51 protein-coding genes, 2 tRNA genes and 2 pseudogenes (1 of these 55 running past the window's edge) are annotated in these 57,671 nt (G+C 45.8%); 19 read left to right on the top strand and 36 right to left on the bottom strand.

The window, feature by feature from the left end; translation table 11 throughout:
• Positions 1 to 569, top strand: a pseudogene (locus E4T81_RS15960) (RHS repeat domain-containing protein); its annotated part reaches 214 nt to the left of the window's first position; the annotation flags it as partial.
• Between the two features lie 1,390 nt (positions 570 to 1,959).
• On the opposite strand, the gene E4T81_RS14150 reads toward E4T81_RS15960, so the two are convergent.
• On the bottom strand, positions 1,960 to 2,160 hold the full coding sequence (locus tag E4T81_RS14150) for a hypothetical protein (protein ID WP_135045724.1): 201 nt from the start codon (positions 2,158 to 2,160) through the stop codon (positions 1,960 to 1,962).
• A gap of 78 nt (positions 2,161 to 2,238) precedes the next feature.
• On the opposite strand from E4T81_RS14150, the gene E4T81_RS14145 reads away from it, so the two are divergent.
• Together E4T81_RS14145 and E4T81_RS14140 are read left to right on the top strand one after the other, a co-directional pair.
• A complete protein-coding gene (locus tag E4T81_RS14145; RefSeq protein ID WP_245207091.1) occupies positions 2,239 to 2,568 on the top strand; it encodes a hypothetical protein in 330 nt (109 codons plus the stop codon).
• Positions 2,569 to 2,943: 375 nt separating this feature from the next.
• A complete protein-coding gene (locus E4T81_RS14140) occupies positions 2,944 to 3,234 on the top strand; it encodes a hypothetical protein (RefSeq protein ID WP_135045722.1) in 291 nt (96 codons plus the stop codon).
• Positions 3,235 to 3,292: 58 nt separating this feature from the next.
• On the opposite strand, the gene E4T81_RS14135 is transcribed toward E4T81_RS14140, so the two are convergent.
• The 8 genes from E4T81_RS14135 to E4T81_RS14100 all read right to left on the bottom strand — a co-directional run bounded on the left by E4T81_RS14135 (position 3,293) and on the right by E4T81_RS14100 (position 7,825).
• Complete coding sequence (locus tag E4T81_RS14135; protein ID WP_167761959.1) at positions 3,293 to 4,675, bottom strand: deoxyguanosinetriphosphate triphosphohydrolase family protein; 1,383 nt, start codon at positions 4,673 to 4,675, stop codon at positions 3,293 to 3,295.
• 4 nt (positions 4,676 to 4,679) lie between these two features.
• On the bottom strand, positions 4,680 to 4,985 hold the full coding sequence (locus tag E4T81_RS14130; RefSeq protein WP_135045718.1) for a hypothetical protein: 306 nt from the start codon (positions 4,983 to 4,985) through the stop codon (positions 4,680 to 4,682).
• A gap of 93 nt (positions 4,986 to 5,078) precedes the next feature.
• Positions 5,079 to 5,873: a hypothetical protein gene (locus E4T81_RS14125; protein ID WP_135045716.1), complete on the bottom strand. Its 795-nt coding sequence runs from the start codon at positions 5,871 to 5,873 to the stop codon at positions 5,079 to 5,081.
• Position 5,874: 1 nt separating this feature from the next.
• Positions 5,875 to 6,387, bottom strand: coding sequence for a hypothetical protein (locus E4T81_RS14120; protein ID WP_167761957.1), 513 nt, complete (start codon positions 6,385 to 6,387; stop codon positions 5,875 to 5,877).
• Positions 6,388 to 6,850: 463 nt separating this feature from the next.
• Positions 6,851 to 7,162 carry a DUF86 domain-containing protein gene (locus E4T81_RS14115; protein ID WP_167761955.1) on the bottom strand — a complete coding sequence of 104 codons (312 nt, stop codon included), beginning with the start codon at positions 7,160 to 7,162 and terminating at the stop codon, positions 6,851 to 6,853.
• 26 nt (positions 7,163 to 7,188) lie between these two features.
• Positions 7,189 to 7,500 (bottom strand): nucleotidyltransferase family protein, encoded by a 312-nt coding sequence (locus E4T81_RS14110; RefSeq protein ID WP_135045712.1) that lies wholly within the window; start codon positions 7,498 to 7,500, stop codon positions 7,189 to 7,191.
• 67 nt (positions 7,501 to 7,567) lie between these two features.
• A tRNA-Ala gene (locus E4T81_RS14105) sits at positions 7,568 to 7,644 on the bottom strand.
• 106 nt (positions 7,645 to 7,750) lie between these two features.
• Positions 7,751 to 7,825, bottom strand: a tRNA-Val gene (locus E4T81_RS14100).
• Positions 7,826 to 7,965: 140 nt separating this feature from the next.
• Here E4T81_RS14100 and purB point away from each other — a divergent pair.
• The 4 genes from purB (at position 7,966) to asnS (ending at position 13,301) form a co-directional block, all read left to right on the top strand.
• Complete coding sequence (purB, locus tag E4T81_RS14095; RefSeq protein ID WP_135045710.1) at positions 7,966 to 9,309, top strand: adenylosuccinate lyase; 1,344 nt, start codon at positions 7,966 to 7,968, stop codon at positions 9,307 to 9,309.
• An 11-nt stretch (positions 9,310 to 9,320) separates the two neighbouring features.
• Positions 9,321 to 9,917, top strand: a complete 597-nt coding sequence (locus E4T81_RS14090; protein WP_245207090.1) for a YhcH/YjgK/YiaL family protein — start codon at positions 9,321 to 9,323, stop codon at positions 9,915 to 9,917.
• Positions 9,918 to 10,326: 409 nt separating this feature from the next.
• The gene (locus tag E4T81_RS14085) at positions 10,327 to 11,895 is read left to right on the top strand and encodes a pseudouridine synthase (protein ID WP_135045708.1); all 1,569 of its coding nucleotides are present in this window, start codon (positions 10,327 to 10,329) and stop codon (positions 11,893 to 11,895) included.
• Between the two features lie 17 nt (positions 11,896 to 11,912).
• Positions 11,913 to 13,301 carry an asparagine--tRNA ligase gene (gene asnS, locus E4T81_RS14080; RefSeq protein WP_135045705.1) on the top strand — a complete coding sequence of 463 codons (1,389 nt, stop codon included), beginning with the start codon at positions 11,913 to 11,915 and terminating at the stop codon, positions 13,299 to 13,301.
• Between the two features lie 78 nt (positions 13,302 to 13,379).
• Here the strand turns inward: asnS and metK are convergent, their stop codons facing one another.
• On the bottom strand, positions 13,380 to 14,666 hold the full coding sequence (gene metK, locus E4T81_RS14075) for a methionine adenosyltransferase (RefSeq protein WP_135045703.1): 1,287 nt from the start codon (positions 14,664 to 14,666) through the stop codon (positions 13,380 to 13,382).
• Between the two features lie 317 nt (positions 14,667 to 14,983).
• Positions 14,984 to 15,334 (bottom strand): hypothetical protein, encoded by a 351-nt coding sequence (locus tag E4T81_RS14070; RefSeq protein WP_135045701.1) that lies wholly within the window; start codon positions 15,332 to 15,334, stop codon positions 14,984 to 14,986.
• An 81-nt stretch (positions 15,335 to 15,415) separates the two neighbouring features.
• Between E4T81_RS14070 and E4T81_RS14065 the strand changes: the two genes are divergently transcribed.
• The 4 genes from E4T81_RS14065 (at position 15,416) to E4T81_RS14050 (ending at position 21,417) form a co-directional block, all read left to right on the top strand.
• Positions 15,416 to 16,927, top strand: a complete 1,512-nt coding sequence (locus E4T81_RS14065) for a GH3 auxin-responsive promoter family protein (protein ID WP_135045699.1) — start codon at positions 15,416 to 15,418, stop codon at positions 16,925 to 16,927.
• 35 nt (positions 16,928 to 16,962) lie between these two features.
• Complete coding sequence (locus E4T81_RS14060; protein ID WP_135045697.1) at positions 16,963 to 18,366, top strand: alkaline phosphatase; 1,404 nt, start codon at positions 16,963 to 16,965, stop codon at positions 18,364 to 18,366.
• A gap of 35 nt (positions 18,367 to 18,401) precedes the next feature.
• Positions 18,402 to 19,784: an ATP-binding protein gene (locus E4T81_RS14055; protein WP_135045695.1), complete on the top strand. Its 1,383-nt coding sequence runs from the start codon at positions 18,402 to 18,404 to the stop codon at positions 19,782 to 19,784.
• A 166-nt stretch (positions 19,785 to 19,950) separates the two neighbouring features.
• A complete protein-coding gene (locus E4T81_RS14050; RefSeq protein WP_135045693.1) occupies positions 19,951 to 21,417 on the top strand; it encodes a DUF1846 domain-containing protein in 1,467 nt (488 codons plus the stop codon).
• A 153-nt stretch (positions 21,418 to 21,570) separates the two neighbouring features.
• On the opposite strand, the gene E4T81_RS14045 is transcribed toward E4T81_RS14050, so the two are convergent.
• The 10 genes from E4T81_RS14045 to E4T81_RS14000 all read right to left on the bottom strand — a co-directional run bounded on the left by E4T81_RS14045 (position 21,571) and on the right by E4T81_RS14000 (position 32,141).
• Positions 21,571 to 22,782 carry an MFS transporter gene (locus tag E4T81_RS14045; protein WP_135045691.1) on the bottom strand — a complete coding sequence of 404 codons (1,212 nt, stop codon included), beginning with the start codon at positions 22,780 to 22,782 and terminating at the stop codon, positions 21,571 to 21,573.
• Positions 22,783 to 22,812: 30 nt separating this feature from the next.
• A complete protein-coding gene (locus E4T81_RS14040) occupies positions 22,813 to 23,505 on the bottom strand; it encodes a LexA family transcriptional regulator (RefSeq protein ID WP_167761953.1) in 693 nt (230 codons plus the stop codon).
• Between the two features lie 76 nt (positions 23,506 to 23,581).
• The gene (locus tag E4T81_RS14035; RefSeq protein ID WP_135045687.1) at positions 23,582 to 26,881 is read right to left on the bottom strand and encodes an exodeoxyribonuclease V subunit beta; all 3,300 of its coding nucleotides are present in this window, start codon (positions 26,879 to 26,881) and stop codon (positions 23,582 to 23,584) included.
• A gap of 10 nt (positions 26,882 to 26,891) precedes the next feature.
• Positions 26,892 to 27,236: a translation initiation factor gene (locus tag E4T81_RS14030; protein ID WP_135045685.1), complete on the bottom strand. Its 345-nt coding sequence runs from the start codon at positions 27,234 to 27,236 to the stop codon at positions 26,892 to 26,894.
• A gap of 19 nt (positions 27,237 to 27,255) precedes the next feature.
• A complete protein-coding gene (locus tag E4T81_RS14025) occupies positions 27,256 to 27,711 on the bottom strand; it encodes a hypothetical protein (protein ID WP_135045683.1) in 456 nt (151 codons plus the stop codon).
• Positions 27,712 to 27,723: 12 nt separating this feature from the next.
• Entirely contained in the window at positions 27,724 to 28,125 is a 402-nt protein-coding gene (locus E4T81_RS14020) for a hypothetical protein (protein ID WP_135045681.1), read from the bottom strand.
• Positions 28,126 to 28,172: 47 nt separating this feature from the next.
• Complete coding sequence (locus E4T81_RS14015; RefSeq protein WP_245207089.1) at positions 28,173 to 29,261, bottom strand: glycosyltransferase family 4 protein; 1,089 nt, start codon at positions 29,259 to 29,261, stop codon at positions 28,173 to 28,175.
• A 30-nt stretch (positions 29,262 to 29,291) separates the two neighbouring features.
• Entirely contained in the window at positions 29,292 to 30,299 is a 1,008-nt protein-coding gene (locus E4T81_RS14010) for a radical SAM protein (protein ID WP_135045679.1), read from the bottom strand.
• 29 nt (positions 30,300 to 30,328) lie between these two features.
• Positions 30,329 to 31,531 (bottom strand): glycosyltransferase, encoded by a 1,203-nt coding sequence (locus tag E4T81_RS14005; RefSeq protein WP_135045677.1) that lies wholly within the window; start codon positions 31,529 to 31,531, stop codon positions 30,329 to 30,331.
• Between the two features lie 40 nt (positions 31,532 to 31,571).
• Entirely contained in the window at positions 31,572 to 32,141 is a 570-nt protein-coding gene (locus tag E4T81_RS14000) for a DJ-1 family glyoxalase III (RefSeq protein ID WP_135045675.1), read from the bottom strand.
• 209 nt (positions 32,142 to 32,350) lie between these two features.
• Between E4T81_RS14000 and E4T81_RS13995 the strand changes: the two genes are divergently transcribed.
• From E4T81_RS13995 to E4T81_RS13970, 6 genes are all read left to right on the top strand, one after another.
• A complete protein-coding gene (locus E4T81_RS13995; RefSeq protein ID WP_167761951.1) occupies positions 32,351 to 33,229 on the top strand; it encodes a TraB/GumN family protein in 879 nt (292 codons plus the stop codon).
• Positions 33,230 to 33,254: 25 nt separating this feature from the next.
• The gene (locus tag E4T81_RS13990; protein ID WP_135045671.1) at positions 33,255 to 34,064 is read left to right on the top strand and encodes an ATP-binding cassette domain-containing protein; all 810 of its coding nucleotides are present in this window, start codon (positions 33,255 to 33,257) and stop codon (positions 34,062 to 34,064) included.
• Positions 34,065 to 34,080: 16 nt separating this feature from the next.
• A complete protein-coding gene (locus tag E4T81_RS13985) occupies positions 34,081 to 34,809 on the top strand; it encodes a hypothetical protein (RefSeq protein ID WP_135045669.1) in 729 nt (242 codons plus the stop codon).
• A 10-nt stretch (positions 34,810 to 34,819) separates the two neighbouring features.
• The gene (locus E4T81_RS13980) at positions 34,820 to 35,167 is read left to right on the top strand and encodes a GntR family transcriptional regulator (protein ID WP_135045666.1); all 348 of its coding nucleotides are present in this window, start codon (positions 34,820 to 34,822) and stop codon (positions 35,165 to 35,167) included.
• Positions 35,168 to 35,315: 148 nt separating this feature from the next.
• Positions 35,316 to 36,773, top strand: coding sequence for a lipopolysaccharide biosynthesis protein (locus E4T81_RS13975; RefSeq protein ID WP_135045664.1), 1,458 nt, complete (start codon positions 35,316 to 35,318; stop codon positions 36,771 to 36,773).
• A gap of 5 nt (positions 36,774 to 36,778) precedes the next feature.
• Positions 36,779 to 38,047, top strand: coding sequence for a CDP-glycerol glycerophosphotransferase family protein (locus E4T81_RS13970; protein ID WP_167761947.1), 1,269 nt, complete (start codon positions 36,779 to 36,781; stop codon positions 38,045 to 38,047).
• On the opposite strand, the gene E4T81_RS13965 is transcribed toward E4T81_RS13970, so the two are convergent.
• The 14 genes from E4T81_RS13965 to E4T81_RS13900 all read right to left on the bottom strand — a co-directional run bounded on the left by E4T81_RS13965 (position 38,008) and on the right by E4T81_RS13900 (position 55,611).
• Positions 38,008 to 39,180, bottom strand: a complete 1,173-nt coding sequence (locus E4T81_RS13965; RefSeq protein WP_167761945.1) for a glycosyltransferase family 4 protein — start codon at positions 39,178 to 39,180, stop codon at positions 38,008 to 38,010. The genes E4T81_RS13970 and E4T81_RS13965 overlap by 40 nt on opposite strands.
• 73 nt (positions 39,181 to 39,253) lie before the next feature.
• Positions 39,254 to 40,357, bottom strand: coding sequence for a glycoside hydrolase family 99-like domain-containing protein (locus tag E4T81_RS13960; protein ID WP_135045658.1), 1,104 nt, complete (start codon positions 40,355 to 40,357; stop codon positions 39,254 to 39,256).
• Positions 40,354 to 41,418, bottom strand: coding sequence for an EpsG family protein (locus E4T81_RS13955; protein WP_245207094.1), 1,065 nt, complete (start codon positions 41,416 to 41,418; stop codon positions 40,354 to 40,356). Before E4T81_RS13955 ends, E4T81_RS13960 begins: the two co-directional genes overlap by 4 nt.
• Positions 41,419 to 41,551: 133 nt before the next feature.
• Positions 41,552 to 43,852, bottom strand: a complete 2,301-nt coding sequence (locus E4T81_RS13950) for a tyrosine-protein kinase family protein (RefSeq protein ID WP_135045654.1) — start codon at positions 43,850 to 43,852, stop codon at positions 41,552 to 41,554.
• Positions 43,853 to 43,865: 13 nt separating this feature from the next.
• The gene (locus tag E4T81_RS13945) at positions 43,866 to 44,672 is read right to left on the bottom strand and encodes a polysaccharide biosynthesis/export family protein (RefSeq protein WP_135045652.1); all 807 of its coding nucleotides are present in this window, start codon (positions 44,670 to 44,672) and stop codon (positions 43,866 to 43,868) included.
• 81 nt (positions 44,673 to 44,753) lie between these two features.
• Positions 44,754 to 45,971: a glycosyltransferase gene (locus tag E4T81_RS13940; RefSeq protein ID WP_167761942.1), complete on the bottom strand. Its 1,218-nt coding sequence runs from the start codon at positions 45,969 to 45,971 to the stop codon at positions 44,754 to 44,756.
• A gap of 56 nt (positions 45,972 to 46,027) precedes the next feature.
• On the bottom strand, positions 46,028 to 48,118 hold the full coding sequence (locus E4T81_RS13935; protein WP_135045648.1) for a hypothetical protein: 2,091 nt from the start codon (positions 48,116 to 48,118) through the stop codon (positions 46,028 to 46,030).
• A gap of 159 nt (positions 48,119 to 48,277) precedes the next feature.
• Positions 48,278 to 49,951 (bottom strand): LuxR C-terminal-related transcriptional regulator, encoded by a 1,674-nt coding sequence (locus E4T81_RS13930; RefSeq protein WP_135045645.1) that lies wholly within the window; start codon positions 49,949 to 49,951, stop codon positions 48,278 to 48,280.
• A gap of 82 nt (positions 49,952 to 50,033) precedes the next feature.
• Positions 50,034 to 50,612, bottom strand: a complete 579-nt coding sequence (locus E4T81_RS13925) for a GrpB family protein (RefSeq protein ID WP_135045643.1) — start codon at positions 50,610 to 50,612, stop codon at positions 50,034 to 50,036.
• Positions 50,613 to 50,637: 25 nt separating this feature from the next.
• On the bottom strand, positions 50,638 to 51,573 hold the full coding sequence (locus tag E4T81_RS13920; RefSeq protein WP_135045641.1) for a DMT family transporter: 936 nt from the start codon (positions 51,571 to 51,573) through the stop codon (positions 50,638 to 50,640).
• A 177-nt stretch (positions 51,574 to 51,750) separates the two neighbouring features.
• Entirely contained in the window at positions 51,751 to 52,437 is a 687-nt protein-coding gene (locus tag E4T81_RS13915; protein ID WP_135045639.1) for an SDR family oxidoreductase, read from the bottom strand.
• Positions 52,438 to 52,440: 3 nt separating this feature from the next.
• Positions 52,441 to 54,546 (bottom strand): hypothetical protein, encoded by a 2,106-nt coding sequence (locus E4T81_RS13910; protein ID WP_135045637.1) that lies wholly within the window; start codon positions 54,544 to 54,546, stop codon positions 52,441 to 52,443.
• 83 nt (positions 54,547 to 54,629) lie between these two features.
• Complete coding sequence (locus tag E4T81_RS13905; RefSeq protein WP_135045635.1) at positions 54,630 to 55,190, bottom strand: Crp/Fnr family transcriptional regulator; 561 nt, start codon at positions 55,188 to 55,190, stop codon at positions 54,630 to 54,632.
• 241 nt (positions 55,191 to 55,431) lie between these two features.
• Positions 55,432 to 55,611 carry a hypothetical protein gene (locus tag E4T81_RS13900; RefSeq protein WP_135045632.1) on the bottom strand — a complete coding sequence of 60 codons (180 nt, stop codon included), beginning with the start codon at positions 55,609 to 55,611 and terminating at the stop codon, positions 55,432 to 55,434.
• Between the two features lie 489 nt (positions 55,612 to 56,100).
• Between E4T81_RS13900 and E4T81_RS13895 the strand changes: the two genes are divergently transcribed.
• Positions 56,101 to 56,721: a hypothetical protein gene (locus E4T81_RS13895; protein ID WP_135045630.1), complete on the top strand. Its 621-nt coding sequence runs from the start codon at positions 56,101 to 56,103 to the stop codon at positions 56,719 to 56,721.
• A gap of 9 nt (positions 56,722 to 56,730) precedes the next feature.
• Positions 56,731 to 57,546 carry a hypothetical protein gene (locus tag E4T81_RS13890; RefSeq protein WP_135045628.1) on the top strand — a complete coding sequence of 272 codons (816 nt, stop codon included), beginning with the start codon at positions 56,731 to 56,733 and terminating at the stop codon, positions 57,544 to 57,546.
• 20 nt (positions 57,547 to 57,566) lie between these two features.
• On the opposite strand, the pseudogene E4T81_RS15955 reads toward E4T81_RS13890, so the two are convergent.
• Positions 57,567 to 57,671 (bottom strand): annotated as a pseudogene (locus E4T81_RS15955) (IS982 family transposase); the annotation flags it as partial.

The following is a 57,671-nucleotide window of genomic DNA, read 5'->3' as shown; positions in this document are numbered from 1 at the left end:
CTACCAACACCGATGGTCTTTCGGTTGATTACAAGTCGAAGTATGCCGCACAGCAGCAGGTCATCAAGGACAACTACAAGTTCTTCGATGTTCCTTACAACGGCACCGACAACGACAACTATGCGGACGGCGAAGGATTCTGCTGCAATGACGGCTCTATGGAGGCGGCTGTTGCGGAGGCACGGAAGACACAGGCCCGCGCGGTTTCGCGGTCGTTCAAAGACCCCGACAACTACGAGAATTTGCAGTTCTTCTATCACCCCGACCACCTCGGCAGCTCCAGCTTTATCACCAACCTTGACGGTGAAGTGGTTCAGCATATCGAGTATGTTCCCTTCGGCGAAGTATTCATCGAGGAGCGCAACAACGTATGGAACACGCCTTATCTCTTCAACGCGAAAGAATTCGATGAGGAGACTGGTATGTACTACTACGGTGCCCGCTACTATGACCCGCGTCTCAGCATTTGGATGTCAACCGATCCAATGGAAGGCAAATACCCCAATATTACAAGTTATTGTTACGCATACAATAATCCCATAATATTCGTTGATCCAGATGGGCAAGATGCTGAAATTTCAGTTGAAGGTAATAATATTACTGTAAAAGCCAATATTATTCTTACTGGGAAGAAAGCTACTAATGAACTTGCTAAAATCTTCAAGAATGACATTATGTCCAAATGGGGCAGTGTAAAAGCTGTGAAATATAAGGGCGAAACCTATAATGTCACTTGGGATGTAGACGTGAGAGTTCAAGGCAAAAATGAAGCTCAGAAATATGACGGCATCAATAATTATATGAAGGTTGTTGATAATACTAAAACTTCCCATGTGACGAAAGATGATATGAATAGAGGTCAACTTCGCAACGAAGGAAGGAGAGGGCGAAGCATCGAAGATGATTGCCCTGTTTCTCATGAGTTTGGTCATATAATGGGTATAACTGACAAATATGTTACAGATAAAAAGAGCCCCAATTATGGAAAATTAGTAGCACCTGAATGGGCTGATGATATAATGGCAGTTCCTACTTTCCAAAAAAGCAAAATTAGCTCAGGAACCCTTACAATTTTATTTAAGGGAGTCTTGGACCAGCACCAGGAATCATTAGGGGTCTCCATTAGCAAATATGTTCCAACACTTGGGAGATTCTTTAATTGGAACCGAACAACTGAGAAACGGAATAAAAATAACAGAGAACCATATCAATGAGAAGCACTTTGGTTCATATGATTATCGTTCTCGCACTGGGTTTAATCAGTTGCCGTGAAAAGTCCTCAGATACTGTCCCTACAAAGGGACAGTATCTGAGGACATTCAATCAGAACGACATCCAACAGATTGGATTCCGTTTGATTCGCTGAAAGTTCGTGAACTTAATTCTAATCAAATTTCTCTAATATACGGTCAGCCAATCTCCATGAAAACAGATACTTTGCGATGGGGCAAAAATGGAGACTTTTATGTCGAGGAAGAATTGAGTGACCTATTCAAAAATTCGCCTTGTACTGTTCTTCATACGCTCATCTGGCCGGTTGATAGTATTCATGAATTAAAATTATATTGTTTGAAACGTTCAGAAGGTATATACATACCGGTTTGGGGCTATCAATACAATTATAACATTATTCCATTTGAATAACAACTATTAACCGTAAGAAACGATTCCAATTGAAATATAGTCCATAAGTATAAGGCTTGTACAATAAGGATAGTTAAATCTATATTAGAGACTGCGCATGCGCAGTCTCTTTTCGTATATAGCATAATTAAGGTTACACATTTACAATAGTTCGGTAAAATTTGCATATTCAATTGAATATCAATAAGATACAATAATAATTCAATATCAATGCAAACTATTGTGTATCAGTGCGATACAGCTATGTCTGCTCAAAAATTACCGAACTGTTGACATTTACGCTTATATATTCATATTTTACAAAAATTTCATAGGCTAAATAAATATATTTCCGATATTCTCGACATAGATGCGGTTTAAGTCGAGGATGTTGTTTACTCTGCCACCAACAATATGGCTCATGAAATCTTGTTCAAGTTGCATCAGCTCGCCGACGTTTGATGTGAATTGGTCGTAGTGCTTGGAGCCTTGGATAAAATAGATTGAAGATTGTCTGCGACGGATTTTCCACACCATAGTTGTCCCTTAAATCATCATTCCTCCCTCATGCACATCTAATTGTGTCAATCTGAAATAAATTTGTTAACTTTTCGCATGGGACGACGTTTTGCATACCATATTGCCGTAATTAATGGTGTCGGGAGGATTCCTGTCACCACGTCGGTTTACGACATGGGAGACCGTCGCACGGAGGTCAACCACCCGGCAAGTGGCATCACGTCGTTCACATACGACCCGCTCGGCAATGTCCTGACAAAGCAGACTGCGAACATGGCAGAGGAAGGAAAGATGATAACCTACACCTACGACTACCACCGTCTGACAGGTATCAACTATCCAGACCATCCCGAAAACGATGTCAAGTATTACTATGGCGGCCGAAACGCCTCCCACAACCGCATCGGTCGTCTGATCGATGTGTAATGAATAATAATGCGGACTACAAAAAACGTAGCCCTCATTATTATTAGTACGACGATGTTGTCCCTTGTATCGCCTGAAACCGTAAAGGATAATCCATTGTGGACTAAATGCTTTTAGAAATCAACCTTGCTAAGTTAGACTCTTTTTCAATGGATCAGTCAAGTTTATTCAAAATTAAGTTTTATGCTGAACTTTTTGTGTGTTCAATTGTTATAAGATATGCCAAGTTCAGATTATGAATGTTATGTTAATGTTTCTTTTTTGGGGAAAGAATTAATGAAACAAACATTATTTATCTGTGGTTAAGCAATCTTTATATGGCGAAAACTTATAGTTTAATATTATACATAGACATGTTAAATTTTAAAGAACATTATGGCAATAACTGAGTTTAATTGTTTCCTTAACAATATTGAGGATTTAGAAGAAGCGTATTTCTTAGATCAAGCAATACGCTCAGAGTCTGAGGTTGGTTACTATAATTGTATAAGATCTGGTAATCAACTTATAGTTTCATCAAATCTTTGGGCCGACTCGTTGTGTTTAGCCAGTGATGCTGCAAAAAAATCTTTTCTTGACCGTTTGCAGGAAAGATGGGCTATAGATAAGGGGTGGTCAATAGAAGCATCCTACGATTTTAAAAGGGCAAACGAAAAAGATGATTGATTCTATCTAATAATAAGCAGGCACGATGGATAAGAAGACCACCCATCGTGCCGCTTATTTAATCAATTTCTAATTTTTTGTTCAGTTCTTCCAAGTCCCGAATATTTATTTCTGAGAATCTTTTGTCGAAATATTTTTCGTATTCTTCAATAGCGTATGTATCCATCATTCCTGCAATGTAGTCTACTACATTTCTTGAAAGTTCCCTAAGGTATAGAGAGAGTTGTTCGGGATTATCTTTCACGTCTTTATATCTTTTCTTTGTACGAAAATCTGGAGGCATCAATTTCCCATCCTGATTGGCATGTAGGTCGGTATATACAAGATATAGAGATTTTAATACAATTTCTCCTCTTGTTTCATACAAATAGACATGATTGCTCCTTGTGGTGCACTCAAAGACTACTTTTTTGAGATTTTTTAATAATTCTTTGTAGTCTCTTAATGTTAGTTCTTTATAGGTTTCTGTTCCATGTTCTGTTGCTTCATTTTCTGTGATGTTGTCAATAGTTATGTCATTTATGAATATATGCGTTAATTGGGAGGTCAAACTCATTCTGAACAGTTTAGAATGATCTTGAACATTATCTACGTTATTGTTTGAATAATCAATAGCTTTTTCGACAATAGGCAAAAATAATTTGTGTGCTTTATCTGACTTACGTTTAAGTAGATATAGAATCTCGTTTATGGTGAAGTTCCTAAGAGATAGTCCGTCCTCCAAGTCATGTACAGCATAAGCTATGTCGTCAGCAAGTTCTATGATTTGCACATCCAGAGTCCTCCTATTCTCTAATCCTGCAACAGATGTCCTAATTCCTTTGAGGTATTCAAAGTCTTCAGAATACATGAATTTTCCTATTCCATCACCCTCTTTGACGATATATTTATTTATGGCAAGAAGGGTTCTTGGGGTTAGATTAAGACCATTATGCCCTGGTTCTTTCTTCTCAAGGTGTCTTAGCACTCTAAAGTTTTGTGCATTCCCTTCAAAATAATTGGAATACTTTTTCCCAAGTTCATTTAAAACTCGTTCTCCTTTGTGTCCAAAAGCTGGATGTCCTATGTCATGAGCAAGTGCGGCTGCTTCTATTAGGTATATATCATCGGTATACATTTTTTGTACTCTGCCGCATGAAACCGCCAACAATCGGGCTATACTGGTAGCTATTTGCGATACTTCCAGACTATGAGTGAGCCTATTTCTGTAAAAAGCAGATGATTTAATTCCTACAATCTGCATTTTACCTTGTAATCTTCTAAATGATGGAGAGTATAATATTCTTGCGTAATCTCTTTGAAATTCATTTCTGGGAGAGTACCCTTCATCCCCGAACTCCCTTTTAGAAAGGTTCTCATTTCTCAGTAATGAGTATTGAAGATGTATCTCATTCTTTTGATCTTCAGTAAGATTAAGTGCTTTTTCTTGATTATTTGCCATAAAATTAATATTTTTCATCCCAATAGTCATTGAAGTCCAAATAGGGGTATGGTGTCTCTACACTTATTATACTTTCATCAGGATTTACTTGAAATGCTCTACATTTGTCTTTTGACATATAGTCAATCTTTATCATTTCATCAGTTGAAAGTTCAAGTATATATTGAGTATGTAATAAGATCGAACCATGTACAGGTAATTGCATTTCATGAATACAAACACCTTCCATTATGGGCAAATGGAACATCTCTCTCTTTGTTTTGCAAGCTTCTACTTGATTTTTAATTATTCTTATTATTTCTTCTATCATTTTCTCCAAATCGGATTTGTAGTTTTAGGTTTTTAATAATGACGAGAGTGTATCAGTTGGTGTACTGATACACTCTCTTTTCTTAGATCTTTATCAAGATTTGACAGTATAAGATTCTTCCACATTTCCAACTATTAGTGAAACAGGGTGGATAGAGAAGTGGATTTCTTTCTTTACAGTATCAAATGTTGTTGAGATTACGATATCCTTATCCTTTTCCGGGCAAACGCCGTCTTTGAAATATGCCGACTTGTAATCATTGAGTCTCTTGCCCTTTAAGTCGCGGATCATCCATTCCGGACCTTTATAACCTTCTTGCTGGGTAAGTCTCTTGAACTTCGGCATAGTCATGATTTCATTTGCAACCTGTTCAAGGTCGTCATCAATCGAACCTCGGTACCATGCTCTGCGGACTTTGTATAATGGTTTATTCTCGTTTTGCTCCCGATATCTTATTACCAATATCTCCGGGAACGTGTTCAGAGAGTCAATATTGAAACCTATAGGGACAAAAATAAAATCATTATTATTAATGCCTGCATACTTCATTGAATCGCCATGGACAACATAGCAATGATACAACGAAAGATTTAGGGGCTTGCCATCAGAATTACAGAAGTTACACTGCTGAATGTCGATAGCGGAGATCTTCGTGCAAGCATCAGATTCCTTGCTTCCGGCACATGCGACATCGTAATCCTTTTTAGGAAGGACTATGGTAGCACGATTGATTATATCCTGCTGTACTTCCTTTCGAATGCGATTGGTTGTCTTGTTTGCTTTGTAGTAAGTCCATCCAAAATAAATGATGCCTCCGGATGCCAATAGCACCGGAAGAGCAGAGCCATTCAGGAACGAAAAAACTCCGGAAGTTATAGTAGTAATCATATCATTCATTTATTTTGTTTGGAATAAAGGTTGGCTTAATATCAACAAAGTGGGTATGTATATTGTTGGCGAACGATGAGCATTCCCACTTTATCCATCCCATTATCGGCAAGAGGAGATAAAACAGGATATTCATATCCGGATATGCGTAATAAAGAACTCCTACAATAAAGGGACCCGGAATAATGAAGAATAATCTTGAATTGATTCCCAAAACCTCGCCATCGAAGTTTTTGCCGGGATTGGCATTCTTTATGTCGAGAAACATAATCGCCGATTCCCAGATGAACACCAGAAATATTATGAACACACTGATCAACTTCACAAGAACAGGGTTGCCAATGCTCTGAAAACTCACTGTCCCGATGAACAGGGCAATAGTCCACAATGCGGCTTGCAATGATGGAACGACTTTCGTATGTATTGCTTCAGGTGTCATTTTTTCAAATTGCGTTATAAGCAAATGCAAAGATAGCGAAAAAACACCAATAATCAAAATTTCGATGGTGTTCAAGTCTTCTTCAAGTCTTCAAGTTCAAGTCTTCAAGTCTTGAGTGATGAAATGAATAGAATCTATGAGCTTTGGAAGTTCATTGATTCAATAAAGATGTTCCCAATATTTTCCACATATACCCGATTAAGGTCTATGAGTGTATTAACACGACCTCCCACAATCCCGCTCATGAAATCCTGTTCCAACCGCATCAATTCGTTGATACGTGATGTGAATTTGTCGTAGTGTTTGGAGCCTTGAATGAAAAGATTAAATATTGCCTGAGAAGGATTCTCCACACCATAGTTATCTCTTAAATCGTCCCTTACACGTTCAAAGGGTGTTTTGTAGAGTTTATAAAAATCAGAAACAGAGGATTTGGCAAGAGCCTCCCGTTCCTCCTGCGATAAGGTAAAAACAGGAAAGAAAAGCTCGTCAAGAATGACTGAGAAAAGTGTCTTTTTATTCTTGAAATAATAAAGTATTATTTAGCGGATTTGATTATTTGGTCGATTTCTGCTTTAAGGCGTGGTATGTGGTTTATTACAATTGCCCAAAGAATGTCGGGCTTTAAAGAATCGTAAGCATGGATGACATAGTTGCGGGTGTCTACAATTTTACGTGAAGACGATATGCCAATATTCGGATCTATTTTTAATATGCGGTTCATTGCTTCTCCGAGTATCTCTATGTTGCGTTCGACAAACTTTCGGTAGACAATATCGGTTTCAAATACTTCATATTGTTTCCCAAACCGGTTGGAGGCAATTTCTATTTCAGAAATTGCCTGTAGCATGTCTTCGAGGAATTTTTTTTAGCCGTTCATCCATATATCAAAAGCTTTGTGCTGTCAAGCTCTTTGCGGAAGTATGAGTTTTTGACAGAGTCATCGCAGACAAGGTCGATGGGGCGTCCAAGCAGATTTTCAAGTTCGTGCATAAAATCAAAGAATGTATCAGCCCAATCAAGCCCTTCGCAATTAATCGTATCTGCATCAAAATTTACCGAGAAATCGATGTCGCTGTCATCGTTGAAGCGAGGAGTGAGGATAGAGCCGAATACCCATAGCTTTGCGACCTTGTACTTTTTGCACAAGGCTATGATTTTGTCGATGTTCATCTCTATCAGCTTCATATGTGGCAAATGTAATCATTTGTAGCCTAATAACAAAAAAAGCGAACCGAAATTTCCGATTCGCCTGTGGTGGAGTATAGCGGACTCGAACCGCTCACCTCGACACTGCCAGTGTCGCGCTCTAGCCAGATGAGCTAATACCCCTTGGTTTTGTGGAGGCAAAGATAGTGAAAGGTTTGCGTCACGGCAAATTTTTCGACCTGTTTTTTGCTCCTTAAAATAAAAAAGCCTTCCGTTGAAGAAGGCTTTGTGGGCGCTGAGGGATTCGAACCCCCGACCCTCTGCTTGTAAGGCAGATGCTCTGAACCAGCTGAGCTAAGCGCCCGTGTTCCTTGTCGAAAGCGATGCAAAGGTACAACGAATTTTTGAACTACCAAACATTTTGGGCAGAAAAAATCAAGGAATTTTCATTTTTATTGCGTAATTTTGTGGCATCCAATCATTTTACAACTTCAAATTTTTCTCATGCAACTGACACAACTTACTGCAATTTCTCCGATTGACGGTCGTTACCGCAGCAAATGCGAGCGACTTGACGAGTATTTTTCCGAATATGCCCTTATCCGTTATAGGGTAAGAGTGGAGGTTGAATATTTCATCGCCCTCTGTGAAATCCCGCTGCCTCAGCTTGCGGGGGTTGACCACGGTGTATTTGCGAAATTGCGCGACATATATAATAATTTTACTGTAGAAGACGCGTCACGCATAAAGGAAATTGAGTCGGTGACCAATCATGACGTGAAGGCTGTCGAGTATTTCCTAAAGGAGCGTTTTGACGCGCTTGGGCTCAGTGCTTGCAAAGAGTTTATCCATTTCGGTCTCACTTCCCAGGACATCAACAACACTTCTGTGCCGATGTCGCTCAAGGAGGCATTGCGCGATGTCTACCGCCCGCTTCTTGTCGAGCTGATCGAGCATCTTGAGGCCCGTGCCGATGAATGGCAGTCGCTGCCCATGCTTGCCAAGACCCACGGTCAGCCTGCGTCGCCTACACGCCTGGGCAAGGAGATACGTGTGTTCAGCTACCGTCTGCGCCGTCAGCTCGCGATGCTTGACGCCGTGCCCGTCAGCGGAAAGTTCGGTGGCGCTACCGGTAATTTCAACGCCCATCTTACAGCCTACCCTTCAATCGACTGGAGAGAGTTTGCTGCATCGTTTCTCAGCGAACGTCTCGGCATAGAGCGTGAGGAATACACCACGCAGATTTCCAATTATGACAATCTTGCCGCAATCTTTGACGCGCTGCGCAGAATCAACACTATAATACTTGACCTCAACAAAGATATGTGGCAATACATATCTATGGAATATTTCAAGCAGAAAATCAAGGCAGGAGAGGTCGGTTCATCGGCGATGCCTCACAAGGTGAATCCGATTGACTTCGAGAACTCTGAGGGCAACCTCGGCATAGCCAATGCCATCCTTGACCATCTTGCAATGAAGCTTCCCGTGTCGCGTCTGCAGCGTGACCTGACCGACTCTACGGTGCTCCGCAACATCGGTGTGCCTCTCGGTCACATGATGATTGCTCTCGCGTCGACACTCAAGGGCCTTAACAAGCTGCTGCTTAATGAAGCCGCAATCAACCGTGACCTTGACGACATGTGGAATGTCGTTGCCGAGGGCATCCAGACCATACTCCGCCGCGAAGGTTACCCCAAGCCTTACGAGACATTGAAGGAGCTTACCCGCGTCAACACTACCGTCACCGCTGAAAGCATTGCCGCGTTCATTGACACTCTCAATGTGAGCGACGAGGTAAAGGCAGAGCTCAAGCGTCTGTCGCCTCACACTTATACCGGATATTGATCCGTAGCTCTATGAAAAAGATAGTCTATATGCTTGCCGCCGCGTCTTTAGCGGCGGCATCGCTTACTTCCTCCCGTCCTGCCGGAGATGCCGAGGCACGCAGATGGATGGAGAGCGGAGTGTGGGACAACGGTTGGCATGTCGCCGTACATCCGTCGGTGAATCCTGACGAATTTTACGGTCAGTACACTAAAAACAAGGAACTCTGGGACACGATGTTCAGCTATCTTGCCACTCTTGACCTTGACTCGCTGCCGACCGGACGCATAGACCTTGTGCCGGGGCGTTGCTGGATTAAGATGAGCGAATACACACCCCGTGAAGAAAATGATGTAAACATCGAGCAACACCATAACTTCATTGACCTGCAATATACGTTGCGTGGCGAAGAGAAGATGGGTTATGCTTACGATGTAACCGTGAAAAACGAGTATAATCCCAAGAAGGATGTGGCGCATTTTAACTCCGACAGCGTAGACTGGTTTGTCGCCGGGCCGGAGGCGTTTTATCTCTTTTTCCCTACCGACTATCACCAGCCTTCGGTCAGGACTTCCGACAATCCGGGAGTAAGCCGCAAGCTTGTGTGTAAGATAGAGTATATCCGCTGATTGCGTCCTATACAATAAAGAGACCGGGAGCTGCCGATGGTCATTGAGTGATTATGGCGGTGTCCCGGCTTTTGTTGTTATGGGAAGGCATTTAGCGATGATTTGCAAAATAAGTGTGTCTTAATCGGTATTCACCTCCGGTTTTGATTAAAAATCCCTAAAAACCGCCATAAGTAAATGCCGGAGGCTAATATCGGGATAATTATTTTTTATAATTAATTGTGGCAGTCGAAGAAAAGTTTTAATTTTGCACTGTTTAGAAAAGATTGTATACGTATGATATACAGCAGATATGAAGAGTAGTAAATTAAAATCTTATTAATCAATTAAACTGAATTTAGACAAAGCAACGACGCCGAGAGGCTTGACATCTGTTTTACAGTTACTTACTTAAAGGAATTAATGCATTATGGACAGCAACGAAGAAAAGAAACCGAAACGACCGAGAATCGGGGAGAACCGCATCGCAGCCTCATCGGAGGGAGATACTGCAATTTTTGGTAAAGTGGAAAATGACCATGCGGGTGATTATCACCAGGGTGGAGAATCAGCGCCTCGCCGCGAATATGGAAGTTACGACCGTCCCTATCAGCCCAGAAACAATTACAACAATCGTCAAGGCGGCTATAACAACAACCGTCAGGGTGGATATGGCAACAACCGTTACAACAATCAGGGAGGATACAACAACCGTCAGGGTGGCTACGGCAACAACCGTTACAACAACCAGGGCGGCTATCAGCCCCGTCAGCAATATCAGTCTCCGGCTGTGACAGAAGGTGCTGAAAACAGCGCTGCAGAGCATGGCTCAGCCGAGGGATTCACTCCGTCAACCCAGCAGGAGGGCGGCTACAACCGCTATAACAACCAGGGCGGCTACAACAACAACCGTCAGGGCGGTTACAACAATAATCGTCAGGGCGGCTACAACAATAACCGTCAGGGCGGCTACAACAACAACCGTCAGGGCGGCTACAACAACAACCGTCAGGGTGGCTACAACAACAACCGCCAGGGCGGCTATAACAACAATAACCGTCAGGGCGGCTACAACAACAACAACCGTCAAGGCGGCTATAACAATAACAACCGTCAGGGCGGCTACAACAACAATAACCGTCAGGGGGGCTACAACAACAATCGTCAGGGAGCCAACCGTCAGGGTGGCAATCGTCAGAACTTCGGCATGCCGCGTCAGGGCAAGAGCTTTGTGCCGCGTCCCAAGCGCATTGAATATGAAATGCCGATACCCGATCCCAACGAGCAGATACGCCTTAACAAGTTTATGGCTAACGCCGGAATATGCTCGCGTCGCGAGGCCGACGAGTTTATCCAGCAGGGGCTTGTCAAGGTCAATGGCGAAGTGGTTACCGAGCTCGGAACAAAGATTTCCCACAACGATGTAGTGGAGTATGATGAGAAGGTAGTGACTCTGGAAAGCAAGTGCTACATCCTTCTTAACAAGCCGAAAGATTGCGTTACCACAAGTGACGACCCCAATGGCAGGACTACTGTTATGGATCTTGTCAAAGGTGCTTGCAACGAGCGCATATACCCGGTCGGTCGTCTTGACCGCAACACCACCGGTGTGCTTCTTCTCACCAATGACGGTGATCTCGCGTCCAAGCTCACTCATCCCAAGTATGTCAAGAAAAAGATATACCATGTATGGACCGACAAGGATATCGCGGAAGACGACATGCAGGCAATCGCCGACGGTATAGAGCTTGAAGACGGCCCGATTCATGCCGATGCTATAAGCTATGCCACTGAAACTGACCGCAATCAGGCGGGCATAGAGATTCATTCCGGTCGTAACCGTATTGTGCGCCGTATATTCGAGAGCCTCGGATATCACGTCACCAAGCTCGACCGCGTATATTTCGCCGGACTCACCAAGAAGAATCTTCCTCGCGGACGCTGGCGCTATCTCACCCAGGAAGAGGTTAACTTCCTCAAGATGGGTTCATTTGAATAATTTATTTACCAATTGCAATGAAAAGAACTAAGATAACCGACCTTTTTAAGCCTGAGTATCTCGGCAAGGAAGTGTGTGTGATGGGGTGGGTGCGTACCCGCCGAGGCAACAAGCATGTGCAGTTTGTTGCCCTGAATGATGGTTCTACGGTTAAAAACGTGCAGATTGTGTTTGACATGACACAGTTTACTGACGAGCAGCTGAAACCTATCACCACCGGTTCCTCGATTAAGGTCGACGGTGTGCTTGTAGAGTCGATGGGCAAAGGTCAGAGCGTCGAAGTCCAGGCTAAGTCGCTTGAGATATTCGGAACAGCCGATCCTGAGAACTATCCGTTGCAGAAAAAGGGTCACACCCTTGAATTCCTGCGCGAGAAAGCTCATCTTCGTCCCCGCACCAACACTTTCGGCGCCATACTCCGTGTGCGCAGCGCTCTTGCATTTGCCATCCACAAGTTTTTCCAGGAAAGAGGTTTCTTCTATCTGAACACGCCTCTTATCACTGCGAGCGATTGTGAAGGTGCAGGTGCAATGTTTCAGGTGACCACGCTTGACCTTAACAATATCCCTAAATGTGATGACGGAAAGGTCGACTATTCTGCCGACTTCTTCGGCAAGCCTACCGCCCTCACCGTCTCGGGTCAGCTTGAAGGCGAGCTTGGTGCCACTGCTCTTGGCGCAATCTATACTTTCGGACCGACATTCCGTGCCGAAAACTCCAACACTCCGCGTCACCTCTCGGAGTTCTGGATGATTGAGCCTGAGGTAGCCTTCTTCGACATCACCGACAACATGGATCTTGCCGAAGACTTTATAAAATATTGTATCGCCTATGCGCTTGAACATTGCAAAGATGACATCGACTTCCTTGCTGAACACTATGATGCGGAACTTGTCGACCGTCTAAAATTTGTCCTTGACAATGAGTTTGTGCGCTTGACCTACACTGAGGGTGTGAAGATTCTTGAGGAATCGGGTCACAAGTTTGAATTCCCGGTTTACTGGGGCGCCGACCTTCAGAGCGAGCATGAGCGTTTCCTTGTCGAGGAACACTTCAAGAAGCCTGTTATACTTACCGATTATCCTAAGGAGATAAAGGCGTTTTACATGAAGCTGAATGAAGATGACAAGACTGTGCGTGCGATGGACGTGCTTTTCCCGAAAATCGGAGAGATAATCGGCGGTTCAGAGCGTGAGGAGAACTTTGACAAACTGAGCAAGCGAATCGAGGAGCTTGATATCCCGATGAAAGACATGTGGTGGTATCTTGACACCCGTCGTTTCGGTACTGTGCCTCATGCAGGATTCGGTCTCGGATTTGAGCGTCTTGTGCTTTTCGTGACAGGTATGACCAACATCCGCGATGTCATTCCGTTCCCTCGTACTCCCAACAACGCAGAATTTTAAGCGAAATACATGAGTATATAAGAAGAGCCGGGTTTATGCCCGGCTCTTCTGTTTTTGTCGACTTTCGTCTCGGGAAGGTCATAGACCGAAGGCCTTTTTTATAGGTTCTATCATGTCAAGTTTTTCCCAGGTGAAGAGCTCCACTTCGATAGTCTTGGTCGGCTCGTATTTTGACTCAAAAGTCTTCTTTACGATTTGAGGTTCACGCCCTACGTGTCCATAAGATGCGGTCTCCTGATAGATGGGAGCGCGAAGTTTCAGCCGCTTTTCTATCGCATTGGGTCGCATGTCAAACAATTCGTTGACTTTTTCTGAAATCTCTGCGTCGCTCATCGCCACGTTTGCCGTGCCGCGCGTGTTTACATACAAGCTTACCGGACGGGCTACACCAATGGCATAGGCAACCTGCACGAGGGCCTCGCGCGCCACACCTGCGGCAACGAGGTTCTTGGCTATGTGGCGGGCTGCATATGCTGCAGAACGGTCTACCTTCGAGGGGTCTTTGCCTGAGAATGCACCTCCGCCGTGGGCGCCTCTTCCGCCATAGGTGTCCACGATAATCTTGCGTCCGGTAAGTCCGGTGTCGCCGTGAGGACCGCCGATGACAAATTTTCCTGTAGGATTCACGTGCAGAATCAGCCTGTCGTCAAACAGTGCTTTCACGTCGGTGGGAAGCTTCTCTTTGACACGCGGCAGGAGAATGGTTTCAATGTCGCTGCGTATTTTGGCGAGCATCATCTCGTCAGCCTTTTCCTGGCTGCCGGCGTCTTCTGCGGGAATGAACTCGTCGTGCTGGGTGGAGATGACTACCGTGTGGATGCGCACCGGTTCGCCCTGAGGCGAATATTCCACAGTCACCTGGCTTTTGGCGTCGGGACGCAGATACTTCATCTCGATGCCTTCGCGGCGTATTGCCGACAGCTCGCGCAGCAACAAGTGGCTCAGGTCAAGCGGCAGCGGCATGTAATTGGGTGTTTCGCTACAAGCGTAGCCAAACATCATGCCCTGGTCGCCCGCGCCCTGTTCTTCTTCAACGGCTCTTTCGACACCTCGGTTTATGTCGGCGCTCTGCTCGTGAAGAGCCGAGAACACTCCGCACGCGTTGCCGTCAAATTTCAGCTCGCTTCGGTCGTAGCCTATGTTGTTGATAACTCTGCGGGTCACGTCCATGAGGTCGATGTATGCATTGCTCTTCACCTCGCCGGCAACTACGACCTGACCGGTGGTTACAAGAGTTTCACACGCCACCTTTGAATTGGGGTCATGGGCGAGAAATTCATCAAGTATGGCATCGGAAATCTGGTCGGCAACCTTGTCGGGGTGCCCTTCCGATACCGATTCAGATGTAAAAAGATAATTTTCCATATTGTTTTTGTCGGTTTATATCATTGTAATAAAAAAATCTCCACGTCGGCAGATTGCCGGGCGGAGCAAAATCTATTCAAAAACCTTATGGATTTCAATAATAAAATCGTGCGGTTTTAGCATTTTTTTTAGTGGTTGCAAGCAGCCAAATTTCTCCACCCGGATAAATCATCCGATAATTGTGCCGCAAAGTTACGTCATTTTCAGCTAATGCCCAAATATACATTGTTAAAAATTAGTGCAGAATCCACCGGCAAGGTGAATTTGCAGGTGGCGCGGCAAAATTATGTCAGGAGCATGCTCTACGTGACATGCTGTCAGTAGGCATAGTAATATATGTACCCGCCGTAGTCGAGGTCGAAGAGTTCGAGAGTGTTGCCATAAACGTCCCACTGGTAGCTCCACGTGTCGCCCCATCCGTCGTTGGGATATATCCATAGATTATAATCGTCAGCCTCCCAAGTGATTGACGTGGAGGAATTGGTATAAAAGTCGGTGTAAACCCCTGTGCCGTTGGCATAAAAAGTAAAACTTGACGAGTGGTCGTCACTCATCCATGAGCCTAAAAACGGTGCGTCATAATAGTAGTAATCGTCATCGGGGTCACATGAGGTCAAGGTTATCGACATCATGGCGATGAGCATGCTGATTAACAGGGTCTTCTTCATTCCGGAATCATTTATTTATAGTTTCAACATAAAATTTCAACAAAATTAGCGTAACTTTGTTGAAACACGAAAGAAAACTTTATGAATCTGACGTCTATTATCCGCCCGCTGTTTACCCGTCGAGCGCGCATTGCCTACCGCAACGCGCTTGATGCAGAGACTGTGCAGCGGCGTGAACTCGCTGACCTCCTTGCTTGTGGTCGTGGCACGGTAGCCGAGGAGTTGTTTGGTTTTCGCGGTGTGAAATCCTATGAAGAGTACAGGGAGCGTGTCCCCCTCCACGATTATTCCGACCTGCGTCCGCTTGTGCTACGCATGATTGATGGCGAACGTGACGTGTTATGGCGTGGCGTGACCCGCAATTTTGCCCAGTCCTCCGGCACATCTGACGGAAAGAGCAAATATGTGCCTGTCACCCGTGATTCGTTTAGCCGCAATCATTATGCCGGCGGCTTTGATGTAGTGGCTCGCTATCTGACATTATACCCTGACAGCCGCATGTTTGACGGCAAAGGCTTTATCCTCGGAGGAAGCTTTGCCAATGAGCTTAATCTCCCCGAGGGGGTAGTCGTGGGTGACCTCTCTGCCAATCTCATAGAAAATATCAACCCCCTTGCCAACATGGTCAGGATTCCGTCAAAGCGGGTAGCCTTGATGGAAGACTGGTCGCGTAAGCTCCCCGCGCTTGTCAAGGCTTCGCTTCATGAAAATGTCACCAATCTGTCGGGAGTGCCGTCATGGTTCCTTACAGTGTTGAAAGAGGTCATGAAGGCTTCGGGTGCATCGGAACTGCATGAAGTGTGGCGCAACCTTGAGGTGTTTTTCCATGGTGGAATAGCGTTTGAGCCTTACCGCGAGCAGTATAATCATATAATTGACCCGGCGCGCATGCGCTATCTTGAGACATATAATGCGTCGGAAGGATTTTTTGCCGTGCAGTGTGACATCGACACTCCGGGCATGTTGCTGCTGATGGATATCGGGGTGTTTTATGAATTCATCCCTCTTGATGCCAACGGCAAGGAGACCGACCGTGCGATTGCCGCCTGGGAGGTGAGCGAGGGCGCCACATATTCCCTTGTGATAACGTCATGCAACGGGCTTTGGCGCTATAAACTCGGCGATACTGTGACCGTCACCTCGGTCAATCCTCTCAAGATTGTCATAAGCGGCAGGACAAAACATTTTATCAATGCGTTTGGGGAGGAACTGATGGTTCATAATGCCGATGCTGCTATCACGGCGACATGCCGTAGCCTTGGCTGTGAGATCGCCAATTATACGGCGGCACCGATATATGCCGGCGACCGTACGCGAGGCCGACATGAATGGCTTATTGAGTTTTCAAAGGAGCCGGTGGCGCTGGAGCGGTTTGCCGACGAACTTGACAGCAATCTCCGTAAAGAAAACTCCGACTATGACGCCAAACGTTCCGGCGGCATATTCCTCGACAGACTCACTGTAGTCAAGGCGCCTCAGGGGCTCTTTGACCGATGGCTCGCCTCTACGGGCAAGCTCGGGGGACAGCGCAAAGTGCCTCGGCTTACTAATGACAGGCGACTTATGGAGTCGATGCTGAAACTGATGGGATAAGTGGATTATTAAACAAATATTAAAATATTATTATCATGAAATTACACAGGATTCTTGCAACGGTGTTGACCGGTTTATGTGTACTCGGAGTTTCTGCCGAGGTGAAATATGTATTTTATCTGATAGGTGACGGTATGGGCATGGGGCATGTCAATGCCGCTCAATATTATAATCGTATAGTGAGAGGTGCCGACGAGCCATTGCTGATGATGCAGTTTCCGGTGGCTTCTCAGGCATGGACCTATTCTGCGTCAGCACCGGTGACCGATTCTGCCGCTGCCGGCACGGCTTTGTCTACAGGATATAAGACAAAAAATAATATGCTTGGACTTGCACCTGACTCGGTGGAGCATTATGTGTCAATCGCGCGTGACCTCAAGGATGCCGGATGGGGTGTTGGCGTGCTGACTTCTGTCGCGCCCGACGATGCGACTCCGGCTGCGTTCTATGCTCATCAGCCCGCGCGATGGATGTATTATGAAATTGACAAGGAGGCGGTAGCCTCGGGCTATGACTTTCTTGGCGGAGCGTCGCTGCGTGGCGTGGCTGACAAGGAAGGCAAGCCTAACGAGGTGCCGGCGATGATTAAGGACGCAGGTATAGAAATTGCCTATGGCACAGAGGCGGGTTCTGAACTTGCCGGTAAGGTCGACCGTCTGTGGGTGTTAAGCCCGGAAAATGTGTGGGGCAACGGTAATAATATCGGATATACGATTGACTCGATACCCGGAGCCATGAATCTGCCGTCGCTCACCAAAGTCGCTCTCGACCATGTGTCGGCAAAGTCGCCCGATAAATTTTTCATGATGATTGAAGGTGGAAACATCGACCACGCCGCCCATGCCAATGACCCCGGCGGAGTAATCAAGGAGGTGCTTAACTTTCAAGATGTAATCCGTGTCGCATATGATTTCTATCTTGCCCATCCCGAAGAGACGCTCATCGTGATTACCGCCGACCATGATACAGGCGGCATGGCTATCGGTCACCCCGACCATTATGGATATGTGGATCTCGCACTCGTGGATACCCAGCGTATAAGCAAAGACCGCCTCGCCGACTATTGCCGCGACATAGTGAAGGATGGAAAGACTATATCGTGGGATGAGATGCGTGACCTCTTGCAGTCTAAACTCGGCTTCTGGACGGCTGTCCCTCTTACCGAAGAGCAGACCAACCGCCTGCGTGCTGCGTTTGACCGTACTTTTCTGGCGCGTGAGTCAAATGATGAAAAGGGGCTTTATAACACATTCAGTGAGTTTGTCATCGAAGCTTTCAGAATCTATAATTACTGGGTGGGCACTGACTTCATAAGCCATAACCACACGGCAAATCCGGTGCCGGTATTTGCCATAGGAAACGGCTCTGAGAAGTTTACCCACGTGGTCAATAATACCGACATCCCCCGGATAATCCGCTCTCTGACCCTCGGCGAATAATCGCCGGGGTCTAAAAGTGAATTCTTGCTTCTGAGATGAACAACGAAAACCAAAATATTGAATATAAGCGGATATGGAAGGACGAATACCTGAAGTGGGTATGCGGCTTTGCTAACGCACAGGGAGGCAGGATATACATCGGTATTGGCGATGATATGGCGCTCATTGGTGTGTCGCATCTGCATCAGCAGTTGGAGGATATTCCAAACAAGATTGTAACCATGCTTGGAATCGTGCCTACAGTCAGCCATATCGTACAAGAAGGCAAGGATATAATCGAGATTGATATCGACCACTCCAATATCCCTATCTCTTATAAGGGGGCGTTTTATGTTCGCAGTGGTGCCACCAATCAGGAATTAAGAGGAGTTGCTCTGCAACAGTTTCTGATGAAGAAGTTTGGGAGGAGTTGGGAGGATATGCCTTGTTATGGTGCAACGATGGACGACATTGATCCGGAGGCTATAAAGTATTTTCTAAAGAAAGGAATCAAGGAGAAAAGAATGTCGCCGGATGTTGACAGTTCCACGCCGGAGGAGGTTATTTCTAATCTTGGGCTGATGGAGGACGGTGTGCCTTGCAATGGCGCCATTCTGTTATTCGGCAAATATCCTCAGAGGCGTTTTATTACTTCGAGTTTCAAGATTGGTCGTTTTGGCGCTACAAATTTCGACCTATTGAGCCAGGAGATTATTAATGGCAATCTCATACAGATGCCGGAGAGAGTGCTACGTACTTTAGACGATAAATATCTTATTCGACCAATCCATTACAGGGGATTACAACGTGTTGAACCGCTTGAAATCCCGGAGGAAGCATTGCGTGAAATAATCTGCAATTCAATAGTCCACAGGGATTATCAAGGGACATGGACGCAGATGAGTATCTACAGTGACCATATCAGACTGTGGAATGAAGGTAAACTGCCGGAAGATTTATCGATAGAGAAACTGATGGATAAGCATACTTCCAAACCTCGCAACCCAAAGATGGCAGAGGCATTCTATCGAGCGGGATTCATTGAAGCGTGGGGACGTGGCATCGAAAAAATAGTCAATGGCTTTAAGGGCGAGGGATTGACTCCACCGACCTTTTCAGTAGAACAAGGTGGTGTAACTGTTTATATTCCTCGTGAAAGATTTGAGGCAGTCAATCTTGGAGGCACTACTGAAATAAACCGACATCAAAGTTCAGAAAAAAGTTCAGAGAAAGGTTCAGGAAAAAGTTCAGAGAAAACTCGTGACAGGATAGTCCGTGAAATGAAGGATAATCCGTTAGTGACAATTAATGAGCTTGCGACAATACTTTCCATATCTGACCGAGCTGTTTCCAAGCATATCAAGAAATTGCAATCGGACGGCGTAATTAGGCGTGTCGGTGCAGCTCGTGGCGGTTATTGGCAGGTAATCAATCATTAATTGTAGCCTGCATTATCTGCATTTTGAGATGAAAATGACCTGTTATGTCTTTGTTCACTATGACGGGGTATAGCTCTCGGAAGATGAATTAACTAAAGACATTTGGTGTCGGCCGGATTGTGGGATTTGGATTTTAGGGAGAAATTTGCTACCTTTGTAATCCGTTATGAAATACGGTTTTGACAACGAGAAATATCTCAAAATTCAGTCCGAACATATTCAGGAGCGTATAGCTCAGTTCGGCAACAAGCTTTACCTTGAACTCGGAGGTAAGCTTTTCGATGACCACCATGCAAGTCGTGTGCTTCCGGGATTCCAGCCCGACAGCAAGTTGCGCATGCTTTCAAAACTTAGCGACCGCGCTGAGATTGTGATTGTAATCAGTGCGCTCGATATTGAAAAAAACAAGGTGCGCACCGACCTCGGCATCACTTATGACATGGATGTGCTGCGCCTGCGCACAGAGTTTCAGAATCGCGGCTTCCTGGTAAGCTCAGTCGTGATTACCCATTACAACGGGCAGAGCAGTGCCGACTCATTCAGAAAGCGTCTCGAACGCATGGGAATCAACGCCTATTACCATTACATCATTGACGGCTATCCTACCAACGTGGAGCTTATCGCCTCCGATGAGGGTTTTGGAAAGAATGATTACGTAGAGACCACTCGTCCTCTCGTGATTGTGACAGCTCCGGGCCCGGGCAGCGGCAAGATGGCGGTGTGTCTCAGTCAGCTTTATAATGAACACAAACGTGGTATAGAGGCGGGATACGCCAAGTTTGAGACATTCCCTGTATGGAGTCTCCCACTGAAACATCCGGTCAATATCGCCTATGAGGCGGCTACAGCCGACCTTAACGACGTCAATATGATTGACCCGTTCCATCTGGAGGCTTATGGAAAGACTGCTATCAACTATAACCGTGATATTGAGATATTCCCTGTCCTGAACTCTTTGTTTGAGGAAATTTATGGCGAGAATCCATATAAGTCGCCTACCGACATGGGCGTAAACATGGTAGGATTCTGTATAAATGACGATGAGGTGTGTCGTGAGGCGTCTAAAAACGAGATTATCCGCCGTTACTACACTGCCCTTAACAACCTTGCCCTTGGCGATGGAAATGACAGCGAGGTCAATAAGATCGCATTGCTGTTCAAGCAGGCGAAGATAGACGCGTCTTACCGTCGTCCGGCTGTTGCGGCAAAAGAGCGCGCGGAGCGTAGCGGTGTGCCATGTTCTGCGATTGAACTTGCCGACGGGACTATCATCACGGCTGAGACAAGCGAATTGCTTGGACCGAGCGCGGCTCTCATCCTTAATGCCATCAAGCATCTTGCCGGGATAGACCACTCGGTAAAACTAATCCCGCAGTCGATGATTGAGCCTATACAGCACACCAAGACCTGCTATCTGCGCAGCCGTAATCCGCGTCTTCACACTGACGAAGTACTTGTCGCTCTGTCAGTGTTGAGCAAGGATGACGAGAACTGCCGTCGTGCGCTTGAAGTGCTCCCGGAACTTAACGGATGTCAGGTACATTCGACTGTAATGCTCGGAGAGGTTGACCACAAGATATTCAAAAAGCTTGGCGTAGGGCTTACCTGCGACCCTGTGCGCAAGACAAAGTAAGCCGTCGAGCTTCCATCGCCCTTCAATTGCCGGTCGGTTAATCGGCAAATAAATCGGGCGTTGATGTACATACTGTTTAGCGGTAGGGGGTGACCGGAAGGTCACCCCCTGCATGCTTTTGGAGCAATTTGCCGGATGTGTATAAGCCGGTGTTTATTCCGTTTTGAGCTTCTTGAGGTTGGGGAGCAGTGCCGCCACTATGCCGAGGAGAGGGGTGTAGGCGCAGAAATTATATATTGCCTCGACTCCGTAGCGGTCGGCGAAATCCCCGAGCACTGCCGACGCGATGCCGCCCACTCCAAATGCAAAGCCGAAAAATAATCCGGAAATCATGCCGAGTTTAGTCGGCAGCAGCTCCTGCGCATAAAGGAGTATTGCCGGGAATGCCGATGACAGCATGAAACCGGCACAGAAACTCAGTATTACGGTAAGCGGCAGATTGACGTGCGGCATAAGAAGGCTGAAGGGTGCTGTCCCGAGAATTGAGACCCATATCACCGGCTTTCTTCCGTAGCGGTCGCCTATCGGGCCTCCGACAAGAGTGCCGGCTGCGGTAGACACGACAAATATGAACAGAAAAATCTGAGACTGTGACACAGAGACGCCAAATTTGTCAATCAGATAAAACGTATAGTAGCTTGACAGGCTCGCCATATAGATATATTTGGAGAATATCAGCACAATGATGACGCAGATGGTAAAGATTGTCATGCCGCGCGAGAGCGGAAGCACGGCGTGGCGCTCCTCGCGTTTTTGTGACTGCTTTAATGAATTCAGGTAGCCGCGATACCATCGGCAGATAGGGCGCATTGCCCAGAAGCATAGCGCGGCAAACACAAGAAACCACATGACATAACGGCGGTCGTGGGGCGCGACTATAAGGGCTACGAGCAGCGGCCCGATGGAGCCACCGAAATTGCCTCCGACCTGAAATACCGACTGGGCAAATCCGCGTCGTTCATGTCCGGCAAGAGAGGTGATGCGTGATGCCTCGGGGTGAAGAGTCGCTGATCCGAGTCCAATCATGAATACAGCGATAAGCACTCCTGTCAGCGATGAACTGAAGGCAAGCAGCACAATTCCTATCGATGTGCTTATCATGCCTGCCGGTAGGCTCCATACAAACGGACGCTTGTCAAACACATAGCCTACGACAGGCTGAAAAATGGATGCCGCGAGCTGATAGACGAGCGTGATAAGTCCAATCTGCGTGAAATTGATGTCAAGGTCACTTTTAAGCATCGGATATACAGCGGTGATAACCGATTGCAGCAGGTCGTTCAGGCAGTGTGCGGCACTGAGTGCAAGCAATACATGAAATGTAGGCATCGATGTCAGACGCCTTATCTTTTCAGTGAGAATCATAAGTAACTCTTAAAAATTAATCTATGTCAACTAAAAACAGTCCTGAATATTGATTATGCGTTCTACGACATAGAGAGCCACGATGTCTTTGCGTGAAACATCCATGTCGTCGTAAGCTGTGTTGGCGCTGCGCAATATGACCTTTGACGGGTCATGATGTCGGCGCACATATTTTACCACCCTCCTGTTTTCCATAATCACGACGTATATCTGTCCCCAAAGGATGTTTTCGGTGTCACTCTGTGGGAGAAATGCCACGTAGCCGCCATTTTCAATCTTCGGTTTCATGGAGTCGCCCTTTGCCCTTACTACAATCCATTCGGGGTTCAGATGGGGGAAATTCAGTTTGCCGATTACATTTTCTTCGGTAAATGCGCGTGACATCTCTGTGCAACCTGCCGCCACGTCAATGTCGTAGACAGGTATTCCGTCGCTTCGGTAGTCGGTGCATATTTCCGCTACCTGCACTTCCGATGCGTGATTGCTCTTTTCAAATGGCAGTCCGGTGCCGTCGCGCAGCCAGTCTTTTGATACATTAAGGTTGACTACCACGCGGTTGAGGAGGGCATCGCTTACAGGGAGCTTGCCGCTGAGGTATTTTGATACATTTGACGGGTCAATGCCAATAAGTTTTGAGAATGCCACTTGCGAGAGGTGGCGAAGTTCCATGAGATAACGGATTCGTCCTATTATCAGCTGGTTTTTGTCGGTCGGTGTTTCCATATAATATCGGTTTGTGTTGCAAATATACATATAATATTGTAAAACACCAACTGACGGGTTGACAAAAAACAACCGGTTAGTTTACCGGAGTGATTTTTGACTGAAGCGGATACCATAGATAGCCGTTGACAGTCGTTCCCGGATACATCTTCCGCAGGTTGTAGACATAACCGCGCACCTGAGTTATGTATTTTTTAGGCTCTTCTTCTCCAAATTTATAGTCAACCACGTCTATTATGCCGTCACCGCGCCACACAACTCTGTCAGGGCGGTATCGGCGTGTGACCCCGCTGTTGTCGTTGACGATAAAGGCGCGCTCGTTAAGTAGACGTGTGAACCCGTTGAACCACGCAGTGACATTCCTGTCAGAAAGAGCCTCGGTGATTGTATTCACGTATTCGGGAATTTCTTCTTCAGTCAGGTAGCCTTTCATGGCGTGGCGTCTTACCGAGCGCACTATGTCGCGCGGAGTGCGTATAAGGCTCATTATATTGTGAAGTATGATGCCTTTCTGGCGAGGCAGCGACATCTCGTCGAGATCTTCGATGCGACTGAGGTCCCATATGCTGTCATTGTCAAGCGACATGTAGGGAGGCATCTTCACAGCGCTGTTGTCGACCTTTTCTTTCTCATGGCGTGACGTCGGGTTGCCAAATGAAAATAGTCCTTCGCCGTCGGTAAACGGGGCGAGCGCAGTGTGATAGTCGCGGTTTTCGCCAAAACGGTCAATCCACTGCTCTGTTGTGTTGTCGAGGGCTATTCTCATTAATCCGTGAACTGAACTGTCGCTCGGCTTGCTGACTCTCTTGTAGCCGATTATCAGTTCATTGACAGCACGGGTGAAAGCGACGTAGGTCTTGTTGAGAATGTCAATTGTCGACTTCTTGGCAAAGGTGGAATACTGGTCGGCAAATTCTCCGTTTTCAAGGATTGAGGTGGTCGCAAGGGGTATAAATGGCGGCAGATTCTCTTTTTTGAACTGCGCGAAGATGCCCAGCGGCATGTCGTTGTCATCGGACGTTTTGAACCATTCGATATTTTTGGATGACTGGAAACTCCAGTCTATAATAGGCACGTGTACACAGGGGAATTCAAGTCCCTTGGATTTGTGTATGGTCATTACGCGGATTGCGTTTACCTCCGAGGGGATAGCGAGCGCGCATTTTTCTTTTCCGAAACTGTTCCACCATTTCATGAATGAATGGAGGTCGCCTTCGCTTCCTTCACAGAAGTCGGTGACGACATCCTGAAATCCGCTGATATATACATTTTCCGCCTCACGCATTTCTTCTGAAATGTAGCGGCTTATGATTCTCTCGACGATGGAGGGCAGGTTGATGCATCTCATGTCGGCTGCTTCATTGGCTGTGCTGTCGCCTTCCGTGGCGGCATCGTCGTTGAAGGTCAGTTCAATCGCGGTCAGCCTGTCGACGCCTTTGGAGAGATGGAAATGGTAGCGGCTCAGTATCGTCGCCAAGGGAAGATGGCGGCGCGTCTCTTCGGCTTCCCGCTCGTCGGGGGCAAACATTGTCTGTTGCGCATCGAGGAATGACAATACGCTCGTGATGATTCTTACAGCCGCCGATGAGGATATGGTCAGGGCGTCGTCCGACATTATCTGAAGGTCTTTCAGCTCCGGTATATCCTGCTTGCGGCTCAGCAGATAGTCAATCACTGTCTTTCCGTTGGCATTGGATGACACGAGTATGGCTATGTCACCCATCCTGTAGCCGGAGCCGAGCTGCCGGACAATATCCTTGGTCATGTTGTCGAGCGCGTCATCGGCATTGTCGTAGGGTGTGGCCTTGACATAGCCGTGCATGTCGCTGCGGGCGATGCGCTGGACTACATTTGAGTAAATATCTGACAGGTCTTTTGCTTCCGAGATGTAGCTGAACAGAGTGTTGTTGAATCTCACAACTTCGCTGCTGCTTCTCCAGTTGGTGTTTTCTTTCGGGTTGTTGCCTCTTATTTCTGACTGTCGGGAAAACTCTTCCGGCACAATCTTTACAATCAGGTCGGGGTCGGAGTTACGGAAACGGTAGATTGACTGCTTCTCATCGCCGATTATGAGGTTGTCATTGTCGGTTGAGAGGCTCTCTCTTACAAGGGCTCGCAGGTTGGCCCACTGTAGCCTTGACGTGTCTTGAAACTCGTCGATAAGAAAGTGACGGAGCCTTACTCCGAGGCGGTCATATATGAAGGGGGCTTCCGCCTCGCTTATGATGCGGCGCAGTATATCGTTAGTGTCGCTTAACAATATGGCGTTGTTCTCGTTTTTGAACTCTGCCGCCCGACGTTGTATCTCACCGATTACACCGAGATTGTAGACATTGGTGCGCAGAATTTTGAGAAGGCTAATCGAGTCATAGACTCTCACTGCCTCAACAGCCATTTCAGCCGCAAGATTTAGAATGTCGGAGTCGGGACACTTGTTTTTCTTGTAAAGCGCTTCCGGATTTTCTAAGGCAGCGCGTACTCTTTTCCCGGGTCCGTTGCCCCAGCTGCCCTCAGACCATGACTTGAATGCATCACCGCAATCTTTCATCATTCCGGCAATCGCATCGGCTGATACAAGCGATTTATAGCATTCGTTGGCAAGACTGAAGAAGTCCGATTCAAGCTTCCTGCTCAGGGTGCTGATTTCTCTTGCAAATTCAAGGGTGCGTGAGATGTCCTCAAGATACCGGTCTATTTCGGTAGCATTGAGTTTATAGGTCTCGGTAAGCACCTTGGAAGTGAATTTGACAAGCGTGTCGACCAGATTGGACTTGCGGTTGAATATATTGAAGCTTTTGCCCTCGCTGATATTGTGGCTGATATACTGCTTTATCCAGCTTACGAGAGCTATCATTTCCCGTCGGGACTCAAAATCGCGGTCGGTCGCGCGGTTGACCGAAGAAAGCATTTCGTTGACGCCGACAGTGATTACGTAATCGTCGCGAAGCTCGACTTCATAGTTTCCGGTGATTTCGGCTTCGCGGGAAAATGTGCGGAGCACTGTCTGGAAAAATGAATCGATTGTGCTTATATGGAAGTTGCTGAAATCGCAGAGCAGTTCGTGAAGCGCTTCGAGCGCTTGATTTCTGAGGCTTGTGCTGTCAGTGTGCAGTTCGGTGCAGAGGTCTTTCTCGTAAGGGCTTTTTTCAGCCCCGATTCCGGCAAGACATGCGAGCTGATGCACGATGCGTCGTTTCATCTCGTCGGTCGCCTTATTGGTGAATGTTATGGCGAGAGTCGCGCGATGACGGTTTTTCTCGGTGGAGAGCGAGTAGGTGCCTTTTTCGCTCTTTTTGCCGAGAAGCATCTTTATATATGTATAGGTCAGGGTATAGGTCTTTCCCGAGCCTGCCGACGCTTTGTGTATGGTAAGCATATGCCGGAGGTCAGATTATTCTTGCCTTGTAGCCCAGTTCTGTCAGCAGGGCAAGTGTCTCCTTGCGCCGGTCGCCTTGTATGAGTATCTCGCCTCCGCGAGCCGAGCCTCCTGTGGCGAGCCTCTTTTTGAGCGTGGCGGCAAGGTCAAGCAATGCCTCGTCGGAGTCTTGCCAGCCCGATATTATTGTAGCCTGTTTGCCCCCTCTTCCTTTCTTTTCAAGGATGATGTCAAGCCGGAAAGATTTCGCCGCCGGCTTGTCGCTGTCGGGCGTTTCGATGATTTCGCCTTCGGGCAGGTCGGGATTGGCTTGCAGAAATGCACTGAGTGCTGCATGGAGGTCATTGGACTTCATGGGGCGATGGATTGTGGGGTTAGTTTATTCCGCTTATGCTGTCACTTTCATTTATGTAGTCATCAATGATGCCGGCCGGCGAGCCGGTTGTGGAGCGCACAATCGATGTCAGAAGTGACAGATGTGGCAGATCCTCTACCGATACATTGTCATAGTAGTTGCGGGCTTCCGCTGAATCAGTGGCATACGCGTCGATATAACACTGGCGGGCAAGTCCTATATTGTCTTCGCGGTCATCGGTCTCGCCCAGCTTCATGTATAGCATAGAGAGGTTGCATAAGGTGGATGCATCCATTTTCTCTGCATCGTTCTGCTGTTTCCTGATGTTGTCGCAGATGCCTCTCGCTGAATTATAGTCCTGTCGTTCAATAGCAAATTCGGCATGCTGGAGATTCTCCTTGGTGTTGTTGCTGTCACATGACGCAAGCATGATTATTGACAGAATCAACGGTAATGTCAAAAAATGAGGTTTCATAGTCAGATATGGTTATTTTTCAGATTCCTTATGATGGCGTATATACATATAGTCTATGTTGTCTTTGCTGAGAGTGATGGAATGGGCATCGTGGCTGCTTATCTTGCGTGCGATACGCGGGGCGATGTCTCCGGCTATGGCGGTGTCGCCTTTGAGGCGCTTCCGGTTGAGGTCGTTGACGATAATCAGGGAGTCGCCTTGGATTTCCCAGGTGCCGTCGACTTCCATGACAAGCACGTCGGGCGCGATGTTGCGCACAACCGAGGTGCCGTCTTTTTTCAGTTCCAGTACAGGCAGCTCGCTTGACAGCTGGACGTTGTAATAGTCGCCTGCTATCTCCTTTGCCTGTCGCGACATACCGCCGCAAGACCAAAGAAGGAGCAGCAACGCGCCTGTTGTCGGAATCTTTTTCATAGAGGGTGACGATTTATCTTTGTAAATACAAATTTAGCAAAAATAATTCAAATACCCAATACCTCACGATAAACAGTTTCTGTTTGGCGTGCGATGTTGTCCCAGTTGTAAGGCGTGAGGTCGTAGTCGGTGCGTGTGGCGCTATCGGAAGAGAGAAATTGGTTCAGTGCCGCTGTGATGCTGTCGCTGTCACCAGGGGAAAAGAAGTTGGTTTCTGGAATCAGTGGCAGATGAGCCCCGGGGATGTCGGAAGAAAGCACGGGAAGCTGGTAGTCCATTGCTTCGAGCAGCACTAACGGAAATCCCTCATTGACAGATGAGAGCACAAACAGTTTTGCGTGTGAATACAGCTGCCTGAGATTTTCACCAAACACATTGCCGGTAAATATCACCCTGCCTTTAATGTCAAGCGATTTTAGTTTTCTGAAATAGGAATCGTTGTTGTCACTTCCTCCTGCAATTATAAGTTTTATATCTTTGTCAAGCTTATTGACAGCTTTTACCAGATATTCAAAGCCTTTTTCCGGAGTGAGCCTTCCTACGCCAAGTATATATGAGCCGGGTGCAACCCCCAGTGAATTAATGAAATCAGTGGCAAGTGATGGCATGTTGTGATTGACTCCGTTGGGTATATACAAGGTTTTGCCGGGATGCCTCCCGACAAATTTTTCACGCTGCTTGGCGTTGACAAAAATTATCTTGTCGGAATGGCGCAGGGATATGTTTTCACCTGCGCGCAGTAGCCATCTTGCAAATCTGCCCCACTTTTTATGCTCGTAATTGGGGCTGTGGTAAGTCATTACCACTTTTTTGCCAAATAGCTTTAATATAGGGATGAACAGTCCCGGCCCAATGTTGTGGACATGGACAAGCTTGCATTTGCTGTTGATTACGCTTAGCGTGCTTAAAAAGGTGTGCAATACCGCTTCAACACCTCTGATTTTAGTTGACGGAAAGTCGTGAAACGTGATATTGCAGTACGTCGCATCTCCTGTCGACTTTATATATGGCTTGCGTCGGTATATGTGGAAGTGCCTTTCAGGGACGCGCGGATATAATGCTTCACAATGTTTTTCCACGCCTCCCTGTACGTTCGGGAACCCCCTTAGGCCTATAACAGCAATCATGTCTGCCATATTATTGTCAGATATCGGTTGTCTCACTTGTCAGTCCCAGCAAAGGGGTAGTCCTTTACGTATACGCATCTTGTTTTTAAGAATCCACTTTATCGGTATCCAGGGACGCCGTTTCATGTCATGGCGCTCAGTTACAATAAATGCGCAGTTTCTGTCGCATGCCTTGACCTTTTTGAGCGCTTCTTTTGCTTTGTCTGATTCCATGATCTGATCAAAAGGCTGTTCCTTGATATTACCGATAACCCATTCTTCTGCCGATCCGTTGCAAGGCGATACGTTGCCGTGTGGGTCGATGAAAAAGAAGTCAGTCAGTGCGCCGCAAGGAGGGCGATATCCATTGTCGTCGCCACGCAGACGACGATGAATGGAGCGGTTGAAATAAGCCCTGCCATAGTCTTTCAGGCGATCCTTTAGCCTGCGGCGTTTTGACGTAAGCAGCGCTTTTACAAAAAGTTCATGTTGCTTTAGCGCATCTTCGCTCACAATTTGGTTGTCATCTTTATGGAAATACCAAGAATTGTGTACAGCGGAGTTCCCGAGTTCTACATCAAGAGCCACGCAAAGTTCATAAAGGTGTAAAAGATCTTTATAGTTGTCAGGTGAGATTACTACGGAAAATCCGATATTCTTGCATTTTGTTTTTTTGAGTTCAAGCATTGTCCGCAGGGCATGGTCAAAACCGTTGACAATCCCTCGCTTGGAGTCGTTTATAGCTGGAAGTCCTTCCACGCTCACTCTTATAAGTATGTTTGGATACTTATTGGCAAGTTCGACTATCTTTTCGGTGTTATAGCCGTTGGTGCTCAGCTCAAGAAGCGATGATTTCGGGTATAGTATCTCAAAAATTCGATCGATATCTTTCCTCAGTGTCGCTTCACCGCCGGTGATGTTTATACGCAATCCGGAAGGCAACTTTTCGTAGTACTCAGGGTCGATTTCTTCTTGCGGATGGGTAGGGCATTTCCATATATTGCACATGTTGCATTTCGCATTACAGCGGAAAGTCGTGATAAGGCTGCCTTGTACTATATTCTTCATGTTTTTGGTGTTTTATCTAATAACGCGAATTATGCACCATATATTTTATTTAAGAAAATATAATGCAACTCGGGGCTGAAACGGTCAAGCGCGTCCTGAGATATTTTTTCGTGGTCAAAACTCTGATTCCACATTTTTTCGATTGACGTGGCGAGCGCAGCGCAGTCGCCCGATGGATAGGTCATTCCGTTGTTGGCGGCGATAAGCTCCGGGATGCCGCCTATCTTCGCTCCGAGCACCGGTGTGCCGGCACATAGCGACTCAATGACGCTGAAGGGGTTGTTTTCGTAACACTCCGACGGCACCACCGAAAATCTCGCACCGGCAAGTAATTTGTCGACACCTTCGCTGTCAAGGTGTCCGAGAAACTCAATGTTGCCTTGATTGCCATAACGTTTCCGTAGGTCGGCTTCGAGAGGACCTCCTCCGGCAATCTTGATGTGGTAGGGGAGCGTTGAGGCTGATTTGAGAAGCGTCTCTACGCCTTTCTCATGCGATAGTCTGCCGACATAGCAGTAATAGTCGCCGCGTTCAGTCTTTACAGGCGTGACGCGCTTTTTCTCCCATATTGCCGGTGCCAAGAAATTGTTGAGTGTCACGATTTTCTTATCGGGGAAGCCTCCCTGACGCATTTTTGACGCCATGAACTCTGACGGGCAGATGAACATGTCGGTGCACGCCGAGAGTCTGTCGCGACTCCATTTCCCGGCTTCGAGCCATGCGATGGCGCTTGCTGCAAGCGACCCTTTCATGCACCGCTCCTTTATGACATGGCTCTTGTCGCCGCCGATGCACAGCTCACAAGGCTTGCCGTGGCTCAGGCAGGAGTAAGAGGGACATAGAAGCTTGTAGTCGTGCATGGTCCAGGCTACCTTGACTCCACGCTTGCGGGCCAATAGGGCAAGTTGCGGCGATAGATAGGAGTGGATATTGTTGAGGTGTACTACATCGGGCTTGAACCGGTCAAGGATGGCTGTAAACGTCGAGTTGATGTCGCCCATTCCGAGTGTTCGCCTCACGGCTTTCAGCTTTTGCATCATGCCTCCTGCAAATTGAACCTCAGGCGCAAAATATGGCGTCCATTCTGACGGTATATTGTCGGGATAGCCCATGGCAAAGACCGCCACTTCATGACCGCGACTGCGCAGCATCTCCTCAAGGTTGAGAAGATACACGCAGTCGCCTCCACGTCTATAATAGAATTTGTTTACAAGCAGTACACGTTGTTTCATGGTTGCAAATATAAGCAAAAATTTTGCTTATGGCAATCGGCTATACCAACATTCCCGATGCTATTGATGAAGCGACGTCGTTGCCAAGGGTTTCGGAAACAATGGCAAATCCAAACAGAAACGCTGATGACGGACCGTTGGCAGTGACGAGGTTGCCGCTGATTACCACGCGGTTATCGATGAATTTTCCTCCGGCGTTGACGAGCTCGTCTTTGAATGACGGGTAGCAGGTGGCTTCCTGTCCGCGAACTACGCCAAGCGGTCCGAGCACAACAGCCGGGGCGGCACAGATGGCTGCTATTTTACCGCCTTTGATCCACTGCTTGTTGATCATGTCGCTGAGGGCGCCGTCGGCGGCAAGGTTGGTTGAACCGGGCATTCCGCCGGGCAATATCAGCCATTCTGCATTATTGGCGTCAATCTCGTTTAATAGCTTGTCGGCTGTCACGGAAACTCCGTGGGCGCCTTTTACTGTCTTATCCTTGGTGCCTACAGCTACTGTGTAGACGGTCATGCCTGCGCGGCGCATGATGTCAATGGTGGCAAGTGCTTCGGTCTCTTCAAATCCGTCGGCAAGAAATAAATAGGATGTGTCTAATACATTATTCATAATATCAAGTGTTTTTTGGTTATGTCAATATCAAAATTAAGCATTTGTGATGAATTATCATAATATGCCGGTGAAAAAAATTATAAAAAAACTTATGGAAAAATTTTGCGGAGTGGAAAATACGTCTTACATTTGCGGTGTGATAGTAGTGTACATGACTACATTGCTACAAGATTAAGCCAATTATTAACACAAACTTAATGATAAAGATGAAAAAGATTTTATTTTCAATTGCGGCAATTGCTATGGCTCTCTCTACTCAGGCGCAATTGCTCTGGAAAGTGACAGGCGGCGATTCAAAGGGTGATTCATATATATTCGGCACTCATCACATAGCGCCGGTTGCTATTCTTGATTCCATTCAGGGATTTGCCGATGCATTAAACAGTGTGTCGACAGTCTACGGAGAGCTTGAGATGGCGGAAATGACGTCGCCCGCGGTGCAGCAGGTGGCGATGAGACATTCAATGGCTCCTGCCGACAGCACTTTGTCAAAGCTGCTTTCAGCCGAGCAACTCGACTCGGTAAGCGCGGTGCTTGGAAAATATACAGGCGGAATGCTTACCGCTGCTGCACTCGACCCGATGAAGCCGGTAGTGGTGTCGACCCAGCTCGGAGTGATGCAGAGCATGGTGGCGTTTCCGGAATTTACCGGTCAGCAACAACTTGACCAAGTGATACAGGAGCGTGCGCAGCTTGCCGGAAAGACAGTGAAGGGACTGGAGACTGCCGAACAGCAATTTGCAATACTCATGGGCGGCTCTCTGTCAAGACAGGCTGAACAGCTGATGAAAGATATACGCAAAGAAGAAAAAACGATTGAAGACGCAAAGACGCTTGCCGCTGCTTACATGAGTGCCGACCTTGACGCGATGGAACGCCTCTTTAACGACCCGGAGACAGGAATGTCGCCCGAGACGGCAAAGGCGCTGATCTATGACCGCAACGACAACTGGATTGCGCAGTTGAGGGAGATTCTTCCTGCCGACAAGGTTATGATAGTGGTAGGCGCCGGTCATCTTGTCGGGGAGAAAGGCATCCTTTCACAGCTCCGCAATGCCGGCTATGAGGTGACCGCCGTAGACTGAAATTACTGACTCTATACTTTTACTGATGATAACTCTAAAAAATTTAACCTATGCTTACCGCAAGGGGGTGGAGGCGTTGAGCAACGCTTCCGCCTCCATCGGCGGCGGCATATATCTGCTGCTTGGTGAAAACGGAGCCGGAAAGACCACTCTGCTTCATCTGACAGCCGGACTGCTGTCGCCGGCAAAAGGCGAGTGTCTCATTGACGGGAGCCCTGTCAGTGAACGTCGTCCCGAGATTATGAGCCGCGTGTTTTTCCTTGGCGACAACATGGACTTCCCCTTTGTTTCGATAGAGGAGATGACACGCTGCCACGCAGTATTTTACCCTGACTTTGATCCTGAGATGCTTAGGCGCAACCTTGACCGTTTCGGCATGACAGGCAGGGAGCGCTTCAGCCGCATGTCGCTCGGCAACCGCCACAAGGCTCAGCTTGCCTACGCGCTTGCATTGCGCACAGAAGTGCTGCTGCTTGACGAGCCGGCAAACGGTCTTGACATACCTTCACGCCTGCATCTACAGTCGATGATAGCCGAGTGTGTCACTCCCGACCAGACAGTGATCGTGTCGACCCATATCGTCTCAGACCTGCGTAATCTCTATGACGGAGTGCTGGTGTTGTCGCGGGGAAGGCTTGTGCTTGCCGACACCGTTGACAGCCTTCTCCAAAGAGTGTCGTTTACGGTTACTTCCGAGCCTCCAGTCGCGCCGCTCTATGTCGAGCGCCGCTTCAACGCCTATCATGCAATCAGCCCCGCCGACAGCTGCGATGAAAGCTGTGACGTCGACTATGAACTACTTTTCAAGGCTCTGCTAAACGATGTGAAACTATAAAATGTAATTATCCACGATGCGACTATTGAATTATTACATGCCCCGGCTGAAGAAGCAGCTGATACTCTATCCGGTCATCTCTGTGTTTCTCTACATGCTGATATTCTTTACCCTGCGATGGGACGGGGCTCCATTTATAGCACTCATAGTGTACAACATCATTTACATGATGCTCTTCTTCGGCGCGTTGATATTTGCTTCGCGCAATGGAATGGAGATTGACACCATGCTTCCTGTCGACTGGCGGCGTAAGGCGCTCTTCCTGCTTGTCTACACATTTATCGTTGTCCCGCTGCTTGTCGTCGTCCCGATAGCTGCATGCTACATGCTGACACGTCAGTGGCTCGTGGTAAGCCCGCTGCTTAAAGAGGCATATGCAGCCGTAAGCACCCTGATCAGCGGCAGGTATATAACATGCACCGTAATAGGCAACATGCTCCCTATGGCAGTATGTCTCTACTGCGTGACCTCCATCAGGCATAACCGCATAATCCTCTCCGTCGTGTGGACAATAGTCACGTGTATGATACAGTCGTTTATAGGCGGAATCTACGGAGCCTTCATCGCATTCAGGCAGGGATTTTCCGACGGGTACAACGGCGTCGAGCTAAGTTCCGATGAGATAGCCTCACGGCTTCTTAATGAAATCAGCCTGCTTATAACCCCGATGGAGATATTTTTCGCAATTTGTACTATCTTTGTAATCGTAATCACCTGCCGTGCCATTAAGGGCAGGCAGATATGACAGCCTGCCGATGGACTTTAATGAAAACAAACCGATTTACAAGCAGATAGTCGACCTGAGCCACGCCCGGATAATCGCCGACGAGTGGCATGTCGACGGTCGTGTGCCGTCAATCAAGGAGCTGTCGGTGGAGCTTGCTGTCAACAACCGCACTGTACTCAAGGCGTTTGAGGAACTGCAGTCGCAGGGCATAATATACTCCCGGCGCGGACTCGGTTACTATGTGTCGCCCGAGGCGCCGCGTCTGATACTTGAGGCACGCCGCGCCGAGTTTTTCAACGAAACCCTCCCCGAACTCCGCGAACGCATGCGCCTCCTCGGTATCACCCTCTCCGACATCGCCCCCCACCTTGACTGACTTCCCACGGGGTTCCATCCTTTTGAACGTATAATATATGGTTAACAGTCAGCTTTAGTAAAAGCCGATTTTGTAAATTATCATGATAAGCGTAACTTTGTAAGGATAAAAGTTTTTTGTTCTATAAAAGTAGAGAACAGATATAGTAATGTCCCAAAGTTTAAGAGACAAAACGGTAAAAGGGCTTGCATGGAGTTCCATTGAGCGTTTTTCAACAATGTTTATACAACTTGCTGTAAACATTGTGCTTGCGCGTATACTTATGCCGGAGGATTTTGGTATGGTCGCTATGCTTGCGGTCTTTATCCAATTCTCCCAGGCGTTTATTGACAGTGGTTTCTCCAATGCCTTGATACAACGAAAGAACCGTACAAATGTCGATTATTGTACGGTATTTTATTTCACAGTTGCCATTTCCGTCTTGCTATATACACTGTTGTTTTTCGGCGCTCCATATATATCGGAGTTTTATGGGATGCCGCGACTTACTGAAATAACCCGTATACTTGGTCTTGGATTGATAATAGGCTCTCTGTCGGCTGTACATAAGACACGACTGTCAATTGAACTGAAATTTAAAGCGCAGGCTGAAATTTCGTTGTTGTCGGCAATCATATCAGGAGCTGTAAGCATTACACTTGCCTATAATGGTTTTGGGGTATGGGCATTGGTTGTGCAGAGTCTTGTAAGTTTAGGCATGCAGACGGTTTTAGTGTATATACTCGGCTCACGATGGGTGCCGGGACTTATTTTTTCTATCAGGTCATTTAAAGAGCTGTTCGGCTACAGCTCAAAATTATTGGCGTCATCGTTATTGCATCTGTTATACAGAAATCTTTATCCGATAGTAATCGGTAAGCGTTACTCGGCTGATGAATTGGGTTATTATAACCGAGCTGATATGTTGTCGTCAATGTCTATTACCTCGATTACACTTGTGTTGTCAAAGGTGGCGTTTCCGATATTCAGCTCTATACAGGACGATGATGAAAAGTTACGAAAGGCATATTCAAAATACATAAGCTATGCTTCGCTTGTCGTGTTTCCTGCGATGTTAGGTGTCTCAGCATTGGCTGAGCCCCTTATTGTCGTTGCAATGACTGATAAATGGATGATGTCAGTGCCGATGTTGCAGATTCTTGCAGCGTCATGTATGTTTGATCATATTACGTCGATAAATCTGAATGTCTTGTATGTTAAAGGCCGTTCTGATCTTGCCTTGCGTCTTGAGATAATAAAAAAGAGCATTGCGATAACAATACTCTTTGCAATGATGCCGTTTGGCATTATTGCAATCTGCTGGGGGCAGTTTATATATAATATAATAGCGACGATATTGAATACCCGATATACTAACACCTTGATTGGATTGTCGTTTAAGACACAGATGAAAGATTTTATGCCTTACTTCGGATGTAGTGTGGTGATGGCTGCTGTCGTCTGGTTTGTGACCTTGGTAATCCCTTCTTACGGATTGCAGTTAATAGTGGGTATACCGACAGGAGCGTTGGTGTATATTCTGTTGATATTCCTTTTTCTGAGGTCTTCATTTCATGAATTTGTCGAGATGATACAAAATAACTTTTTACATAGAAATAAAGGGTGATGTCTATGAGAGTGGGAAAAGTAAAAGAAGGAATAAAGTATTTGCTTCAATCGATACTTGCCTGCAGGGCAAGATATTCTGACCGTGACAGGCTCGTGTTTATTCCACATCATGGGATGGCAGTCAATGATAAATATAATATCATGAACTGGAGGTCGGATAACGCTTTGACATTGGCGCGCTATATTCTTGATAATGGGAAATGCAGGCATAAGATAATCACCATAGCTGTGACTTCTGACGATGACTTAGAACTTTTAAATGACTATGTGAAGACCCGTTATCCGGATAGGAGAGTGGAATTTATGCGATTTCTGGGCGACATCAGCAAGAAAGACCGGTGGAGATTTTATCGCGTGCTGACTGAGAGCAGCCATGTCTTCTCGTCTATAACATATAGGCTGCGCCCGTTCAGTAAGAGCAGCTATGCAACATATGTTGATTTGGGGTATTTCCCTATGCCGTTCAAGAATGATATTTTCTCAAAGTCAGACCCTCTTTATATGGGGCTTGACAATTTTGATGAAAATGACCTTGATTATTATATCTGTAATTCAGAACTTGCAATAAGGCTGATAATGCCGTCAATGAGACTGGATTATGGCAGATACCTGAATCTTGGCAATTGCCGTAACGACTATCTTATTTCAGATGATTATCCTTATGATGTGAGGAAAGAACTTGAATTAAAAGTGTCTTATCCGGTAAAGAAGATAGTCCTTTATACACCTACTCATAGAGACTATGAAGAGGCTCTTACCGCTGAGGCTTCACGGCAGCTTTTGGGATATGAAATGGATTTGGCATCGTTGGGCGACAACCTGCGTAACAATGGGGTTCTTATTGTATGTAAGCTTCATCCCAAACAGAACAGGGCTGTAATAGAGCGTGTTTTGCCGGAAGGAATTGTAATTCATGAGGCCAACAATAGATACGGATTAAGTGAATTGATGAAGGCAAGTGATGCGCTTCTTACTGATTATACATCAGGATATTATGATTATCTGCTTCTTGACAAACCTGTTATTTTTAATTTTTATGACATAGACAGGTACAAGAATTCTCGTGGATTTACATTTACTCCGATTGAGTCGGTATGTGCCGGAACCATTGTGAAAAGTGCAGAGGAACTTGGACAGGCTTTGATGGAAATAGAAGAGAATAAGTTGAAATACAGTGAGATGAGAAGATTTGTGAAAAATCTGGTATTTACTTATTCTGATACTAAATCGACTTATCGCATATTTGAACGGTTTTTATCTACAATTTCTTGAAGATAAGCAAGGGTAGTTTCTATGTTTGACTCATTAGAGTAAAGTGTCTTGACTGTGAAACTTGCGTTTTTGACAAGTTTTCCGTAGTCTTCTTCGCTCATTGTTGCGACACTTTGCATACAGTGGACAATGTCATCGATTGTTGAGAATCTCAATGCTATTTCATTGCCTGTGAGTCTGACGCCATTGTCCATTTGCTCCTTTGTTCCTGCCGTGTTTCTCCCGATTACAAGACATCCGTTGAACATGGCTTCAGCTGTGATGCGACCGAAGCCCTCGTAAAAAGAAGGAACTATAAGAGCTTTTGATGTTCTCATATAGCTTATAGGATTATCTTGATGTCCGAGAAATTTTACCCTGCCTTCGGCGGGAGTTCCTTGTATTCTTTTCAAAAGGCGAGATTTGTATCGTTTCCCATAGTGGCCAACCAATTCAAGGCAATACTCGCGATCGGAATCAGAAAACTGAATAAAAGCATCGATTACATCGTTGGCACCTTTATTTTTAGTCACTCTTCCAACGAAAAGAAATACTTTTCTTTTCGTTGGTGTAAAATGATAGTCATCTTGAGACAGGATGCCGTTGTATATAACTTTGCTTTTGTCATCAAGGTCATAATATCTGGCAAGATCATGGGTGATTGCAATTGCATGACTGTGGGTTGACAGTCTGTGGCGTAGCAATCTTTTAGAGGGATAGCTGTTGAAATCAAAGTCTTTGTCTCCATATTCACGTATATGCCATACATGGGGGATGCCATATTTTCTTGACAACAGATACCCGATATTGATTACAGAAGTGTTGGTGTGGATGATGTCGGGCTTGAATAGCTCGATTATCTCAGCAATTTTTTTTGTAGCACTACTGTTGACCTTTCTTGAATAAAAAAAGGAAAGAGAGGAGAATACTCCTTCTTTTAATGACTGAAAGGAGGGCCATATTGAAAATTTGTAGGGAATCACCTTGAAGGGTATGCCTGACTTGGTGAGCTCCCGGCAAAGAAATCCTTCTTCCGGAATTACGACCATGATTTTTACCCCTTTTTTGCTTAATCCGTTGATAAGGTTAAGCAAAGAAATTGTCGCACCGGTACAGCCGGCGCCTGACGTTATCGTGAGAAGTCGCATTTCCATATCTCTACAAGTCTTTTCGCACATCCTTTTTCTGTAAGCTGCTCTCTGATTCTCATTTTGGCGAGATATTGATTTATGATAAGAGATGTCGGCCGAGCGCTTTTAAAAAAGCATCTCCATAACGAGAATCAGGCTCAATGTAATTTCCTTCGCCCCATTCATTCCATGATTTCAAAAAGATAATCTTATGTTCGTCGTTTTTATCTTTTACATGCTTCATAATGTCAGTCACATGCTTTTCAAAGAGCTGAGGGGTGTTGTTTATGTATATCTGTGTGCGACGTCCGGAACGCGGTGACCTGTCATAGCCCGGTAGTATGGAGGGATATACATTTTCTTGGTAGTCAGTATCGTCAGAAAGATGTTTAATGATTGATTTATAATTAAAAACCTGTAAGGGCAGATTCAATTTCTCTGACAAAAAAGAAAGACCTCGCTTTACAATCTCCGATTTCCGTACTTTACATTCAGCACGCCACATGTTGTAATTGCCGTTGCTTACAGCGTCATATCCCATGTCGATAATATCCTTTATGGAGTATTTGTCGCGTGCATGTCGTGCGCCCACAAAATGAATTCCTTTTAATCCTGCGTCTACAGCAAGCTTGCGCCATAAGTCAAGAAACTTTCTTACGTCAGGAAAATCGGCTGGCAGCCATATGTAAAACAAAGGTTTTCCGTCTACGGTAATGTATCTGCGGTCTTTAAATGCAGGCAGGCAGTAATTGAAATGGGCTATATAGTCTTCTTCTCCCGGATATTCCTGTCGGAAAATCATGGAGTCTCCCTGAAATACTTTCCCTTTTGTCCAGGTTTTGTTGGTCCATGAGTGATTTGCCCAGCCGATGCAAAACGGGAAATCGGGTTTCCCTGACGCGAGGACTTCTTCAAACGGACGTTCAAGTACCATCTTGCCGTTGCCAAACCAATAGTGCCAGTACATAAATCCCTCTACTCCGGCTTCGCGTGCGAGCTGAGCCTGTCGTTCCCTTACTTCAGGGAGGCGTAGGTCATAAAATCCAAGGTCGGCAGGCAATTTGGGCTGGTGGTGCCCCGGGAATAGCGGACGCGCCTTGACTACATTATTCCATTCGGTAAATCCTTTTCCCCAATACTTGTCATTTTCCGGGACGGGATGGTATTGAGGTAGATACATAGCTATAACCCTTGCGTTCATTTTATTCGTTTTTCTCCTTCGAAATTATGATTTGATTTATCGGGATTCTCATCAAAGATGGTGTAGAAGTGCTTTAACTTTACAGTCATTCGAGTCACTTTAGTTCCTGACATGGCGTTGTAGTAGGATTTTACAGGAGTTGCTAAAGAAAGAATTATCAGACTCCAATATAATCCCCAACTTATGGTGCTGCTGTCTTTCTTAAACGACATATAACTTAAAAGTATTGGAACTGAAAACAACTGGGTAATCGAATAAAACAGATTTAATCTGAATAAGTCCCCGACTAAGAAATTTTCCAATATCAGGCTGACAATTGACAATACAAATATCTTGAATTGTGAATCAGTGACTTTTTTGTTGTAAAGAAGCAGTAACACATATAGCAATATCGAGTAAGCTAATTGGAATATACTTCTGATTACTTTGTTGAATCCTGTAATGTCTTGGTTGTCAATATATGTGCCATATCTGTTATCGCCAAGGTCATCATCTTCAATAAGTGTCACCATCTCAAATAGGGCGTCGCTGTAAGATGACATCTGGAAAGACATGCTGGCTATATAGATAACCATCAGCACGGCACACCAGATTATGTTTATGCGGAAGCGTATGAATGGCAGGATGAAGTAACCTATCGATGCATATGCGCCGGTATGAAGGTTTATTGCACAGATAAATGCAATTATTGCATATAGATATCGGAGCCTTTTTGTCGAATACAGCAGGAAATACAATATCCATAAGGAAGCGCATATTGCTAAAAATTGACGTTTAATACACATGTAATAAAACAAGTGATTGGTGCTTAATATCAATATGCAGATTCCAATCCAAAAATATCTTTTTGGTACAGCGTGTTTAAATAAAACGTATAATGTACAAAACTCAAAAGCCGCGACGCAACTGTTAAACACAAAGAAGCCAAATGGCTGAAAAATAGCAAGTAAAAAGCGGTATAACGGCTCCCAGATTACATGGTTGGCTGTCCGGGAGAAGTTTTCGTAATATACATCAAAGTCTCTGGTTGAATAAAATTCAATGGAGAACAGAAGCCACATTCCAAAGAATATGGCTTTTCTGCATGATTCTTTTTCGTAATCGCTGTAATAATAGAGATAAAGCATTAGCAGCGAAAACAAGACAAATATATTGTAGACCATCTATATTTTGTCAGTCTTATGAATTGTGTGATTACTGCCGCGGATAATTGTATCCTTTTTCTTTCGTCGCGTTAAGAATAAGGCTTACTCGACGCATTCCATATTCTGTCACAAACTCATTGATATTGGCTACATCATCAAATGTTGTGAAATTGGCACGACATACAATAAGCGTGGCGTTTGCCATATTGGACAGCATCGCCAATTCGCTCATGTGGTTCATCGGAGATGTGTCGATTACAATGTAATCGTAGTGCTTACGCAATTCAGTCAATAATTCTTTTATCCTTGGAGACGCAAGTAGTTCACCGGGGTTAGGTGGAATCGTTCCTGCCGTTACTACATCAAGATTGCGTATTCCGGGTGCTTTGGCCACGAGGTCTTCCAGTTTTATGTTTTTGTCTATGATGTATTGCGAAAGACCTGTATCGGTGTGTATGTCAAGATAATTTGCTACATGCGGATTTCTGATATCCATGTCGACAACGACCACTTTTTTACCACTTTCTGCGATACATGCCGCAAGATTCGTCGCAACAAAAGTTTTTCCGGCACCGGAAGTCATTGATGTAATCTGTATAATCTGGTCATTATCGTTGGATAACAGAAACTGCAGTTTAGCGCGGAACATTCTGAATGATTCAGATGATATTCCAAACTGTTCACCGATGACAATCTTTTCTCCGCTTTTATCTTTTACAATCTCTCCTACTATCGGCAAGGTTGTTAGATCTGACAATTCCGATTTTGTCGAGAATTTGTTGCGGAACAGGTCTCGCAGATACAGCCATCCCGGCACGGCAAGAAGACCAAGAATAAAGAATAGAATATAAATCTGAACTTTGGATAGGTTGACCTGCGCTGATAGCGGATATGCCTTATCGATTATCATTCCCTTGGGAATGGCATTGGCTATGCGCAGATTGGTCTCTTCTCGCTGGGTAAGCAAGAATATGTAGAGGTTTTCTTTTACAAGTTGCTGACGCTTGATGTTCAGGTATTCTCTCTCCTGCTTTGGCATTTTGCCAAGGCGGGAGTCGCTTTCGTTCATCTGTTCACGAAGGTCGTGCAGTTTTACACGTGCTGAAGCGAGTGAACGGTCAAGGGTCGCGTTGATGTTTTCACGCATCGCGTCAAGCTGTGATGATATTGTGCGCAATGCGGCGTTGTTGTTGGTCTTGGCGTTGTTGACAAGCTTCATGCGCTCAAGTATGAGCTTGTTGTATTCGGCGATAGCGTCAACAGCCGCTTCTGCACCGTAAGGAGTCGGTATAAGGTCGTACCTATGATTGGGGTCATTCATCAATTCGCGGGTCATTTCGAGAATCTCGTACTCGGTCTCGGCAGTTACGAGCGCTTCATCGATTGTCCCTTTCTTGGTGAATATGTATTGAGCATCGGCAACGAGGTCAACAAAATTGTTGTCGACCTTATATGCCTCGACCTCCCTTTCTGCTGCGTTAAGCTCTTCGGCGATTGAGCCGAGACGTGTCTCGATAAAGTCGGCGGTAATCTGGTTTTTTACTCTGTTTTCTTCGATTCCGCGTTCGTTATATCCCTCGACCAGAGCATTTACGACTTTTTCCGCAAATGGCACATTTGTAGAGTTAAGCGAAATTGTGATGACTCTCGCTTTCTTGTTAGGAATTGAGCATTTTATGTCATCTTGCAGGTTTTCAGTGGCCTGATTGTAATTGTTGACGACAATTGTGATATTCAAAGGCTTTCCCTCTTCATAAAAGGCGTCCTTTTTCTGGAATACAAAATCGCCGTAAGGGGTATCGAATTTAGCCGGGAAAGTTTTGCCACTGGTTTCTGCAATAGTGGAAAATCTTCCTTTTTTAAGCTTTATGTCGACTTTTCCATCTTTTGTCGCGGTAAGCTTAAATATTACAGGCTCTGATACTGTGTCAGAAAACATGGGCGGTATTACAATCTCAACCGGAGTATTGTCATATTTTAGTTTCTTTTTTAAGAAATTTTCTTTTACAATATATGTTTTGTTGAGTTGAAACTTTTTGACAATCTCGCTGAAAAGCGAATGAGAGTACATAATTGCGATTTCATCGTCAACCGATGATTTTCCACCAAACATATCAGCCATGCTGAAGCTTCGGAGGAAGTCGCTTTTGGTATCGTTGTCGGTGATGAGCACATTGGCCTGTACTTCGTAAACCGGTGATTTCGTGTAGGCATATATGCCTCCGAGTATCATGAATATGATTACTGAGATAAGAATTGCCTTCCACTTTGTCGAGTAGAATCGCAGCAATTCGATTATGTCGATTTTCTTATCTTTTCCCTTGTTGCTGGTTATGTTGATTTCTTTCATGATTCCGTGCTTATTACTTGTTGATGAACAGGGCTATGCAGAGTGATGCCACTACGGAGCAGGCGCTTACAATGGCGCTTACTACCTGCACCTTGAATGAATTGTTCTGGTTGTAGGTGGCGACATCTTTTCTGATGGCATTGGGCTCGACATATACCACGTCGTTCTGCTGCAGGTAGAAGTAAGGTTGTGAGAGGAGGTCGGAGCGGTTAAGGTCGACGTGATAAAACACTCGCTTGCCGTCGACTTCGCGGATAATCAGCACATTGTTTCGCTCGCCGTATTCGGTGAGGTCGCCGGCGTCGGCAAGCGCGTCAAGCACCGTGTAGCGTTCGCGGGTTACGTCATAGGCTCCGGGGCGCTCAACCTCGCCGAGCACATTGACGCGGAAGTTGGCGAGCTCGACTTTTACATAGGGGTCTTCTACATCCTGGCTTATGCGTTTGGTGATGAGCTCGGTGAGCTGCTCGGTAGTGAGTCCGGCGACATGGATTGTGCCGAGGCGGGGAAATTTGATGTCACCTGCCTTGTCGACACGATAGGTGAGTGTGCGGGGCTGGGTGGTGGTGAGGAGGGTGGTTGATGTTGCCGGGTTTATGAGCGGCAGGTTGTATTCGAGCGTGGCTTCCGGCACGAGTGAGGTGACGGTGATCATCAGCTCGTCGTCGGGGATGATTTTTATCGCGTAGTCAGCCGACGGCAGTTCGCCGGTTTGCAATGTTTTTATGTCCTCAAAGTAAGGAAGAGATGTCTTGGATGTGGTGCACGCACCTAATGCTGTAAGCACTGTGGCGATAATGAGGTATTTTACTGATTTCATTGTAAGTTTTCTGAGTATTTTAGATATAACGGAGTGACGGGGTGCTTTATTATCTTAATTTAACATTTTTTGTCGTGCAGGTCAGTTGGTTGACTGCCAGGCATATTGGGCGTCGTGGATTTTTTTGCTTTTTAGCATGTACATGAAGTTGTGGATGGGGCGCCATAGCAGGAACACGGGCACTGAAAGCAGGAAGCGCCGGCTTTGTAGCGACTTTGCCGTGTTGTTCCAGGCGATGGCGAGTGGAATCCAGAGCAGAAGTGCCGACACCGTTGTCATGGCGATGGTCACCGGATTGACAGGCGCGAGGATGATGGAGGCAACGCTTAGTGCAAGCCAGCACCAGAGCAGCAGCGAGCCGGCTCCGTTGAAGGAGTGTTGCCGCCTGCCTGAAAACTTGGCGGTAAATGCATGGCGCAGCTTGCTGTACATGTAGTCGGTGGCGGGGTTTGTGCTTTCCGCCGTCACCTGGGCGTCGTGGGCTATCGCGACGGCTGTGTTGCCGGGGGTTGAGGCGTCGGCTACAAATATGTCGTCGTCGCCGTAGTGCAGGTTGATGCTGTTGCTGAATCCTTTCATGTCGAAAAAGAGGCTGCGCCTGTAGGCGAGGTTGTTGCCGTCGCCGCGATAGGCTTTTCCCGACAGCGCCGCCGAGAGATAGTGAACGCTGTCGATGAGGCGGTCGTCGTCGCGGCTTCGGGAGGTGTTGCCTCCGTCTTCGGCGACGGCGGCATACCCGATGACTACGTCGGTGGAGCTGTCGCCGAGCGGCTGTGCCATGTGGCGGAGCCATAGCGGGGAGTGTACTCTTGTCGCCGAGGTCACGTGGACTATCGCGTCGTTGGCGGCAGCCTTGATGCCGAGCGTCAGGGCGAGCTTTTTGCGCGACAGGTTGCGGGTGTCGCGTGGGGTGTATGTGTGATACACTCTTGTGTCGCCATCTTCAAGCGAGTTGATGAGCGCTTCGGTTGCATCGTCTCTGCCGTCGTTTACCACGATGATTTCATATTCTGCGGGGTAGTCTTGTCCGAGCAGTGAGGGTAGGAGCGTGGCTACCCCGTCAGGGTCGCCGTGACAGTAGATTATTATGGATGCCTTGGGATAGGATAAGGTGTCGTCGGGTTGTCTTCCGTCTTGCTCTCTTACCGCGCGGGAGACTTTTGTCACGCGGGGTAGATACAGTGCCGTCTCGACAATGGCTATGGCAAGCGCGAGACATGCGAGGATAAGCGGTAGGGCGGTGTCTTGATTGATATATTGTGTCACGTTGACTGTCGCTTTGTTGTTTTGGTCTTGCAAAATTACAAAAACCTTTTGCAATTAGCAACCGTGTCAGCCGTTTGTGATGGTCCCTGTTATCTGCCTCCGGCGGTTGAGCGGTCGGCGTTGGCGTCAACATCGATGAGTTTGTGGGCGCCGCTTTTCTGTCTGCCCCATTGCAGATTGTAGCTTATGGAGATATAGGGCATACGCATGTTTAGCCGCATGTGTTGTTCGTTACGGTTCCACTTGTTTAGCGATTTGCTGCCTTGGTCATATTTGCCAAACGGCATGATGATTCCGCCGCCAAACTGCCATGACTTCCGGTTATAGCTCAGGTCGATTATGTTAAGGTCTTCGCCCCAGCTGATTTTTTCTCCCCAAAGGTCTCTCTGCGCTCTCATGTACTGGAGGCTGAGTACAAATCCCCGGTGCATGAGCTGTATCTGTGCGTTGCCGCTCCATGCGTTGCTGCGTTGGGTATATCCTGTCCCGCGCATGCGCTCTGCACGGTACTGCAGGTAGCCGCTTGCCATAAGCCTGCCGGGAATGATTTCAACCTGCGGCGCGAGGAAAAATGAAAGATTCTGCAGCCCTCGGCTGTTCTCGTATGTCGTAATCAGCCTGTCGTCCTGCCAATGCAGTATCGGGGTGATAGCGTCGGGCGACGTAAAGGCGCGGACGCCAAACGTGCCGTTGACACGTGGCAGGTTGAAGCCATAGCGTAGTGTCATCATGTAGGAGTCGGCGGTCTTTAGATTCTGATTGCCCACGCGCCATTGAAATCCGTCAAGCTGTTGAGGCACAATGTTGGTCTCTGACAGCGACGGGGTGGATTGCCATGATGTGAAATTGAGTCGGAAATTGTGGCTTTGGTTAAGAGTGTAGGTGATTGTAGCCTGTGGACGCGGGCTCCATGAGTGATTGCCTTGATGGGTCTCTTTAAACAGGAAGTCGGTGTATTGGACTCCCATTCCCGCCGTTGCCGTCCATTTGCCGAAGCGGTGGAAGTATTCGGCAAATAGATAGACTTTGTCCTGGCGCTGATGAAATATGTCGCCGCCAAGACTTTCATATTGCGAGCGGTTGCGGTTGGCGGTGTACGATGCTCCGGCGGTGAAGCGTCCGTTACGCAGGTTTTTGATGTAGTCAGCCTCTATGGCATATGCCCGGTTGCGGTCTTTGATGTCGGTATGTATGTCGGTCTGATAGCCTGTGACACCGGGTATCTGCTCAATGTAATCAGAGAAGGAGCGGCCGAAATAATAAGAGCTGTTGAAATTGACAATAAGCATCTGCCTGGCGGCGAAGTTCTGCTGCCAGTAAAGTGACAGGGAGGGTGTGCTTCCGTCAGCGCCATTGGTGTCTTTGAGCAGAATGTCGTCATTGCCGTTGCTTAAAGATAAAAGCCCGTTGTAGTTGCGGCGCTCATTTATGTTCTGATGTAAGCCGAATTGTGCCATGAATACTGTTGTGTCGGGCTTTATGTAATTGTAAGAGACCCATATGTCGGCCATCGAGTTGTCGACTCTGCCTCCAAGAGAGGTCTCGTCGCGGGTGATTGATGTCCCGTCGGTGTAGGTGAACGTCTCTGTGTAGTCGCGGTGAGTCTTTATTTTGTTGGTGAGTTTGTAGTCGCCGCCTACTTCCCATTGTGAACGTCCGATATTGAATTTTGCATCAGCCATATAAAATCCCCATGCCACGTTCAGCGCCGGTTGTGCCTTAGTCATCAGCGAGCCGCCGACAGTGGGATTGGCGACGATGAAATTCAACACATAGTTTGCTCTGCCATAGCGTAGTCCGGGATTGTCAATCCACTCCACTCGCTTTATGGTTTCGGGAAGAAGTGTGCGCACCTGTTCAATGGTGGACTCGCGACCGTTGATGCGCACTTGTACCGACTGTCCGGCGGCATTGATGGTGCCAAGAGCCTCGCTTATACTCAGAGTCGGTATCATAAGATTGTTTAGCAGTTGCAAGCCGTTTTTTGAATTTTCGACAGCGCTTTTAGATGGATGATAGACGTCCATGTCGGCTTTCCTGATAACTTTCGGAGCCTCTATGACAATTTCCTGAAGCTCTTGTGCTGCGATTGTGTCCGTTACTTCCTGTGCTGCGCTGATGGCAGGCAGAAGGATTGCACCCGTTGCCATCATGATTTTGTTTGAGATTTTCATTTTCATATTGCGATACGTTTTTATTGATTTCCTACCGCAAAATTATCGCTAAACTAATCTTAATAACAAATCGGGAAGTCTTAATTGTGTGAGTGTAATATGTTGATAATCAGGTTGTGTTTCTTTTAAAAATCTTAATATCGTGGTCAGGGGTCTAAACAGGTCTTAATAGGGTATAGACTGTCGCAGGAAAGCCATTATATCTTCCTTTTCCGGGATTCCGAGTTTCTTTCTTATTGATGATTTTCTCACATAGATTGTGGCGGCCGATTGCGAAGTTATGACTCCGGTCTCTTTGGTGGAGAATCCGGCAATCATAAGCACTATGATCTGCTCTTCTTTCTCCGAGAGCACGCTGCCGTATAGCTCATGTAGTCGCGAATAGAAACCGGAATAAAGGCTGTCAATCATTTCAAACACGTTTTCCCAGTTGACAAGAGGTCCATTGGAGTTTCTGTCAACGGACGATATTTTCCGGAGCATCTCACGATTTTGCTCAGTCGGGGCTTCCGCTACCATTTTGATTATGCCGAGTTGCCGCAGCATTATACGGCGTAACGATTCTTGACCTATGGTTGGGGCTGTTGACGTTTTCAGTTCTTCAACCATTTTTTGTAATGTTTCCGTGCGCTCTTCTGCTTCTATGGTTTTACGCTTTCGGTCTAATGCAAACCAGATTGACAGTCCTGATATAAGAAGTCCTGCAAGTATAATGATGATTATAATTGCCATCTGCCGGTCGCTCTTTGCCTTCAGGCTTAGTCTTTTGTTTTCAATCTTCAAAGCGTTTTGCTCTGATTCCTGTTGCAAATATTGCGTGCGAAATAGATTGTCTTTCTGGCGATTGTTAATCTCGGCTATCGGAATTAGTCTTATTCGGCCTGTATTGTGATATTCAAACACGGTACTCAGGACGTAGGCAAAGCTATTGTAATAGCCTTTTTCGCTTTCCGAAATCATTGCAGCGCAACTATCGGCTTTTGCCAGTTCTTTAATCGCCTGGTCGCGCTTGCCCATATTGAAGAGATTCAGTGATTTCCACATATGGATGTAGTGCTCAAGTGAATTTCCGTGTGCTTTTTCCAGGAATTTATCGGCTAATTCAAGACTTTCCTGATAACGGCCAAGCTCTTCCAATATCCCTATTTTCTCATACTCATAATCAAATTGCTTAGAGTCGGAGCGGTCAAGTATAGCTTTGTCAATAAGCTTGTTAAGGATAATAAGTGAAGAGTCGGTCTGATTGTCAAACAGATAATCAAGGTGAAGCCAAAATTGATATAATTCTTGCCATGATGAATCATTGTCGATTGAAATCAACCTCTTTATGATAGGCCTGTTGCCGTCTTCGTCAAAAAGCTTTGTACTCCAGTAAGCCCGCTTGCGTAACGTGAATATGGCAATACTGTCGGGCAGATTGTCAATGTTTGCCAAAGAATCAAGTTGCCCGATAGCATTACGGTCGCCTTTGACCCAATAATCATATAGCGCTGAGAGTGTGGCGCTTCTTACTGCCCGATTCATGTCTTTGTCCCTATAATAGTCGGCGGAATATCTGATTGACGAGTCTGACAGCATGAGATGCCCTTGATTGTCATGGATTGAAGCCTTGATTAGATGATACTTGGCTTTCAGAGAGTCAACAGTCAACTCCGACGATTCAATTTCATCAAGGATTGTCAAGGCGCTGTCAGGATAGTCGTAAGATAGACTTTCTGCGATTGAAAGTATCTGCGCTTGTTGCTGAGAGCGCGAGCAGGACACGATGATATTTGCTGCGATAAACGCGACAAGTATCAGTAGATGATGTTTATAGAATGGTGGTCTGTTGGCAGCCATATTATGAGGCAGTCTGTTAAATGACAGGTTATGCTGCAAAGCTACGAAAAATAATTGACATAAAGCAGTTGCTCTTATTATATTAATGACTTGATGGTCTGACCTGGTAAAATGCTCTTTTGGCGGCTTTTATCATGCGGTTTACAAATTCCGTTTTGGCGTCAGTGTATCCGTCGCGGTTGTGGCGGTATTTGGGCAGTAGCGACAATTTCAATATCTCATACTCTTTAGCGGCATCAGGATGCCCGATCAGATAATCACGAAACAAAATCTCATCATTGTCATCAAATCGGCGGATGTGAATGTGAAATACCTTGTCGGCATATCCTTTGGAAGTGTAGCCTTTATTTAGGCTGAGACGGTTGCCGGATTGCGCCATGCCGATATATCCGTTGGCTTCCAGGATGTTTTTTATCGGTTGCAACTTAATATCGGGAGAAACCTCTACAAGTATATCGACGATAGGTTTTGACTGTATATTAGGTATTGCCGTGCTGCCGATATGGTTGATTGCAGGATTATACCCGGCAAGGAGCGATGACAGCAATTGCATTTCTTCCTTTGCCCAATATGACCATTGAGGGTTGTGTGGGGTCAGGACTACGGGAAACAATTCCCATAGTTCTTCCAGTGTCATCTCTTGCAGTCGCTTGTCTTGCATTTGGTTATTCTGTCTCTTTATATTCTCAGTCTGCAATTTCTGATAATCTATTTTCTTCCGACTCCATGTCTTTCCTGCTCTTGCTCATGGTTACAAGGAATACTCCGGTAAATATCAATAGTATTGCAAATGCTTTTGTTATGCCAAATGTATCCATTCCCCAGAGTATCGCGACTATGCAAGCCACAAGGGGCTGGATGTAGTTATACATGCCTGCCACAGTCGGGCGAAGGCGTTTCTGACCTATCACGACAAGGATGTAGCATACAAAGGTGGCACCTACCACGACCAGCGATAAGGCTCCCCATTCCATAGGAGTGACGGCATCCCATCTTGTCTCCGATAGCCCTTGGGTAGAAAACGGCACTATGCAGATGAATGCAAACGTGAACATCCACTTCATTACGGTGAAAAGTGAATAGCGGGACACGAAGTCCTTGAAAAGCACGATATAGAGGGCATAGCTCAATTGCGCTGTCAGAACTATCATATCGCCCCATATCGATGAAGATGCAGTGCCGGCTGCCGAACTCCCTCCGAGTATTAGAAGCACGGCTCCTGTGGCACCGGCGGCAATACCCATGATTTTCTTGCCTGTAATAGGCTCTTTCAGAAAAAATGCCGCGAGAATCATAGCCCATAACGGCATGCTTGTCGTGATTATGGACGCGTTGGTCGGCGATGTCATCCCCAGACCGGTAATGAAACATCCCTGATTGAAGATGATTGCAAGTAATGATGCCCCGAAGAGTTTTGCAAGGTCTTTCGACCCCACATGTTCAGGCTTCATGAACAGTGACACAAGCCAGAACAGAATCATGGCTCCCGCAATGCGTAAATTGGTTAACACAAGTGGCGTTATTGTCCCGCTTATCATTACAAATTTAGCGATTGGCGACATGACTCCCCATATCGCATTGGCGCCAAACATTGAGGCATGTCCCTTTAAATCTATTTTCATTTACCTGCTATATTGTTAGTTACCGATATGTCATGGCTGAACGTGAAAGGAGAGCCGTCGGGCAATGTATTGCAAAACGGGTGCAAAATTACGAAATTTTCAAAAAGAAGTGATTCAATTGCCCTCGGTTGTTGGGGCGGTGTTTCTTTTTTCGTGTCTTTCAGAGCAGGTCGACTGTTATACAAAATGCTTTAACAGGCAGTTTATGATTCGCCATCGGCGGGTGACTATAAGCCTTTTTTGCTTCTTGTCAATAGCCTTGATTATTTTTCGACAGACCTTATCAAGAGGCATTACCCAGAACAGGCCTTCTCCTTTTGCCATGCGGGTATCAACCAGTCCGGGACGAACCTCCGTTATAACAATATCCGTTCCTTTCGCTTTGCTCTGCAATGATTTCGTGTAATTTATCTGAAATGCCTTTGATGCACTATATGACGGGGCTATCGGCGTAGGCTGCAATCCTCCTACTGATGTGACCGTCACAAGATGCCCCGATTTCTGCTCTTCAAAGAGCCTATAAACTGATGCTACCGCATTAGCCCAACCCATAACGTTCACTGAAAGTGTAGATAACTCTGTCTCGACATCCAACTTCGGATTAAGTTCTCCGATTCCGGCACATATAACAGCCAAATCAATGTGTCGATGTTTGCGAATGATAGATTCCAAAGCGTTATTGAATGAGTCCGTTTGAGAAATATCACACACAACCGGCAGTGTATGTTCAGGACAATTTCGCGCCATATCGTCAAGCAGTTCTTTTCTTCTGCCTACTACTATAACATTATGCCCCGATGAAACATAATGCTTCCATAGATTGTGACCGATGCCGGACGTAGCCCCTATAATCAAAATATTCATATCTTATTTTAAGATTGCGCTATTACTTTCTATCGAAGTTTGAATTTCATTGTTGCGCTTAACTTTTTTGCCATAAGGCAATGTGTAAGAAAGCGTAAGTTGAACAGACCGAGCAAGGTCGCTGACCCACTGCCATCCGTGAGATGAATATCTTTCCGAATCAAAATCGTAGAAATATTTATATTTGTTGAACCAGTTCCGGAATTGCAAACCGAGCTTGAAATCACCGACAGAATAGTTTGCTAAAATTCCATACGTACTTTTGTAGTGGTTGCGTATGCCATTGTCAAAAGGATCGATATTTTTATATGGTGTCTGGTAATATAAAATAAATGAGAAGTTCCTGATATAATAATTGACCTGAATGTTAGCCGTAAAAATATTCATTGATTGATTATCAAATCCTGTGCTTTTCAGGTGAGAAATCCGCCCGGAAGTACGGAGCGAGAGAGAATTATTGAAAAGTTTAACTGTAGCGGAGATATATCCTGAAAAATCAAAGAAATCACCATTGTTAATTTCTTTGCGAATAAGACCATCATAACCGGCTAACGAAAAATAATCATGTGCAGTTTTATTCAGATAGCCATGAAACTCCCCGGTTGCCGACAAATTCAACTTATTTGTTGGCATATAAGTATATGAAGCAGAAGCTGTAGTAAAGGTTGTATTGCGCAGTTCCGGATTTCCTTGAAGCCAAAGAAGTTCATCGCTTTGGACTATCGCGGAATTTGATGAAGACGGAGTTGGATGATTATTGCCCCACCAGCCTTCGATGGAGGCCGAATTTTTATCGTTAATATTATATTGTAATTGCAGACCAAGTCGAGGATTCCACTGTTCCAAAGTGTTTACACCATTGAGTCTACCTATCACATAAGACACTCCAACGCGCGAATACAGACTCAGACCACTCTGCCAGTTTTGCATATATTCAAGGAACAACATATTTTCGGATGAGAGAAGTTTTTGCAATCCGTTGAACGAGCCTTCATAATGTGTACGATAAATAGTGTTGTAGCTCAATAAAGAGGTTCTGAAAGTATTGTTGTGAGAGAACTTCTTAGAATATTGAATTGTGACAACAGGTGCGTATGAAGTTTCTTTGTTATTGTTTATAATTGGTGTCAACTCGCCAAGTCGATAAGATGAGTTTCTTCGAGTGCTTCCATAGGAAAAACTCCACGATGCAATCAGAGAATTATCCATTGGCAGGGCAAAGTAATAGTAGCCATGCAAGCGAGGTGAAATTGTCTGCCCGGATTCGTTGGAAAGAGCCGATGAGGCAGGTAAAGCATCTTCGGAGTAACTGACTTCTGATAAATTTCTTGTAAAAGGGTTTCCTGTTCGATTATACGAAACAGAGTGGATTATCTCGGTAGTCTTTGTTTCATATGATGCACGAAATGACACTGATTGTGTGTTACTTTGTCGTAGATAGTTGTCTCCCGACTGTGTGGTGCGGACTACTTCGTCATAGTGATTGTTTCCAATACGAATATCACGGAATGACTCTACATTATATCCACGGGAATTAACGTTGTGTGTTATTGAGCCAGTTGCGTTGGCATCTAACGTCCAGTTGCCTTTTACGAATTTAGAATATAATATGCCTTCTCCCCGGTCAAGGTTAAGGGTATTGCCGATAGCGGTGAGTTTAGTATATCCGCCCCATTCGTATTTCCTCATTATGAAGTTGACAACATTGGCCTGTCCTCCAAACCGAGGGTCTTCAGGATATTGCAAGACTTCAACCCTAAGAACATCTTCTGGACGTAATCCCTGTAAATCTTCAGCGGTTGCTTCTTTATAATCGATGAACATTCCCACATCCTTTCCTGCATAAGTCTTTACTGACATGCTGCCGGGGGTTATATCAAGTTGAGGAACATTCATCAACTCTAAAAGCTGTGTTGCGTCTATTGCCGCTTTCTTAATCTTTTTAGTCGGAGTATATTCCACACCACGCTCAATGACACGCTGTGTTCGAGCCTCAACTACAACTTCATTAAGTTCCTGTGTCTTGATGCTGTCAGGCATTTCACTCTGCGCTATTGCTGCTATCGCAATGATGATGTATGATATAGATGTGATGAATCGATTTGGCATAGTAGATGTCGTTTGGCTTACAAATTTAGCAATAATCTTCCGGGCGTAATTGAACAAATGTTCACTTCTGCTGCCTCGCGCTCTTATTTCATGCGATTTTTAATTCTTAGAAGATGTTGATGTGAGATTTGGAGGTATGAAGCCAGCTCCTTTGCCTTGATTGTCGAGACGATGTCCGGGTAGGCCTCGGCGAATTTGTGGTACCGCTCGGCAGGAGAAAGTACATACAGTTCAAGCAGCCGCGCATAGCACATACGGAATAGCGCGTCAGAGGCTGTGTAGAGAAAATCCGGCTCCTTCAGGGATAGTTTTTCCAGAGCATAACCAAGCGGTAGCTGAAGCACCTCGGTGCGCACCGACGCAATCAGCGATACCATCGACGGGAGCTTCCTCACGCCATTGTTGAAGTCGGTGACAAATTCCCCCGCCATAGCAAGACCTACCACCGCCTCGCTCCCATCCGGTTTCAGGCAGACATATCGGCAATATCCCGATTTCACAAGAGATATATGCCTCTCGACATCTCCCTGGTGCAGCAGGTATTCGCCCTTTTCGTAGACTGTATGCCGTCCCTCGGTCTCACACAGTTCTATGAGCCCGGCGAGATTGACCTGTGATTTATATGAATTGAACAGTTCAGCCAATTTCTTTCCAAAAGACCGCCGCCGTCAGCTCAAAGCGGCTGTTGTGATAGTTAAAAAAGCGTGAGCCACTATACACGACCCCTAACCGATGGCACCATGAAAAGCCAAAGACGCAGGGCGCATAACGCTTCTTCAAAATGTCGCGGATTGACTTCCGCCAACCCCACTGCAAAGGTAACAAAATCGTCAATATTAATAGAGTCAGCATGTCGTTAAAGTGGATTCAGACCCGATTACTGTCTCATACATTACAGCTTACGATGCCGATTATATCAGTCAGTATCTCATGCGAAGCCGCAATCCCGGCATGAGCATCAAAGAAACCCTGCGCCGCTACCGCGCCGAACAGAACGCTAAACCGCGCCGAAAAGCCCAAAACAACACCGACAACAACGCCACCGAGAGAAGCCTCGGCCTCCATCGGTGGCAACTTTTTTTAGTGTGAATTTATGTTTTTCAGCATAATAGACTCAAAATCTCAAAAATTATTATTAGCTTTGCGGTCGCAGACCGCCTTGCAGACCACGCCAGTGGGGTGAGGTTTATCCGAACCAACCCCCGGTCAGGGGTTAAGCGGAGCGGGATGTAGTGAAAATACATAAGAAAGCGTTTATCCGCGCTGATTCTTGACACTTCGGAATTCTCGCAAAATTCAGTCAATAGTCAAGGATTGAGCAACGGTAGATGCCCGTGGATATGTGATTATCTTGCTTTCGGCATGATATTTCGGGAGAAATATAGCCGGACGCATCGATTGCATATACTGGCGTGGGCTTCTGCGTTGCCGTCCGACTATTGATGGGCAATGCGAGAAGCCTCCAGTTGTAGGACGGTAACAGATACAGATTCCTACGCTTTTTTTTATAAACCAATCACGCCAACGAGAGGATGACCGCGGCATTTAATATCTATGGAAAAGGTATTTTTCAAGCCATGGGTAGGTAAAAACTATGACCATGGCGGCATCTTCAAAAAGAAGATACTTGTGGTCGGAGAAAGCCACTATTGTACGTGCAAAATCTGTAAAAGCATCTGTGGTTCATTTGAATTATCGCCTTGCGAAGATATCAATCCTGATGCAGAGGTTAATAAATATTTGTCCGGTCAATCAAATACAACGTACAAAAAATTTGAACGATCCCTAAAATTAGTGCAGACTCGAGAAGAAAGCCAAGCGATATGGGATTCAATAGTATTTTATAATTATATTCAAGAGGCATTGTCTAATCCCAAAAGTGTTCCAACAACGCGCCAATGGAAAAATGCGGTAGAACCATTTTTTGAAATAATCAACAAATACAATCCAAATCTAATCGTTTGTTGGGGACAACGACTTTATAATAAAATGCCATTTGACAGATGGATAAGAAACGATGATATTCCAATTAATAATAGAAAAGTTCGAAATGGATATTATGTTTTAAGCAAGAATTACAAAGCACTTTCAGTTTGCATAAATCACCCGGCGTCATGGGGTTATGACTGCTGCGAATGGAGAAATATAATCAACTATTTTATTGAACATATTTAATTCTTAAACATGAAGAGCATCTATAATAAATTTTTATTTGTTTGTGCATTTATTGTTATATGTGCACAAATGGCATATGCCGATTCGGAAGGTTCTACCTTCATATATGGCAGTAATATTTATCGTGTCATTTCTGTAGATGAATACGAATGTGAATTATTTGACGTCATCCATAACTCTCATTATTTTGAAATTCCTGAAAAAGTAAATTGGTATACTGTTGTAAGTATCGCAGATAAAGCTTTTAAAAATTTAAACAGTAGCAATTATCATTCGTCAAAAAACATTAAAACACCCAATCTTCTTGAATTTCCTCCGACAATTCGTAACGTTGGCAAATATATATTTGATCAGGGATATGGTTATGAGACCAGCGGATTAAATACTATTATAATTCACGAAGGAACAAACGTTTCCTCCAATGCCTTTTCGAATCTCGTTGCCAATCTGCGTTGCGTATATTTATTAGGCGAAACTGGCCTTGGTCAGTTTAATACAAAGATTGATAAGGAACATGAAGATTGTGTGCTTATTTTGCCGAATGATGGACGGGATTTTACTGCCTATTCTCATGGTGTAGGTTGTTTTACTAAAGTAGCGCCATATGGATTTTCTGCTTACTATTCCAAAAGCAAGGGGTTATATGATTATGAAAAACGATACGATGGACCCATTATTGTTCCTGTAGGAGAATATATTGATCTAATAGCCCAATCTTATCCTGCTTCATATGGCAAAGGCATGACCGTGTCAGTTGAAAATACTGAAATTCTTCAAGAAAATTACGCGGTACGCTATGAGACATTCAACGAAAACTCTAATTAACGTGAGTTCGATATAAGCAATCAGAACAAAGTTAGCTGGTTATCTGTCACAAACTCCAAAGAGATAGACGGTTTCTTTGGAAAAAAACAGTAAGCAGCGATAGCACTCAAGGCATTGGTGATGAA

Origin of the sequence: Barnesiella sp. WM24, assembly GCF_004570975.1 — a bacterium.
In the GTDB taxonomy this organism is placed as follows: Bacteria; Bacteroidota; Bacteroidia; order Bacteroidales; family Muribaculaceae; genus Muribaculum.
The sequence above is the reverse complement of the archived record's forward strand: the minus strand, read 5'-3'. Positions and strand labels throughout refer to the sequence as shown.

What these genes read in the sequence shown, in the direction of transcription:
- E4T81_RS14150 (WP_135045724.1), bottom strand. Translation starts at nt 2,160, where the DNA reads ATGGTGTGGAAAATCCGTCGCAGACAATCTTCAATCTATTTTATCCAA.
- E4T81_RS14145 (WP_245207091.1), top strand. Translation starts at nt 2,239, where the DNA reads ATGGGACGACGTTTTGCATACCATATTGCCGTAATTAATGGTGTCGGG.
- E4T81_RS14140 (WP_135045722.1), top strand. Translation starts at nt 2,944, where the DNA reads ATGGCAATAACTGAGTTTAATTGTTTCCTTAACAATATTGAGGATTTA.
- E4T81_RS14135 (WP_167761959.1), bottom strand. Translation starts at nt 4,675, where the DNA reads ATGGCAAATAATCAAGAAAAAGCACTTAATCTTACTGAAGATCAAAAG.
- E4T81_RS14130 (WP_135045718.1), bottom strand. Translation starts at nt 4,985, where the DNA reads ATGATAGAAGAAATAATAAGAATAATTAAAAATCAAGTAGAAGCTTGC.
- E4T81_RS14125 (WP_135045716.1), bottom strand. Translation starts at nt 5,873, where the DNA reads ATGATTACTACTATAACTTCCGGAGTTTTTTCGTTCCTGAATGGCTCT.
- E4T81_RS14115 (WP_167761955.1), bottom strand. Translation starts at nt 7,162, where the DNA reads ATGCTACAGGCAATTTCTGAAATAGAAATTGCCTCCAACCGGTTTGGG.
- E4T81_RS14110 (WP_135045712.1), bottom strand. Translation starts at nt 7,500, where the DNA reads ATGAAGCTGATAGAGATGAACATCGACAAAATCATAGCCTTGTGCAAA.
- purB (WP_135045710.1), top strand. Translation starts at nt 7,966, where the DNA reads ATGCAACTGACACAACTTACTGCAATTTCTCCGATTGACGGTCGTTAC.
- E4T81_RS14090 (WP_245207090.1), top strand. Translation starts at nt 9,321, where the DNA reads ATGAAAAAGATAGTCTATATGCTTGCCGCCGCGTCTTTAGCGGCGGCA.
- E4T81_RS14085 (WP_135045708.1), top strand. Translation starts at nt 10,327, where the DNA reads ATGGACAGCAACGAAGAAAAGAAACCGAAACGACCGAGAATCGGGGAG.
- asnS (WP_135045705.1), top strand. Translation starts at nt 11,913, where the DNA reads ATGAAAAGAACTAAGATAACCGACCTTTTTAAGCCTGAGTATCTCGGC.
- metK (WP_135045703.1), bottom strand. Translation starts at nt 14,666, where the DNA reads ATGGAAAATTATCTTTTTACATCTGAATCGGTATCGGAAGGGCACCCC.
- E4T81_RS14070 (WP_135045701.1), bottom strand. Translation starts at nt 15,334, where the DNA reads ATGAAGAAGACCCTGTTAATCAGCATGCTCATCGCCATGATGTCGATA.
- E4T81_RS14065 (WP_135045699.1), top strand. Translation starts at nt 15,416, where the DNA reads ATGAATCTGACGTCTATTATCCGCCCGCTGTTTACCCGTCGAGCGCGC.
- E4T81_RS14060 (WP_135045697.1), top strand. Translation starts at nt 16,963, where the DNA reads ATGAAATTACACAGGATTCTTGCAACGGTGTTGACCGGTTTATGTGTA.
- E4T81_RS14055 (WP_135045695.1), top strand. Translation starts at nt 18,402, where the DNA reads ATGAACAACGAAAACCAAAATATTGAATATAAGCGGATATGGAAGGAC.
- E4T81_RS14050 (WP_135045693.1), top strand. Translation starts at nt 19,951, where the DNA reads ATGAAATACGGTTTTGACAACGAGAAATATCTCAAAATTCAGTCCGAA.
- E4T81_RS14045 (WP_135045691.1), bottom strand. Translation starts at nt 22,782, where the DNA reads ATGATTCTCACTGAAAAGATAAGGCGTCTGACATCGATGCCTACATTT.
- E4T81_RS14040 (WP_167761953.1), bottom strand. Translation starts at nt 23,505, where the DNA reads ATGGAAACACCGACCGACAAAAACCAGCTGATAATAGGACGAATCCGT.
- E4T81_RS14035 (WP_135045687.1), bottom strand. Translation starts at nt 26,881, where the DNA reads ATGCTTACCATACACAAAGCGTCGGCAGGCTCGGGAAAGACCTATACC.
- E4T81_RS14030 (WP_135045685.1), bottom strand. Translation starts at nt 27,236, where the DNA reads ATGAAGTCCAATGACCTCCATGCAGCACTCAGTGCATTTCTGCAAGCC.
- E4T81_RS14025 (WP_135045683.1), bottom strand. Translation starts at nt 27,711, where the DNA reads ATGAAACCTCATTTTTTGACATTACCGTTGATTCTGTCAATAATCATG.
- E4T81_RS14020 (WP_135045681.1), bottom strand. Translation starts at nt 28,125, where the DNA reads ATGAAAAAGATTCCGACAACAGGCGCGTTGCTGCTCCTTCTTTGGTCT.
- E4T81_RS14015 (WP_245207089.1), bottom strand. Translation starts at nt 29,261, where the DNA reads ATGGCAGACATGATTGCTGTTATAGGCCTAAGGGGGTTCCCGAACGTA.
- E4T81_RS14010 (WP_135045679.1), bottom strand. Translation starts at nt 30,299, where the DNA reads ATGAAGAATATAGTACAAGGCAGCCTTATCACGACTTTCCGCTGTAAT.
- E4T81_RS14005 (WP_135045677.1), bottom strand. Translation starts at nt 31,531, where the DNA reads ATGAAACAACGTGTACTGCTTGTAAACAAATTCTATTATAGACGTGGA.
- E4T81_RS14000 (WP_135045675.1), bottom strand. Translation starts at nt 32,141, where the DNA reads ATGAATAATGTATTAGACACATCCTATTTATTTCTTGCCGACGGATTT.
- E4T81_RS13995 (WP_167761951.1), top strand. Translation starts at nt 32,351, where the DNA reads ATGAAAAAGATTTTATTTTCAATTGCGGCAATTGCTATGGCTCTCTCT.
- E4T81_RS13990 (WP_135045671.1), top strand. Translation starts at nt 33,255, where the DNA reads ATGATAACTCTAAAAAATTTAACCTATGCTTACCGCAAGGGGGTGGAG.
- E4T81_RS13985 (WP_135045669.1), top strand. Translation starts at nt 34,081, where the DNA reads ATGCGACTATTGAATTATTACATGCCCCGGCTGAAGAAGCAGCTGATA.
- E4T81_RS13980 (WP_135045666.1), top strand. Translation starts at nt 34,820, where the DNA reads ATGGACTTTAATGAAAACAAACCGATTTACAAGCAGATAGTCGACCTG.
- E4T81_RS13975 (WP_135045664.1), top strand. Translation starts at nt 35,316, where the DNA reads ATGTCCCAAAGTTTAAGAGACAAAACGGTAAAAGGGCTTGCATGGAGT.
- E4T81_RS13970 (WP_167761947.1), top strand. Translation starts at nt 36,779, where the DNA reads ATGAGAGTGGGAAAAGTAAAAGAAGGAATAAAGTATTTGCTTCAATCG.
- E4T81_RS13965 (WP_167761945.1), bottom strand. Translation starts at nt 39,180, where the DNA reads ATGGAAATGCGACTTCTCACGATAACGTCAGGCGCCGGCTGTACCGGT.
- E4T81_RS13960 (WP_135045658.1), bottom strand. Translation starts at nt 40,357, where the DNA reads ATGAACGCAAGGGTTATAGCTATGTATCTACCTCAATACCATCCCGTC.
- E4T81_RS13955 (WP_245207094.1), bottom strand. Translation starts at nt 41,418, where the DNA reads ATGTGGCTTCTGTTCTCCATTGAATTTTATTCAACCAGAGACTTTGAT.
- E4T81_RS13950 (WP_135045654.1), bottom strand. Translation starts at nt 43,852, where the DNA reads ATGAAAGAAATCAACATAACCAGCAACAAGGGAAAAGATAAGAAAATC.
- E4T81_RS13945 (WP_135045652.1), bottom strand. Translation starts at nt 44,672, where the DNA reads ATGAAATCAGTAAAATACCTCATTATCGCCACAGTGCTTACAGCATTA.
- E4T81_RS13935 (WP_135045648.1), bottom strand. Translation starts at nt 48,118, where the DNA reads ATGAAAATGAAAATCTCAAACAAAATCATGATGGCAACGGGTGCAATC.
- E4T81_RS13930 (WP_135045645.1), bottom strand. Translation starts at nt 49,951, where the DNA reads ATGGCTGCCAACAGACCACCATTCTATAAACATCATCTACTGATACTT.
- E4T81_RS13925 (WP_135045643.1), bottom strand. Translation starts at nt 50,612, where the DNA reads ATGCAAGACAAGCGACTGCAAGAGATGACACTGGAAGAACTATGGGAA.
- E4T81_RS13920 (WP_135045641.1), bottom strand. Translation starts at nt 51,573, where the DNA reads ATGAAAATAGATTTAAAGGGACATGCCTCAATGTTTGGCGCCAATGCG.
- E4T81_RS13915 (WP_135045639.1), bottom strand. Translation starts at nt 52,437, where the DNA reads ATGAATATTTTGATTATAGGGGCTACGTCCGGCATCGGTCACAATCTA.
- E4T81_RS13910 (WP_135045637.1), bottom strand. Translation starts at nt 54,546, where the DNA reads ATGCCAAATCGATTCATCACATCTATATCATACATCATCATTGCGATA.
- E4T81_RS13900 (WP_135045632.1), bottom strand. Translation starts at nt 55,611, where the DNA reads ATGGAGGCCGAGGCTTCTCTCGGTGGCGTTGTTGTCGGTGTTGTTTTG.
- E4T81_RS13895 (WP_135045630.1), top strand. Translation starts at nt 56,101, where the DNA reads ATGGAAAAGGTATTTTTCAAGCCATGGGTAGGTAAAAACTATGACCAT.
- E4T81_RS13890 (WP_135045628.1), top strand. Translation starts at nt 56,731, where the DNA reads ATGAAGAGCATCTATAATAAATTTTTATTTGTTTGTGCATTTATTGTT.